The sequence below is a fragment of the Ilumatobacter nonamiensis YM16-303 genome, from assembly GCF_000350145.1.
GTDB classification, from domain to species: domain Bacteria; phylum Actinomycetota; class Acidimicrobiia; order Acidimicrobiales; family Ilumatobacteraceae; genus Ilumatobacter_A; species Ilumatobacter_A nonamiensis.
Map to the genome: position 1 here is coordinate 1 of NZ_BAOL01000062.1, position 46,241 is coordinate 46,241.

At 66.5% G+C, this 46,241-nt stretch carries 46 protein-coding genes; 30 read left to right on the forward strand and 16 right to left on the reverse strand.

Features of this window, described 5'->3' with window-relative positions:
* Positions 1 to 143 precede the first annotated feature (143 nt).
* On the forward strand, positions 144 to 908 hold the full coding sequence (locus ON45_RS07190; RefSeq protein WP_040492968.1) for a TlyA family RNA methyltransferase: 765 nt from the start codon (positions 144 to 146) through the stop codon (positions 906 to 908).
* The gene (locus ON45_RS07195; protein WP_051062664.1) at positions 905 to 1,771 is read left to right on the forward strand and encodes an NAD(+)/NADH kinase; all 867 of its coding nucleotides are present in this window, start codon (positions 905 to 907) and stop codon (positions 1,769 to 1,771) included. Before ON45_RS07190 ends, ON45_RS07195 begins: the two co-directional genes overlap by 4 nt.
* Before the next feature lie 40 nt (positions 1,772 to 1,811).
* Here the strand turns inward: ON45_RS07195 and ON45_RS07200 are convergent, their stop codons facing one another.
* Positions 1,812 to 5,147, reverse strand: coding sequence for an adenylate/guanylate cyclase domain-containing protein (locus ON45_RS07200; protein WP_083914556.1), 3,336 nt, complete (start codon positions 5,145 to 5,147; stop codon positions 1,812 to 1,814).
* A gap of 222 nt (positions 5,148 to 5,369) precedes the next feature.
* Here ON45_RS07200 and ON45_RS07205 point away from each other — a divergent pair, with 222 nt between their 5' ends.
* The 7 genes from ON45_RS07205 to ON45_RS07235 are packed head-to-tail and all read left to right on the forward strand — an operon-like array spanning position 5,370 to position 14,159.
* A complete protein-coding gene (locus ON45_RS07205; RefSeq protein WP_148288566.1) occupies positions 5,370 to 6,023 on the forward strand; it encodes a hypothetical protein in 654 nt (217 codons plus the stop codon).
* Positions 6,016 to 8,838 carry a cytochrome P450 gene (locus ON45_RS21220; RefSeq protein ID WP_051062666.1) on the forward strand — a complete coding sequence of 941 codons (2,823 nt, stop codon included), beginning with the start codon at positions 6,016 to 6,018 and terminating at the stop codon, positions 8,836 to 8,838. The genes ON45_RS07205 and ON45_RS21220 overlap by 8 nt, the downstream gene beginning before the upstream one ends.
* Positions 8,839 to 8,891: 53 nt before the next feature.
* A complete protein-coding gene (gene recN / locus ON45_RS07215) occupies positions 8,892 to 10,499 on the forward strand; it encodes a DNA repair protein RecN (protein ID WP_040492971.1) in 1,608 nt (535 codons plus the stop codon).
* A 50-nt stretch (positions 10,500 to 10,549) separates the two neighbouring features.
* Positions 10,550 to 12,181: a CTP synthase gene (gene pyrG / locus ON45_RS07220; protein WP_040492972.1), complete on the forward strand. Its 1,632-nt coding sequence runs from the start codon at positions 10,550 to 10,552 to the stop codon at positions 12,179 to 12,181.
* A 9-nt stretch (positions 12,182 to 12,190) separates the two neighbouring features.
* Positions 12,191 to 12,757, forward strand: a complete 567-nt coding sequence (locus ON45_RS07225; RefSeq protein WP_051062669.1) for an NUDIX hydrolase — start codon at positions 12,191 to 12,193, stop codon at positions 12,755 to 12,757.
* Between the two features lie 17 nt (positions 12,758 to 12,774).
* Positions 12,775 to 13,704, forward strand: coding sequence for a site-specific tyrosine recombinase XerD (gene xerD / locus ON45_RS07230; RefSeq protein WP_206537660.1), 930 nt, complete (start codon positions 12,775 to 12,777; stop codon positions 13,702 to 13,704).
* Entirely contained in the window at positions 13,701 to 14,159 is a 459-nt protein-coding gene (locus ON45_RS07235; protein WP_040492973.1) for an HD domain-containing protein, read from the forward strand. The genes xerD and ON45_RS07235 overlap by 4 nt, the downstream gene beginning before the upstream one ends.
* A gap of 373 nt (positions 14,160 to 14,532) precedes the next feature.
* Here ON45_RS07235 and ON45_RS23880 read toward each other — a convergent pair whose 3' ends face one another.
* The 3 genes from ON45_RS23880 to trpS all read right to left on the reverse strand — a co-directional run bounded on the left by ON45_RS23880 (position 14,533) and on the right by trpS (position 17,179).
* A complete protein-coding gene (locus ON45_RS23880) occupies positions 14,533 to 14,661 on the reverse strand; it encodes a hypothetical protein (RefSeq protein ID WP_277619166.1) in 129 nt (42 codons plus the stop codon).
* Between the two features lie 175 nt (positions 14,662 to 14,836).
* A complete protein-coding gene (locus ON45_RS07240; RefSeq protein WP_040492974.1) occupies positions 14,837 to 16,129 on the reverse strand; it encodes an MATE family efflux transporter in 1,293 nt (430 codons plus the stop codon).
* 45 nt (positions 16,130 to 16,174) lie between these two features.
* A complete protein-coding gene (gene trpS, locus ON45_RS07245) occupies positions 16,175 to 17,179 on the reverse strand; it encodes a tryptophan--tRNA ligase (protein WP_085946517.1) in 1,005 nt (334 codons plus the stop codon).
* Positions 17,180 to 17,232: 53 nt separating this feature from the next.
* Here trpS and ON45_RS07250 point away from each other — a divergent pair, with 53 nt between their 5' ends.
* From ON45_RS07250 to dprE2, 10 genes are read left to right on the forward strand one after another with little or no spacing between them, the layout of a single operon-like run.
* Positions 17,233 to 18,015, forward strand: coding sequence for a segregation and condensation protein A (locus tag ON45_RS07250; RefSeq protein ID WP_040492975.1), 783 nt, complete (start codon positions 17,233 to 17,235; stop codon positions 18,013 to 18,015).
* Positions 18,016 to 18,020: 5 nt separating this feature from the next.
* A complete protein-coding gene (gene scpB / locus ON45_RS07255) occupies positions 18,021 to 18,689 on the forward strand; it encodes an SMC-Scp complex subunit ScpB (RefSeq protein ID WP_083914558.1) in 669 nt (222 codons plus the stop codon).
* Positions 18,682 to 19,473 (forward strand): pseudouridine synthase, encoded by a 792-nt coding sequence (locus tag ON45_RS07260; RefSeq protein ID WP_083914559.1) that lies wholly within the window; start codon positions 18,682 to 18,684, stop codon positions 19,471 to 19,473. Before scpB ends, ON45_RS07260 begins: the two co-directional genes overlap by 8 nt.
* Positions 19,466 to 20,530, forward strand: coding sequence for a prephenate dehydrogenase (locus ON45_RS07265; protein WP_040492976.1), 1,065 nt, complete (start codon positions 19,466 to 19,468; stop codon positions 20,528 to 20,530). The genes ON45_RS07260 and ON45_RS07265 overlap by 8 nt, the downstream gene beginning before the upstream one ends.
* Positions 20,527 to 21,840, forward strand: a complete 1,314-nt coding sequence (aroA, locus tag ON45_RS07270; RefSeq protein WP_040492977.1) for a 3-phosphoshikimate 1-carboxyvinyltransferase — start codon at positions 20,527 to 20,529, stop codon at positions 21,838 to 21,840. Before ON45_RS07265 ends, aroA begins: the two co-directional genes overlap by 4 nt.
* The gene (locus tag ON45_RS07275) at positions 21,837 to 22,553 is read left to right on the forward strand and encodes an HAD family hydrolase (RefSeq protein ID WP_051062671.1); all 717 of its coding nucleotides are present in this window, start codon (positions 21,837 to 21,839) and stop codon (positions 22,551 to 22,553) included. Before aroA ends, ON45_RS07275 begins: the two co-directional genes overlap by 4 nt.
* On the forward strand, positions 22,550 to 23,413 hold the full coding sequence (locus ON45_RS07280) for a decaprenyl-phosphate phosphoribosyltransferase (RefSeq protein ID WP_051062673.1): 864 nt from the start codon (positions 22,550 to 22,552) through the stop codon (positions 23,411 to 23,413). The genes ON45_RS07275 and ON45_RS07280 overlap by 4 nt, the downstream gene beginning before the upstream one ends.
* On the forward strand, positions 23,410 to 24,150 hold the full coding sequence (locus tag ON45_RS07285; RefSeq protein WP_241432167.1) for a class I SAM-dependent methyltransferase: 741 nt from the start codon (positions 23,410 to 23,412) through the stop codon (positions 24,148 to 24,150). The genes ON45_RS07280 and ON45_RS07285 overlap by 4 nt, the downstream gene beginning before the upstream one ends.
* 31 nt (positions 24,151 to 24,181) lie before the next feature.
* Positions 24,182 to 25,549: an FAD-binding oxidoreductase gene (dprE1, locus tag ON45_RS07290; protein ID WP_040492979.1), complete on the forward strand. Its 1,368-nt coding sequence runs from the start codon at positions 24,182 to 24,184 to the stop codon at positions 25,547 to 25,549.
* Between the two features lie 19 nt (positions 25,550 to 25,568).
* Entirely contained in the window at positions 25,569 to 26,315 is a 747-nt protein-coding gene (gene dprE2 / locus ON45_RS07295) for a decaprenylphospho-beta-D-erythro-pentofuranosid-2-ulose 2-reductase (RefSeq protein WP_040492980.1), read from the forward strand.
* A 68-nt stretch (positions 26,316 to 26,383) separates the two neighbouring features.
* Here dprE2 and ON45_RS07300 read toward each other — a convergent pair whose 3' ends face one another.
* Both ON45_RS07300 and ON45_RS07305 read right to left on the reverse strand, forming a co-directional pair.
* Positions 26,384 to 26,812, reverse strand: coding sequence for a nuclear transport factor 2 family protein (locus ON45_RS07300; protein WP_040492981.1), 429 nt, complete (start codon positions 26,810 to 26,812; stop codon positions 26,384 to 26,386).
* 29 nt (positions 26,813 to 26,841) lie between these two features.
* Positions 26,842 to 27,714 carry an SDR family NAD(P)-dependent oxidoreductase gene (locus ON45_RS07305; RefSeq protein WP_241432168.1) on the reverse strand — a complete coding sequence of 291 codons (873 nt, stop codon included), beginning with the start codon at positions 27,712 to 27,714 and terminating at the stop codon, positions 26,842 to 26,844.
* Between the two features lie 86 nt (positions 27,715 to 27,800).
* Here ON45_RS07305 and ON45_RS07310 point away from each other — a divergent pair, with 86 nt between their 5' ends.
* A complete protein-coding gene (locus ON45_RS07310) occupies positions 27,801 to 28,280 on the forward strand; it encodes a MarR family winged helix-turn-helix transcriptional regulator (RefSeq protein WP_158412265.1) in 480 nt (159 codons plus the stop codon).
* Between the two features lie 14 nt (positions 28,281 to 28,294).
* Here ON45_RS07310 and ON45_RS07315 read toward each other — a convergent pair whose 3' ends face one another.
* Both ON45_RS07315 and ON45_RS07320 read right to left on the reverse strand, forming a co-directional pair.
* On the reverse strand, positions 28,295 to 29,329 hold the full coding sequence (locus tag ON45_RS07315; protein WP_040492983.1) for a pirin family protein: 1,035 nt from the start codon (positions 29,327 to 29,329) through the stop codon (positions 28,295 to 28,297).
* 65 nt (positions 29,330 to 29,394) lie between these two features.
* A complete protein-coding gene (locus ON45_RS07320; RefSeq protein WP_158412267.1) occupies positions 29,395 to 30,117 on the reverse strand; it encodes an acetoacetate decarboxylase family protein in 723 nt (240 codons plus the stop codon).
* Positions 30,118 to 30,353: 236 nt separating this feature from the next.
* Between ON45_RS07320 and ON45_RS07325 the strand changes: the two genes are divergently transcribed.
* Positions 30,354 to 31,262 carry a pirin family protein gene (locus ON45_RS07325; RefSeq protein WP_051062675.1) on the forward strand — a complete coding sequence of 303 codons (909 nt, stop codon included), beginning with the start codon at positions 30,354 to 30,356 and terminating at the stop codon, positions 31,260 to 31,262.
* A 53-nt stretch (positions 31,263 to 31,315) separates the two neighbouring features.
* Positions 31,316 to 32,224, forward strand: coding sequence for a cupredoxin domain-containing protein (locus ON45_RS07330; protein ID WP_148288567.1), 909 nt, complete (start codon positions 31,316 to 31,318; stop codon positions 32,222 to 32,224).
* A gap of 31 nt (positions 32,225 to 32,255) precedes the next feature.
* Here the strand turns inward: ON45_RS07330 and ON45_RS07335 are convergent, their stop codons facing one another.
* Positions 32,256 to 32,834 (reverse strand): GNAT family N-acetyltransferase, encoded by a 579-nt coding sequence (locus ON45_RS07335; RefSeq protein WP_158412269.1) that lies wholly within the window; start codon positions 32,832 to 32,834, stop codon positions 32,256 to 32,258.
* Between the two features lie 692 nt (positions 32,835 to 33,526).
* Here ON45_RS07335 and ON45_RS07340 point away from each other — a divergent pair.
* The gene (locus ON45_RS07340; RefSeq protein WP_051062676.1) at positions 33,527 to 34,006 is read left to right on the forward strand and encodes a DUF1203 domain-containing protein; all 480 of its coding nucleotides are present in this window, start codon (positions 33,527 to 33,529) and stop codon (positions 34,004 to 34,006) included.
* Between the two features lie 219 nt (positions 34,007 to 34,225).
* On the opposite strand, the gene ON45_RS07345 is transcribed toward ON45_RS07340, so the two are convergent.
* Genes ON45_RS07345 through ON45_RS07355 form a run of 3 tightly spaced genes read right to left on the reverse strand, consistent with a single transcriptional unit; the run spans position 34,226 to position 36,912 of the window.
* Entirely contained in the window at positions 34,226 to 35,665 is a 1,440-nt protein-coding gene (locus ON45_RS07345; protein ID WP_083914567.1) for a sensor histidine kinase, read from the reverse strand.
* A complete protein-coding gene (locus ON45_RS07350; RefSeq protein ID WP_040493007.1) occupies positions 35,662 to 36,339 on the reverse strand; it encodes a response regulator in 678 nt (225 codons plus the stop codon). Before ON45_RS07350 ends, ON45_RS07345 begins: the two co-directional genes overlap by 4 nt.
* 36 nt (positions 36,340 to 36,375) lie before the next feature.
* Entirely contained in the window at positions 36,376 to 36,912 is a 537-nt protein-coding gene (locus ON45_RS07355) for a hypothetical protein (protein WP_040492987.1), read from the reverse strand.
* Positions 36,913 to 36,953: 41 nt separating this feature from the next.
* On the opposite strand from ON45_RS07355, the gene ON45_RS22590 reads away from it, so the two are divergent.
* The 4 genes from ON45_RS22590 (at position 36,954) to ON45_RS07370 (ending at position 38,996) form a co-directional block, all read left to right on the forward strand.
* Positions 36,954 to 37,262: a hypothetical protein gene (locus ON45_RS22590; RefSeq protein WP_148288568.1), complete on the forward strand. Its 309-nt coding sequence runs from the start codon at positions 36,954 to 36,956 to the stop codon at positions 37,260 to 37,262.
* 93 nt (positions 37,263 to 37,355) lie between these two features.
* A complete protein-coding gene (locus ON45_RS07360; RefSeq protein ID WP_040492988.1) occupies positions 37,356 to 37,568 on the forward strand; it encodes a hypothetical protein in 213 nt (70 codons plus the stop codon).
* Between the two features lie 106 nt (positions 37,569 to 37,674).
* Entirely contained in the window at positions 37,675 to 38,226 is a 552-nt protein-coding gene (locus tag ON45_RS07365) for a dihydrofolate reductase family protein (protein ID WP_040492989.1), read from the forward strand.
* Between the two features lie 260 nt (positions 38,227 to 38,486).
* Complete coding sequence (locus ON45_RS07370; protein ID WP_040492990.1) at positions 38,487 to 38,996, forward strand: pyridoxamine 5'-phosphate oxidase family protein; 510 nt, start codon at positions 38,487 to 38,489, stop codon at positions 38,994 to 38,996.
* Between the two features lie 81 nt (positions 38,997 to 39,077).
* On the opposite strand, the gene ON45_RS07375 is transcribed toward ON45_RS07370, so the two are convergent.
* Positions 39,078 to 40,895, reverse strand: a complete 1,818-nt coding sequence (locus tag ON45_RS07375; RefSeq protein WP_040492991.1) for a glycosyltransferase family protein — start codon at positions 40,893 to 40,895, stop codon at positions 39,078 to 39,080.
* Positions 40,896 to 40,948: 53 nt separating this feature from the next.
* On the opposite strand from ON45_RS07375, the gene ON45_RS07380 reads away from it, so the two are divergent.
* The 3 genes from ON45_RS07380 (at position 40,949) to ON45_RS07390 (ending at position 44,803) form a co-directional block, all read left to right on the forward strand.
* Positions 40,949 to 42,118, forward strand: a complete 1,170-nt coding sequence (locus ON45_RS07380; RefSeq protein WP_241432169.1) for a glycosyltransferase family 4 protein — start codon at positions 40,949 to 40,951, stop codon at positions 42,116 to 42,118.
* 363 nt (positions 42,119 to 42,481) lie between these two features.
* Positions 42,482 to 44,260 carry an ABC transporter substrate-binding protein gene (locus tag ON45_RS07385; RefSeq protein WP_083914569.1) on the forward strand — a complete coding sequence of 593 codons (1,779 nt, stop codon included), beginning with the start codon at positions 42,482 to 42,484 and terminating at the stop codon, positions 44,258 to 44,260.
* Between the two features lie 84 nt (positions 44,261 to 44,344).
* Positions 44,345 to 44,803 (forward strand): GNAT family N-acetyltransferase, encoded by a 459-nt coding sequence (locus ON45_RS07390; RefSeq protein WP_040492993.1) that lies wholly within the window; start codon positions 44,345 to 44,347, stop codon positions 44,801 to 44,803.
* Between the two features lie 111 nt (positions 44,804 to 44,914).
* Here ON45_RS07390 and ON45_RS23010 read toward each other — a convergent pair whose 3' ends face one another.
* The 3 genes from ON45_RS23010 to ON45_RS07400 form a co-directional block, all read right to left on the reverse strand.
* Positions 44,915 to 45,070, reverse strand: a complete 156-nt coding sequence (locus ON45_RS23010; RefSeq protein ID WP_158412273.1) for a hypothetical protein — start codon at positions 45,068 to 45,070, stop codon at positions 44,915 to 44,917.
* A complete protein-coding gene (locus ON45_RS21225; protein ID WP_051062678.1) occupies positions 45,067 to 45,852 on the reverse strand; it encodes a CPBP family intramembrane glutamic endopeptidase in 786 nt (261 codons plus the stop codon). Before ON45_RS21225 ends, ON45_RS23010 begins: the two co-directional genes overlap by 4 nt.
* Positions 45,853 to 45,971: 119 nt before the next feature.
* Positions 45,972 to 46,241: cytochrome b (locus ON45_RS07400; RefSeq protein ID WP_206537661.1), on the reverse strand; the 270-nt coding region annotated here is incomplete at its 5' end.

The window sequence follows — 46,241 nt, forward strand, 5'->3', positions numbered from 1 at the left end:
CAGCAGCGAAGAAGGCTCCGGCGAAGAAGAAGGCGGCGAGCAAGAAGACCGCGAGCAAGAAGAGCACGGCGAAAAAGGCCGTCGGCTCGTCGGGGGTCCGCAAGGTGGCCACCAAGCGCACCGCCCGCTGAACCTCCCGGTCGATGGCTGCCCGTCGTCGGCTCGACGCCGAACTCCTCCGGCGTGAACTCGCTCCGAGCCGCACCGCGGCGCAAGCACTGATCGATGCCGACCGGGTGTTCGTCAACGGAGCCGTCGCCGCCAAGGCCTCCCGGCAGGTGGCCCCCGCTGACGCGATCATCGTCGATGGACCGCCTGCTCGTTTCGTCGGTCGTGGCGCCGAGAAGCTCGAACATGCTCTGGGCGAGTTCGGCATCGACGTCAGCGGACTGCGGCTGCTCGATGCGGGAGCATCCACCGGCGGGTTCACCGACTGCCTGCTCCAACGCGGGGCGGCGGAGGTCGTGGCGGTCGATGTCGGCCACGGGCAGTTGCACGAACGGCTGCGTGCCGATCGCCGGGTCAGGAACCTCGAACGACAGAACATCCGCTCGATCACCCCGGATCTGATCAGCGGCCACGTCGACGGTGCGGTCGGTGATCTGTCGTTCATCTCGCTGCGCCTCGTGATCGCCCCGATCGTTTCCGTGTGCAAACCTGGGGCCTTCATGGTGCTCCTCGTCAAACCGCAGTTCGAGGCGGGCCGGGCCGAGGTCAGCCGCGGGCGTGGGGTCGTCACGGACCCGGAGGTTCACGACCGAGTGCGCGGCGAGGTGACCGAAGCGATCGCCGACGCGGGTTGTCACGTCAAGGGCTGGACGACGTCTCCCATCACGGGCGCAGACGGCAACGTCGAGTTTCTCGTCCACATCACCGTTCCCGGACCCGTCGGGGAGCCGGCCCGATGACCGGCCCGGTGGAACTCGAACGACTGGCGGTGGTCGCACACCACGAGCGCGCCGAGGCCCGCGAGCACGCCATGGCCATCGCGGAGTGGTGCCGCGGCCGCGAGATCGACTTCTGGATCCCGTCGGTCGACGGCGACGAGCTGAGGCTGGGCGATCACGCGAGCGATCGTCCGGTCGCCGAGGCGGACGTCGTCGTCAGTCTCGGTGGAGACGGGACGATGCTGCGCAGCGTCCACCTGCTCGGTGGCCAGGCCGTGCCGTTGCTCGGAATCAACCTGGGCTCACTCGGCTACCTCACCGAGGTGGAGCCCGACTGCGTGGTCGATGCGCTCGACCGGTTCGCGCTCGGCGCGGAGGCGGGGGAATGGCACCTCGATCGGCGAATGTTGCTCGACGTCTCGGTGAACGGACAGTTGGTCGGGCGCGCCCTGAACGAAATGGTCGTCGAGAAGAACCAGTCGGGGCACACGGTACGGCTGCTCGCGCGCATCGATGGCCATCCCTTCACCCACTACGAGGCTGATGGCCTCATCGTGTCGACTCCGACCGGTTCGACTGCGTACTCGTTGTCGGCGCGCGGCCCGATCGTGTCACCGCAACATCGGGCGATCCTGCTCACCCCCGTGTCGCCACACATGCTGTTCGACCGATCGCTCGTGCTGAGCCCGGACGAAGTGGTCGAGATCGAGGTCGCGGGTCATCGCCGAGCCGACGTGGCCGTCGACGGTCAGCCGCAGAGCGTGCTGTCGCCCGGCGACGAAGTGCGCTGCAGTCCGTCGGCATCGACCGCCGATTTCGTGCGGTTCGGCACCTACCGCTACCACCAGATCCTGAAGTCCAAGTTCGGCCTCGCCGACCGCTGACCGGCCGACCACAGCGTCGGACGCAGGAGCACGCGGCCGATCAGGAGGCACTCGTGGTCTGGCGCGGTGACGGTGTCGACCGGATCCGGAGCCCGAGTGACTCGGTCTCGGTCGCGAAACCGTCGAGCCCGAGCTGGTCGAGCAGGTCGCGCGCAGCCTGATGATGCTCGGCCGCACGCGCCGATTCACCGGCGTCGACGAGTGCCGCAGCGGCGGCGAGTTCGGCCAGGGCCAGCGACCGCCGGCTTCCGCGGTCGAGTGCGTCGCGGCGCAACAGTTCGATGCGTTCGGTGAGTTCCGCACCGTCGAGTTGCTCGGCTTGGAGCAGCACCCGCTCGGCGAGTTCCACTCCGACGATGTCAGCGACCGCGCGTCCAGCCGTGGCGTCCAGCGCGACCACGACCGCCTCGGCGGTGTGACCCGACCGCAGCAGCGCATCGGCAAGCAGCGCGAGCCGGAGCGAATGCGCGAGTTGGGCTTCCGACCTCGCGTCCAGTTCGAGGCTGCGACGCAACAGGTCGAGTCCGGTCTCGGTCTGCCCGAGACCGAACCGTGCGTAACCTTCGAGCGACATCGCGAACATCCGCACGAACGGTGACACCGACGGCTCCGGGACGGTGTCGATCGCGGCGACCGATTCGAGCATCCTGTCCCATTCCCCGGTGTAGGTCTCGAGGATCGCCGCCACGATGAGCACCGACGCCTCGGTCGCCCGCTCTCCCGTTGCGCGAGTGAGCTCGATGGCCAGGTTCATCTCCGTGCGCGCCGCGGCGACGTCGCCCCTGTCGCCGAGCACGAGCGCGTGCTGACTGATCGTGTAGCAGTACACCCCGTCGAGCAGTTCGAGGTCCCATTCCCCATCGTCGGTCGTCAACTCGTCGCGGCGCACGGACATGCCGGCCTCGAAAGCAGCCAGTGCCTCGTCGAGACGCCGTTGTGTGCCGAGGATCTGGGCGAGGTGGCAACGGGCCATCGCGAGTGTCGAGGTCTGCCCAGCGCCCTCCAGAGGTCCGATGAGGGCGCGCACTCCCTCCTCGGCGACGAGCTGGTTTCCGATCGAGTGGTGGATCCAGCTGATCCAGTACGCAGCGAGCAACGCCAGCTCGAAGTTGCCGTCCCCGAGCGCCTCGTCCCGGGCAGCCGCCAGCAGTCGGGTCTGGGCGACCGACGGCTCGAACACGCACGATCGGGCCCAGCTCACCGTCAGGTGGCCGCGCTGCGCGCGCACGTCGGCGGACGATTCGAGTTTGTACGTCTCCTCGATCGCCAGGTGCAGCTGCGCTTGCGCTTCGGCGAGGGCACGTTGCTCGGTGGCCTTCGCGCCGGCTGCCGACAGATACTTGACGGCGAGGACCGGGTCGTTCGCCAACCGGTAGTGGTGGGCCAGTTCCTCCACGTTGCGCTGGGTCCGTGCGTCCTCCACCGACTGTGACGACGCGATGAAGTCCGCGATCTGGGCGTGGAGCCGGCGTCGAGCACCGATCAGCAGAGCGTCGTAGACGACCTCCTGGATCGTGACGTGGTGGAACCGACACCGGGTCCGCGAGGAACCCGTCATGGACTCGACGAACCCGAGCTGTTCCAACTCGACGACACGTTGTTCGAACTCGGCGTCGTCGACCAAGGATTCGAGGACGTCGAGGCGGAACTCACGTCCGATCACGGATGCGGCTCGCAGCATGTCGCGATGTGCGGAGGCCAGGGTGTCGACCCGACCCTGCACGACGGCCTGCACCGTGTCGGGGACCACGAGTTCGTCGGGTGAGCCCGACAGCTCCAGGCGGCCGTGAACGATGCGCGTCTTCTCCTGCATGTCGAGCGCGGTGCACAACTCCTCGACGAAGAGCGGATTGCCGAGCGTGCGTTCGAAGATCAACGCGAGCAGCGGCTCGTCCACCGACTCGCTGCGAGCGATGGCGCACGCCATGTCCCGAGTGGCGTCCAGACCGAGCGGTTCCAGTCGAAGGACGTCGTCCTCGCCCCACGAGTGTTCGTCGGGGTGTTCGTCGCGGGTGGTGACGAGGACCATCACCTGATTCGAATCCGTCGAACTCACGAGACGTCGAAGCGTTGCCCGCGATGCGTCATCGGCCCAGTGCCAGTCCTCGAGCTGGACGACCGTGGGGTGTTCACGGCCGAGTGCGACCAGCAGTTCGACGATCGCAGCCTGGAGGACATCGGGAAGTGCCTCTCCGCGCCACCCCTCCGGGAGATTCTCGACCACTCGTGCCGAGAGCAGGAACAGGTACGCAGGCGCAAACCGTTGCACCTCCTCACCAAGCCCCGCGAGCGCGATGCCGACCAACGCCTCGGTGGTCTCCGCATCGTCCCGGTCGCCCACACCGAAATGCGCGCGGAGGATCTCGACGAAGGGCAGATATGCGGTCGTGCCGCCGATTGCCTGACATCGCCCCTTGACGGTCGTGAGCCGCGGATTCTCCGTTCTCGCCCAGTCGAGGAACTCGAAGCACAACCGGCTCTTCCCACTCCCCGCCGTGCCCTGGACGACCGCAATCCTCGCCGGCGTGGTCCGTACCGCGTCGAGGACGGCGTCGAGTCGTGCCAACTCGTCGTGGCGTCCGGCGAGCGCGGTCAGCCCACGCTCGCGCGCGACATCGAAGCGGGTGATGTTCGCACGAGGCCTGATGACCCGGAACGCGTTCAGCGGTTCGACCTTGTTGCGGACCGCGTGGAGTCCCGCCGACTCCAGGTCGAAGTAGGGCGCAATCGACGTCATCGTCGATTCACCGATCACCACCTCGCCCCGGTCGGCGACGTGGAGCAAGCGCGCGGCGGTGTTGATCGCGTCACCGGTGAGGTCGTAGGTGCCGTTGCGGAGATCGCTCAGCTCGGCGACGACGAGTCCGGCGTGGACGCTCGTGTGCATCTCCAGCGGAACCTCCAGCTGTTCGTGGAGTTCGTCGGAGAGTTCGGTGACACGTGCGTGGATCGCGAGTGCTGCGTGGACTGCTCGACGAACGTCGTCCTCACCGGCCGACGGGAGGCCGAACAGTGCAACGATCTCGTCGCCGACGAACTGGTTCACGATGCCACCGTGGGACTCGACGATCGCGGTCCCGTCGCGTTTGATCGTTCCGACGACTTCGTGCACGATCTCGGGGTCGAGGGTTTCCCCCATCGCGGTGTATCCCGAGAGGTCGGACATCATGATCGCGACGTTGCGCCGCTGTCCGCCCAGACGGTCGACTCGGTCCACCGGGGCGGATCCGTCGAGGCGGGTTCCACACCCGGCGCAGAATGCTGCTTCCGGTGCCGACGAGCGTCCACACTGCCCACAGAACGTGACCGACGGGATCTTGCATCGGGGGCAGTCGGCGGCGGTGACGCCGGGTTCACCGCAGGTTGCACAGGCCATCGCCGCCTCCTCCCGCGGTGGACACTAGTGGAGACACATCACGTCATCCCCTTCCGTGTTCCGGGCGTGGGGCGCTCGGACCTCGCGCCAGACCGGTCGGGATCGTGCCGGCGGCGATCGTCTACAGTCGCCCCCTCGGGCGGACGGACGCCGCCGGACGACCACACGGATGGGAGGGTGGCGGTGGGCATGTCGACAGCACGACCGACGAGTGTCGGCAGGGTGAGTGAGATCACGAGCATCACCAAGATCCGCCAGGGCTTCGTCCAGCCGATCGAGGTGATGACGAGGCGCGAGGGCGACCATGACGTCCAGTACGTCGGGATCGACACGGCGGCGCCGCCCGTGCGCTACGTCGACAACCTCCGCATGGTGTTCGAACTCGTCAGACTCGATACGTCCAAGGGCAACTGGACGCCGCTCAACGATGTCGGCACGATCCACTTCGCGCGATGGGTGATCCTGCCCGACGACGAGCATCTTCTGTTCTGCTCGAACTTCGACGGGAGTTTCGACCAGTACATCCACGACTTCGTCTCGATCGCGAACAGCGGCGAGAAGACGCGTGACAACCCGAGCGGTGCCAAATGGATGGACATGATCTGGGGCAACTGCGTCGGCTATCCGGGCACCGCGGACTTCCAACGGTTTCTCGCGTACATCCGTGACTCGATGGTCGAGACGACACTCTTCTTCCCGACGATCGACGATGTCACGGTGCGCGACATCTCGTGGCTCCGCCAATTCCGGAAACACTTCATCGCTTTCGACGAGGCGGCTCAGGGAGTCGACCCGACGTCGTGGCCCGTCGAGCTCCGCTCCGCGTACGACGAGATGAAGGCGAAGATCAACGAGATCGACGTGACCGATGTCTGACACCAGCACGAACGAGGCCGCCGAGCTCTCGGTCCCGCTCTCCCAGGTGCAGGCCGGGATCTTCGATCCCGCAGCACCGACGTTCGAGACCCACGTCCTGCTCGAGATCTGCGACATGGCTGCGGCGCGTGCGTTCGTCGGCTCGTTGGCGAACGAGGTGACCACCGAAGCCGACGTCTCCGGAGCGGCCGGCCCGGCGACGCGTGTGAGTGTCGGGTTCACGTCGGAGGGGCTCGCTGCCCTCGGCGTCGCCGCGTCCGTGCTCGATTCGTTTCCCCGGGAGTTCCTCGACGGGATGCCGGCGCGGGCGATTGCTCTCGGCGACAACGGACCGAACGATCCGGTTGACTGGGACGCTCCGTATCGCACCGATGAGCAACACCGGCTGCACATGTGGCTGATGGTGCAGGGTGACGACTCGACGGAGGTGGAGGCACGGGTCGTCGAGGTCGTCGAACCCGCGGTCGCGGCCGGAGCGATCCGGGAACTCGGGCGCGAACACGGTCAGCAGTTCGGACCCGACCGCGCTCCGGCCAAGGAGCACTTCGGATTCAACGACAACCTGAGTCAACCCGGCGTGGCGGGTGTCGGCCAGCCGGTGTATCCCGGCCAGGGCACGCTGCAGCCCGATGGCACGTGGGATCCGATCCCCGTGGGGTGCTTTCTCCTCGGCTACGAGAACGGCTACGGGGACACTCCGCTCCATCCCAGCGACGCGACGCTGCGCAACAACGGCACCTACATGGTGCTGCGCAAACTCGAGCAGGATGTGCCGGCGTTTCGTGAGGCGGTCGCCGACACGGCCACCAGGTTCGGGATGGACGAGCAGTTGTGCGCGGCGAAGTTCGTCGGCCGTTGGCGCAGCGGTGCGCCACTCGAAATCTGCCCGGAACACGACGACCCCTCGGTTCTCGACGATCACGAGACCGCGAACTCGTTCCACTACCGCGGGCCCGACCGTGTGGGCGGTGACGCAGGTGGTCAACGCGTCCCGCGGGGCGCTCACATCCGACGGGTCAATCCGCGGGACAGCTTCACCATCCAGTCGGTCGTCGATCCGAAGAACCACCGGATCATCCGACGCTCGGCTCCTTACGGGCGCTACCTCGAAGAGGGTTCGGGACCCGACGGGGTTCGACGGGGTCTCCTGTTCCGCGCCTTCAACGCGAGCATCCTCGACCAGTTCGAGATGATCCAGTCCGAGTGGGTGAACAACTCGAACGAGAACCAGGGGGTGAGCACGGACCGCGATCCGTTCGTCGGCTCGGTCGAACCGATGGGACACCCGTCTCGGCGGAACCCGCCGAGCTTCACCATCCCGCAACCCGACGGGACGTGTCCGACGCGCTACGGACTCCCGCAGTTCGTGACAGTTCGCGGCGGCGCGTACTTCTTCGTTCCCTCGATCGACGCGCTGCGCGGGCTCGCTGTCCCGTTGCCGCCTCCTCCGGACCCGCCGCCGCCACTGCCGGCGCCGTTCCTCGCCTCGTATGAGGCGATCGCCGGGATCCCCGGGATCCAGGCGTCGCAGGTCCGCGAGCTCCAGATCAACCTCGTCCTCGGATATCAGGCGCACCTCGTCGAACTCGGCGACGAACTCCGCTCGCAGGAGACGACGAAGATCTTCGAGACGCCGATCGGATTCCTCCTGTCGACCTACGACGACATCGTCGAAGTGTTCCGCAACGACGAGGTCTTCTCGGTCAGCGGCTACGCCGAACGTCTGCAGGACGTGACCGGACCCTTCATTCTCGGGATGGACCGCGGACCGGAGTACGAATACGAGTCGTCGATCATGCACGCCGCCCTGCCGAGTTCGGGTCTCGCCGAGGTCGCCGAATGGGTCGACGACTATGCCGCACGGGTCGTGGCGCGGACGACGGTGAAGCCCGGTGTGCCGTTCGATCTCGTCGCCCCGATCGCTCAGCGGATACCGCTCGCCTACATCGACCGCTTCCTCGGCGTTCCGGGAACCAACGACCAGACCCTCATGTCCTGGCTGCAGGTGCTCGGGTTGCACGTGTTCGAGTTCTGGACACCGTACGTTCCGCCACTGCCGGGGAGGCAGAACATCAAGGCGGTGGCCACCTCGATCAGCCCGACGTTCGAGGCGTACCTCGACGGTCTGATCACCGATCGCATCGGGTCGATCGCGGCCGGGCAGCCCGTGCCCGAGGACGTGCTCACACGACTCGTCCGTCTCTCGACCACGGGCGGGCAGTCCGCGACCGAGCAGGCGATCACCTTCGATCACGTGGCGATCCGACGGAATCTCGCGGGCTTCGCGCTGGGCTCCACCGTCGCTGCGTCCACGGCGATCGTCAGCGCCGTGCAGTATCTGCTGACCGAGGGCAACGAACAGGCACTCGCGCAGACCGTCGAAGCGGCCGGTGCGGGCGACGGCGATCGGGTCCAGGAATGCATGCTCGAAGCGGCACGGCTCGGAGCGCCGTCGCCGCCGTCCGTGTTCCGCACCGCGAAGCGTGATCACGTTCTGGCCGAAGGAACCGATCGCGAGAAAAAGATCCCGGCCGGCGCGGTGGTGGCGCTCTATCCCTGCGTTGCGATGACCGATCCGAGTGCGATCGAGACGCCGAAGGAGTTCCGGCCGGGCCGTCCGTCCTCGAACTACCTGATGTTCGGAGAAGGCCAGCACAGCTGCTTCGGGACGGCGACGGCCCTGATGTTCCTCCGCTCGGCCGGTCTGCATCTCTTCGCCCTCCCCGGGCTGAAACAGGTCTCCCCGATGACGCCCGGCACGGGGACGCCCGGTGCGTACTACCCGGGCGAGTACATGCTGATCTGCGAGCCGTAGCGGCCGAACCATCGCGCGCCCGGTGTGACACCCCGCTGGTTGAATGGGCGGCGATGCTGAGCGAACTCCACATCGAGAACCTCGGGGTGATCGAACGACTCGACCTCGTGCTGGGAACCGGACTCACGGCGCTCACCGGAGAGACCGGTGCGGGAAAGACGATGCTGATCGAGGCGATCGAGCTGCTCGTCGGTGGTCGCGCCGATGCATCGATCGTGCGGCGCGGAGCGGGCGAGGCGCGCATCGAAGGCCGCTTCGTCGGTCCTGATGGCACCGAGCGGATCCTCGGTCGGGTCGTTCCCTCCGATGGTCGTTCGCGCGCCTATCTCGACGGACGGTTGGCCACGGTCACGTCGCTCGCCGAGGCAGCCAACGGCATGGTCGACCTCCACGGTCAGCACGCGCACCAGAGCCTGCTCTCCACGTCCACGCAGCGTGACGCGCTCGACCGGTTCGGAACCGTCGACCTCGAACCGCTCCGGGCAGCTCGTGCCCGGCTGACCGAGATCGACGCAGCACTCGCCGCACTGGGCGGAGACGAGCGGTTGCGTGCGCGCGAGATCGATCTGCTCCGGTTCCAGGTCGCCGAACTCGACGCGGCGGGGATCGACGACGCGAACGAGGACGACGCACTGGATGTCGAGGAATCGATGCTCGCCGATGCGGTCGGGCATCGAGATGCGGGCGCCACGGCACACGATGCGATGTCGGCCGAGGGTGGTGCACGTGACGCGGTCGGACGCGCGCTGGCGGCCCTCGACAAGCGACAGCCCTTCGAATCGGTCGTGGTGCGACTGCGCGACGTGCTCGCCGAACTCGACGACCTGATCGCGGTGACGCGTGACCTCACCGATTCGATCGACGAGTCGCCCGACCGGCTCGATGAGGTCCGCGAGCGCCGCCAACTGCTTGCCGATCTCCGTCGCAAGTACGGCGACGACCTCGAGGAGGTCATGCAGTACCACTCCGAGACGGAGGATCGCCTGCGGGAGCTGGAGTCGTACGAGGAGCGAGCCGCAGAACTGGACGCGCAGCGACGCGACGAGCTCGCAGCGGAGCGCAGCGCGGCGGTCGAGGTCGGTCGGGCGCGGCGCGCGGCCGCCGAGCCACTGGCCCGAGCTGTCGAGGAACGACTGCGGCTGCTCGCGATGCCGCACGCCGAGGTCGCCGTCGAGGTGGGTGAGCACGCCGACGACCATCCGGGTGACCGGGTGCGTTTCCTGCTGGCTGCCAACCCCGGCCTGTCGCTGCTCCCGCTCAATCGCGTGGCGTCCGGAGGCGAACTCGCACGATCGATGTTGGCGCTGCGTCTCGTCCTCGCGGGTGCCGACCTCGCCGGCTCTCGGCAGGGTGCCGACGTCGCCGACACGTTGGTCTTCGACGAGGTCGATGCGGGGATCGGGGGAGAGGCGGCACAGGCCGTCGGCGAAGCGCTGTCCGCGTTGGCCGAGCATCATCAGGTGCTCGTGGTGACGCACCTGGCACAGGTCGCGGCGCTCGCCGATGCGCAGATCTCGGTCTCGAAGGTGGTGCAGGGTGGTGCGACCTACGCCACGGCCGAGGTGCTCGAGGGTGACGACCGGGTCGACGAGATCGCGCGGATGCTCTCGGGGTCCACGAGTGCGTCGGCGCTCGATCATGCGCGGGAACTACTTGCATGAAGTTCGGTGCTAGCGTGATGTCCCGTCAACATGTCGAGACGGAGGTCTGAATGCCCAAGCACATTTTCGTGACCGGTGGCGTTGCCAGCTCCCTCGGCAAGGGGTTGACGGCGTCCTCGCTCGGGCGACTGCTCAAGCTGCGTGGGCTGCGTGTCACCCTGCAGAAGCTCGACCCCTACATCAACCTCGATCCGGGAACGATGAATCCGTTCGAGCACGGCGAGGTGTTCGTCACCGACGACGGTGGTGAGACCGATCTCGACCTCGGGCACTACGAGCGTTTCATCGACGAGAACCTCTCGCGCAACTCGAATGCCACCACCGGGTCGATCTACCAATCGGTCATGGCCGCGGAACGGCGAGGCGACTACCTCGGCAAGACCGTGCAGGTGATCCCGCACATCACCGACGAGATCAAGCACCGTGTCCAGCGCGTCGCCCAGCAGGATGTCGACGTCGTGATCACCGAAGTCGGCGGCACCGTCGGCGACATCGAGATCCTCCCGTTCCTCGAGGCGATCCGCCAGTTCCGCAACCTCGTCGGTCGGGACAACGTCTGCTACATCCACGTCACGCTCGTTCCGTTCATCGGACCGTCGGGCGAGCAGAAGACCAAGCCGACACAGCACTCGGTCACGGAACTGCGATCCCGCGGCATCCAGCCCGATGTGATCGTCTGTCGCTCGGAGGAGGCGCTCTCCGACGATCTCAAGACGAAGATCTCGAACATGTGCGACGTCGAGCGCGCTGCCGTCATCAACGCCGCCGACGCCCGCAACATCTACGAACTGCCCTTGATCTTCCACGAAGAGGGTCTCGACGACTTCGTCTGCAACGTGTTGCGGATCGACGGCGAGGTCGACCTCTCGTCGTGGCAGCGAGTCGTCGACAAGGTCGAGGCCGCCACCGATCCGGTCACGATCGGCTTGATCGGCAAGTACATCGAGCTCCCCGACGCGTACCTCTCGGTCGTCGAGAGCCTGAAACACGCCGGATTCCACCACGGCGCGAAGGTCGAGATCGAGTGGATCCAGTCCGAGAGCGTCGAAGGTCTTCTCGCCGACGGACAACTTGGCCATCTCGACGGGATCATCATCCCCGGCGGCTTCGGTCATCGTGGTGTCGAGGGCAAGATCGCCGCGGCGCGCTATGCGCGTGAGAACGCGATGCCGTGTCTCGGGATCTGCCTCGGCCTGCAAGCGATGGTGATCGACTTCGCTCGGAACGTGTCGGGACTCGCCGGAGCGAACTCGACGGAGTTCGATCCACAGACCAAGTACCCCGTCATCGACCTGATGCTCGAACAGCGCGGGATCGAGGACAAGGGTGGCACGATGCGACTCGGTGCCCACTACGCCGTGCTCGCGAACGAGTCGCAGGTGGCCAAGGCGTACGACGAGACGGTGGTCTCCGAACGGCACCGTCACCGCTACGAGTTCAACGACCGGTTCCGTGCCGCGCTCGAAACCGAGGGATTGTGGTGCTCGGGAACGTCGCCCGACAACCAACTGGTCGAGTTCATCGAGCTCCCCGGGCATCCGTTCTGGGTCGCCACGCAGGCTCACCCCGAGTTCAAGAGTCGTCCCGATCGGCCGCATCCCCTGTTCCGTGAGCTGATCGCCGCGTCGCTCGAACACCGTCGCTCCCCGCGTACCGCGACGTCCGTCGACTTGACGAGCTGATCGCCGACAATGGGAGACTTCCGTCGCCTCAGCGAATCCACCGTGCACCAGGGGTACATCTGGCACATTGCCAACGCCGAGTTCGAGGCTCCCGATGGTCGCCGGTTCGAACGTGACATCGTCCGATCGCCGGGCGCCGTGGGCATCGTCCCGCTGATCTTCGATGCCGAGGGAAACCCCTCCGTGGTCCTCGTGTCCCAGTACCGGGCTCCGTACGAGGAACTCGTGATCGAGATTCCGGCCGGCATGCGCGACATCGAGGGTGAGGACACCGCCGAGGTCGCACGACGCGAGTTGGTCGAGGAAGCCGGGCTCGACGCCGGCCAGGTCGACCTGCTGGGCGAGATCTATCCGTCGCCGGGCATGACCGATTCGGTGACCTGGATCTACCTTGCGACCGAGTGCCGGCCGGTTCCGACCGATCGGCAGGGTCCCGAGGAAGACTTCATGGAGACGCTGCACACACCGCTCGCCGACGCCCTCGAGATGATCGATCGGGGTGAGATCCGCGACGCCAAAACCGTCGCTGGGCTGTTGATGACCGACCGCCGGTTGCGTTCCTCCGACGGAAGCTGAACGGGTCTCCGCCGCTCGTGGTCGACACGTCGCTGCCGATCGAGGCCGAGGAGTTCCTGGCGTGGATGCTCGCCGAGAAGGGTCGCTCGGCCAACACACTCGCCGCGTACCGGCGTGACCTGCGCGGCTACTGCGCGTGGTTGGCCGCTCATGACGAAACGGTGCTCGACGTCGACCACGCCACGCTCGTGGCATTCGTCGCGGAGCGAAAGGCATCGGACTCCGCGACGTCCTCGATCGCGCGACAACTGGCAGCGATCCGCATGCTCCACCGGTACCTGGCGGTGGAGGGACTCCGACCGGGCGACCCGACGGCGAACCTGGAGGGTGTCAAGGTTCCGTCCGGACTACCCAAACCGTTGACCGAAGACCAGGTGACGAGCCTGATCAACGCCGTCGTCGGGAACGAACCGTTGGACCGGCGCGACCGGGCGCTGCTCGAACTGCTCTATGCGACGGGTGCCCGGATCTCGGAAACGGTCGGACTCTCGATCGGCGATCTCGATCTCCCCGGCCGTCTCGTGAGGCTGTTCGGCAAGGGATCGAAGGAGCGGATCGTCCCGTTCGGTTCGTCGGCGGGTCGCGCACTCGACGACTGGTTCTCGGTCCGCGGCCGGGCGCGGATGGTGCCCGACCGGTGGCCGCGCCGCGATGATGCGAACGCTGTCTTCCTGAACACCCGCGGCAGCCGCCTGACGCGCCAGGCAGCCTGGCTCGTCGTCAAGAAGTACGGCGAACGGGCGGGCATCACCGACGACCTCTCACCGCACGTGCTGCGGCATTCGTGTGCGACCCATCTACTCGACCACGGGGCTGATCTGCGCGTGGTCCAGGAAATGCTCGGCCACGTGTCGATCTCGACGACGCAGGTGTACACGAAGGTCAGTCAGGAACGCCTGTGGGACGTGTACCGGTCGGCGCATCCGCGGGCCACACTGGACAGGTGAGTTCCCTCGTCGACGTGATGACGCATCCGTGGCACCTGGTCCGGCGTTTCTTCACGTCGCTCCCACCGACCCCTCCGAGCGGCGAGGACGAACGCTGGGCGGAGAAGCACCTGCTCTCCTCGGAGCAGGAGCTGTTCGTGCAGTTGTCGAATCGCGATCGCCGGCACAGCATCGCGGTTGCCCGACGCTTCGACGAGGCTCGGGATGGCGCGACACGAGCCGAGATCGCCGGGGCGCTGTTGCACGACATCGGCAAGATCGAGTGCGAACTCGGCACCTTCGCGCGCGTTGTCGCCACTCTCGTCGGGCCGCGAACCGAACGGTTCCGGGCGTATCACGATCACGAGATGATCGGTGCCCGCCTGGTGAACGCGGTCGGGTCCGACCCGGCGACCGTGGAACTGGTCGCCGAAGCCGGACCCGTCTACCCGCTGCTCGAGGAGTGCGACTACTGATCACGGCGCAGTGCGCCGATTCAAGGTCGCCGGTGTCGCGAGCGGAACCGGTGCCGCCCTCGAGCGTTGCGGAACGCCCGTGAACGTTCCACGTCCGCACGGACGCGGGCGTGGCGTTCGCGGACCTCTCGCAGTTGGTACTCGGTGTTCACTTGGGGGAACATCGTCGATGTCCTTTCTCTGGTTGGGTTGGGTCTGGATCTCCCTGTCGGGGGAGCGGGTGGCGCGACATCCGGGTCCGACGGCGCCGTCGGTCCGACGGGTCGGCCAGGCGGGTCGGGCGGGGCGTCAGCGCAGCGGAGACACGACGAGACGGCGCGCTCCAGGGACGGCCGCGTACGCGGAGGTCAGACGGATTCGGCGCGAGCCGGCGTCAGCGCTGAGCCGACGGGGCGGCCGGAATGGCCATGGTGTCGGCGCAGCCGCGCATCGCGACTCCGACACCGGTGAACGGAGCCGCACCGAGCATCGTCAGCGGATCGAGTGAATCGTGCTTCTTCATGTGCGCCTCCCTTCGGTTCGTTCGAGCGTCGGTCGCTCGAGTGGAGGAAACTCTGCCCCATTCGTCGGACCCCGATCAAGCGAGTTTCCGAACCGCCACGAAATTTCTGCGGATCGTGTCGACCGGCATCACGATCCGCAGAAATTTCGGCCGACAACCGTGTGTGGGGGACTGGTCAGGTGGTGCCGAGGATCTGGTGGGTGCGGCGGAGGTTGACGACGGCGCGCAGGACCATCCAGATCAGGAGACCGCCCCAGATGCCGACGATGCCGAGCTCCGGAAACATGAGCACGATGACGGCGATCGGCGTCACGGCGACGAGGTAGGCGAGCGCGGCCCGGCCCAGGAATTCGTAGTCGCCCGCGCCGATCAGCGAACCGTCGGTCGAGAAGGCCAGCGAGCCGGGAATCATCACGACGGCGAGGATCAACAGCCCGGCGGTGGCGCGGCTGATCACGGCGGGGTCGGTCGTGAACAGCCGGGAGACCAGCGGAGCGGACAGTCCGAGCAGGACCGCCAGTCCGAATCCGATCCGGAGCGACAGGCGCGCCGACCGTTCCGCCACCTCGGTCGATCCGGTCCCGCCCTTGCCGAGTTCCTCTGCGACCAGCGTCTGCGCCGGGATGGCCAGCGCGTCGAGCGTGAGTGCGAGGAAGCTGAACATCGTCATCGTGATCGAGTACGCAGCGAGCGTCGGGTCGTCGATGCGTGCCGCGACCGCCGTCGCACCGGTGAACACCGCCATCATCGAACCGACGCGCAGCAGCAGGTGGCGCCCGGCCGACAGCAGTGGTGCCATCTCGCTCCAGCGGGGACGCCGGGTTCGAGCGGCGGCCGTGTAGGGGCGGGTGAGGCGCCACAGCACCAGGCCCGCGATCATCTGAGCGATCACAGTCGACCACGCCGCTCCGGCAACGCCCATGTCGAATCCGAACACGAGGACGACCTCGAGGATGACGTTGACGATGTTGCTCGCGACGAGCACGATCAGCGGCGACCGGTAGTCGCTCGCCCCACGCTGCGTCCCCTCGGCGGCGAGCAGAACGAGCACGAACGGCACCCCGAGCGCGGAGATCCGTAGATACGTCGTCGCGAACTCGAGGACCTCGTCGCGCGCACCGAGCAGTGAGGCGAGTGGTTCGGCGAAGACGACCAGCACCGGGACGGCGATCGCGCCGATGATCGCCGCGAGCCAGAAGGCCTGGACCCCGACATCGGCGGCGCCCGGCGTGTTTCCTGCGCCGAGCCGATTCGCGACACGTTGCGTCGTGCCGTAGGCGAGGAAGTTCGACCCGCCGATGACGAGCGTCAGGATCGCGACGGCGACGGCCACCCCACCCAGCTGCTCGGTACCGAGTCGCCCGACGATCGCGGTGTCGACCAGGCGATAGAGCGGTTCGGCGGCCAGTGCTCCCGCCGCCGGGAGCGCGAGCCGCAGGATGCGCCGATCGGTCGGATTCAGTGCCACGTCAGCATTCCGTCAGCACCGGGTCAGCGTGACAGAAGCGTCACGTCAGGCCGGCAGCATGCCGATGGCGCGATGGGTCCGCTCCAACGTGGTCGAGGCGACCTCACGCGCCTTGAGCGCACCCACCCGCAACAATCGTGCGAGCTCGCCGCGGTCGTCCATCAGCTCGTGATACCGCGTCCGGATCGGATCGAGTACCGCGAGCACGGCCTCGCCCGTGGCCACCTTGAGCGCGCCGTACTGTTCGAACTCGGCGGCGATCTCCTCGGGAGTCCGTCCGGTGACGGCGGCGTGGATCTCGAGCAGGTTGGCCACACCGGGCTTGGCTTCGCGATCGAATCGCACCGCGTCGGGACCGGTGTCGGAATCGGTGACGGCGCGCTTGAACTTCTTCATCACGACCGACGGCTCGTCGACGATCTCGACGCAACCGGCGCTGGAGTCGTCGGATTTCGACATCTTGGCCGTCGGGTTCTGCAGGCTCATCACCCGCGCGCCGGCTGCCGGCGTGACCGCCTCGGGGAGCACGAAGGTCTCCCCGAATCGATGGTTGAAGCGGATCGCGATGTCGCGGGTGATCTCGATGTGTTGACGTTGATCGTCGCCGACCGGGACCTCCGCGGTGTCGTAGAGCAGGATGTCGGCGGCCTGCAACGCGGGATAGGTGAACAACCCGGCCGAGATGAACTGGCCCTCGCGCTTGGTCGTCTTGTCCTTGAACTGGGTCATCCGGCTGAGCTCGCCGTACGCGACGTTGCACTGCATGATCCAGGCGAGCTCGCTGTGCTCGGGAACGTGACTTTGAGCGAAAACCGTGGCGACGTCGGGATCCAACCCGACCGCGAAGAGCATCGCAGCCAACGAGAGCGTGGCTTCGCCGACGACTCCGGGCTCCTCGGTGACGGTGAGCGCGTGCAGGTCGACGATCCCGTGGAAGGCATCGCACTCGTGCTGGCCACGCTCCCAGTTGCGCAGCGCACCGAGGTAGTTGCCGAGGTGCACATCGCCGGTCGGCTGGATGCAGGACAGTACGCGGGTGGTCGTGCTCACGGGTCCCGACGCTATCCGTTGCCAGAGGAGCCCGAGCGGTAGGATTGGCTCCGATGATCGATGTCGCGACGCCTGTGTACGAAGGCCCCTTCGATCTTCTCCTCCAGCTGATCCTGAAGGAACAGGTCGACATCTACGAGGTGAATCTGTCCCGGATCGTCGACGCGTATCTGCTGGAACTCGAGAAGATGCAGCAGGACGAGACGCTCGACCTCGACACGATCACGGGCTTCCTGTTGATCGCGGCGACACTCGTCGATCTGAAGGCCCGTCGGCTGTTGCCGAACCAGGCCGACATGGATCTCGACGAGGAACTCGCGCTCTGGGAGGAACGCGACCTCCTCCTCGCTCGGCTGCTCGAAGCGAAGACCTTCAAAGACGTCGCTGCCGTGTTCTCCCAGCTGGCCGACGACGCCGACCGTTCGTTCCCACGTGCGGTCGGCCCCGATGAGCGCTTCGCCGAGGTGATGCCCGATCTGCTCGAACGCACCAGCGTCACCAGCCTGCAGCGAGCGGCGATCCGTGCGCTGACCCCGAAGCCGGTTCCCGTCGTCGACCTCTTCCACGTCGACCCGATCCGGGTCACCGTGGCCGACGCGGTCGACGAACTGCTCGACGAACTTCCCCGGGCCGGCCGGATCTCGTTCCGGCGGCTCACCGCCGATCTCGCCGATCGCATCGAGGTGATCGTCCGATTCCTCGCCGTGCTCGAACTGTTCAAGCAGGGCGTGGTCGAGGTGGAACAGCCCGATCGTTTCGGTGACATCGAGGTCGTGTGGGCACCCGGCGAGGGTGTCGACACCGAATCGATCCTGATCGACGTCTACGACGGCTGACGATCATGACCGACGAGTTCATCGACGACAACGAACGCGCGACGCGGATCGCCGGGTACAAGCGCGCCATCGAGGCGATCGTGATGGTGTCCCACGATCCGGTGCCCCACGAGCTGCTCGCGCAGTTGCTCGAACAGCCGACGGCGTTGATCGAGCAATGGTGCGACGAGCTTGCCGCGGGATATGCCGAAGCGGAACACGGTTTCGAACTCACCCGTGTCGCTGGCGGAGTCAGGTACCAGACCGCGGCCGACCTCACTCCGTACGTCGAACGGTTCCTGCTCCACGACCAGCGCGCCCGGCTGTCGGGAGCCGCACTGGAGACGTTGGCGATCGTCGCGTACAAGCAGCCGATCTCACGCGCTCAGGTCGCAGCGATCCGCGGGGTGGACCCAGACGGTGTGTTGCGGACGCTGCAAGCACGCGGGTACATCGACGAGATCGCGCGCGACGAGGGGCCGGGCCAGGCGATTCTGTTCGGCACCACGTCCACCTTCCTCGAGAAGCTCGGTCTGGAGTCGGTGGACGATCTGCCGGCGATCGCCGAGTTCATTCCCGGTCCGGACGTGGTCGAGGTCCTCGAACACGGGTTGCGGGTCACTCCCGAGATCGATGTGTCGACGGCGACCGACTCCGCAACGGACACGGCGACCGACACCGGGCCCGATGCCTGATCGCGTGCCCGAGAAGCCGTTGTGGGAGCAGCAGGCCGAAGCCAGCGCACAGCTCCCACAGGGAGAACGGCTCCAGAAGGTCCTCGCGGCGGTGGGATTCGGCAGCCGCCGCACCTGTGAGGACCTGATCGCAGCCGGACGGGTCACCGTCAACGGCGAGGTGGCCATCCTGGGGCGCCGGGTCCAGCCGGACGACGATCTGGTCGAGGTCGACGGCGCGCCGATCGGCGTCAAACCCGGGCTCGTCTACTACCTGCTCAACAAACCGGCGGGTGTGATCACGACCAGCTCGGACACCCACGGGCGCCCCACCGTGCTCGAGATCGTTCCGGCCGAGCCGCGTGTCTTCGCGATCGGTCGCCTCGACCTCGAGACCGAGGGTCTGCTGCTGATCACCAACGACGGCGAACTCGCGAACCGCATCGCCCATCCCAGCCACGGGGTCGACAAGGAGTACCTCGCCGAGGTCGGCGGTGGAAACGTGTCGGCGGGCAAGATCCGACAACTGCGCGAGGGGGTCGAGCTGGACGACGGTCGCACCGCGCCGGCCAAGGTCTCCCAACCCGAACCCGGCGTGCTGCGGATCGTGATCCACGAGGGCAAGAACCGCCAGGTGCGGCGGATGTGCGACGCGATCGGTCACCCCGTCAACCGACTCGTCCGGACCCGAATCGGTCCGATCACGGACCGCAGCCTGCAGCCGGGTGAGTGGCGCGAGTGGACCACCGACGAACGCAACGCGATGGTCGAAGCGGTCGCCAGTACGATCGCCCGCCGTGACTGAGCCCCGCACCGCCAACGTCATCGGGCTCGGCCTGATCGGCGGGTCGATCGCCGCGGCGTTGCGCGCCCGGAAATGGCGTGTCGCCGGGGTCGACGACGACGAGGCGGTCTCCGAGTCGGCGAAGGATCGCGAGCTCATCGACTCCGTCGGCCTCGATCCTGCGGCGACGATCACATTCGTCGCGGTTCCGGTGTTGCGCGGCACCGACGCGGTTCGCGATGCGCTGCGTGAAACCACAGGAATCGTCACCGATGTCGGCAGCGTCAAGGGGCCGATCTGTGCAGCGATCACCGACTCACGTTTCGTGGGCGGTCATCCGATGGCGGGCAGCGAGCGCAACGGTCTCGACGGGGCTGACGCGAACTTGTTCGACGGTGCGATCTGGGTGCTCACCCCGGACGACGACGCCGACGACCTGGTCTTCGCCCGCCTGACGGCCATCGTGTCCGAACTCGGAGCCGAAGTGCTCGCGCTCACGCCGGACCGGCACGACGATGTGGTCTCCGTGATCAGCCACGTCCCGCACCTGACCGCCGCGTCCTTGATGGGTTTGGCGGCGGATCGCTCGATCGAACACGCGGCGCTGTTGCGGCTGGCGGCCGGCGGGTTCCGCGACATGACGCGCGTGGCGAGTGGGCGGCCCGACATCTGGCTCGACATCTGTGAGGAGAATCGCACGGCGATCGTGTCGTCGCTGACGCACCTGATCGACGAACTCACCGAGGTCCGCACGGAGATCGACGAGGGCAAGCGGTCCGAGCTCCGCGACCGGCTCGATCGGGCACGTCACGAGCGGGCCAACCTGCCCAGCCGGGTGGTCCACCCCGAGAACCTCGCCGAGGTCCGGATCCCGATTCCCGACCGGGCGGGAGCGGCAGCCGAGGTCTTCGTCCTCGCAGCCGACCTCAGCGTCAACATCGCGAACTTCGAAGTCGTGCACGCGGCCGAGCGCAACCTCGGCGTCGCTGTCGTTCTGATCGATCAAGCCCACGTCGAGGTGTTCCGGGGTGGATTGATCGCGCGCGGATTCCGCCCGTCGGTCCAGGCGCTCACATGACGGGCGACTCCAGCACGGTGCAGACGGTGCGGCTGGCCGAGGGTCCCGTCATCGCCGAGGTGACCGTCCCGCCGTCGAAGAGCATCGCGAATCGCGCGTTGATCTGTGCGGCGCTCGCCGGAGGTGAGTCCGAGATCGTCGGGCTCGCGCCGGGCGACGACACCAACGCGATGGTCGATTGTCTCGATCGCCTGGGGATTCCGGTCGACGTGTCCGACGAGGACGGTCTGTCGACGGGCTCGGTGACCGGAACGGGTGGAGCGCTGTTGCGCGGCCCGATCACCCTCGACACGCGGCTCGCCGGAACCACGTCGCGTTTCGTGACGGCGCTTGCTGCGCTCGGACCAGGGCCGTATCTGATCGACGGAGCCGAGCCGTTGCGGGCACGTCCGATGGGCCCCTTGCACGACTCGCTCCACGCCCTCGGCGCCCGCGTCGAGCCGGGTGAGGACTGGGGGCACCTTCCCGTCACGATCTCCGGTCCGGCCGGCGGAGCAGACGCGATCGTGATGCCCGGTGACGTGTCGAGCCAATACGTGACGGCGTTGATGCTGATCGCCCCGCTGATCCGCGACGGGCTGTCGCTCGGGCTCTCGACCGACCTCGTGAGTCGTCCGTACGTGGAGATCACCAAATCGGTGATGGAGTCCTTCGGGGCCACCGACATCCACATCGCGCACCGTCACGTCACGGTCGCCGAGAGCGGCTACGAGCCAACCCGCTACCAGGTGGAACCCGACGCCTCGTCCGCGAGCTACCCGTTGGCGGCCGCGGCGGTCGTCGGCGGGGCCGTGACCGTGAAAGGTCTCGGTGAGTCGTCGTTGCAGGGCGATGCCGCATTCAGTGGCGTGCTCGAACAGATGGGCTGCATCGTCACTTCCGGACCGACGTCCACCGTGGTGATGCGCCGCCGCGACAGTCCGCTGCACGGCATCGACATCGACATGGCGCACATCTCCGACCTCGTGCCGACGCTTGCCGTGGTCGCCACCCAGGCGACGACACCGACCCGGATCCGTGGTGTCGGGTTCATCCGGGAGAAGGAGAGCGATCGGCTCGGTGACCTCGCGGCCGAACTCCACAAGCTCGGCGCCGACATCACGGTGGAGGACGACGGGCTGACGATCAACCCGACCGACGTGTTGCGGGGCGCGCGGCTCGACACGCACCACGATCACCGCCTCGCGATGTCGTTCGGTTTGCTCGGACTCGTGGTGAGCGGCTTGGAGATCGCCGACCCCGAGGTGGTCACGAAGAGCTGGCCGACGTACTGGGACGCGCTGGACGCGATCCCCGCGAGGCGCGCGTGACCGTGCGCACCCGGACGACCGTCGCGGCCTTCGACGTGGACGGAACGATCACCGATCGCGACTGCGTGGTCCCGTTCATGCGACGTGTCACGGGCACCCGCCGGATCGCAGGACGCCTCGTTGCACGACCCGACCGAATGGTTCCGGTGCTGGCCCGTCGCGATCGTGATCAGTTGAAGGCATTGGCAGCGGCCGCAGCGTTTCGCGGACGCCGCATCGACGACCTGAGCGCGATCGGCGTCACCTTCGCCCGGTTCGTGCACGAGCACTGGTTGCGGCCGGACACGGTCGCCCTGCTCGATCAGCATCGCGAGGCGGGTGACCGAGTCGTCCTCGTGTCTGCGTCGTTCGAGATCTACCTCCGACCGCTCGGAGAGTTGCTGGGAGTCGACGACGTGCTCGCGACCCGATTGATGTCCCGAGACGGTGTGGCGACCGGTGCGCTGGACGGGCCGAACTGTCGGGGGCCCGAGAAGGTCCGCCGACTCCACCGGTGGCTCGACGGCACGTTCGCTCGTGGCGACACGTCGACGAGCGCTGGAACGAGCGACGACGGGATCGGCCGTGCCTACGCTCGCGTCGTGGCCTATGGCGACTCGGCAGGGGATCGCGAGCTGCTCGGCGACGCTGACGAAGCGCACTGGATGCAACGACCGCGCTCGCCGAAACGTGACGGACGTCGGGGCAGCGAGCACACGGGAGGCGGCGCGTGATCGGCCCGCTGATCAAGGAGATGCGACCCAAGCAGTGGCTGAAGAACGTGCTCGTCTTCGCTGCTCCCGGCGCGGCCGGAGTACTCGACGAGCCGAGCGACCTCGTCGCGACGGTGCTCGCGTTCGTGGCGTTCTGCTTCGCGGCGAGCGGCATCTACATCTGGAACGACCTCAACGACATCGAGGCGGACCGGGTCCACCCGACCAAACGCCATCGGCCGATACCGGCCGGCACGCTGTCGATTCCGGTCGCGCGGGCCGCGGGAGTCGTCCTGCCGATCGCGGCCCTCGCGGTCGCTGCAGCGACCGGGAGGTGGGAGACGGTGGCGATCGTCGCCGTCTACATCGCGATCACGCTCTGCTACACGTTCTGGCTGAAGGAGGTCGAGATCATCGACCTGCTGGCGGTTGCCTCCGGCTTCGTGCTGCGCGCCGCCGGCGGCGCGGTCGCCGTCGACGTACCGATGTCGCGGTGGTTCATCCTGTGCGTCACCTTCGGCTCACTGTTCATCGTGGTCGGCAAGCGCTACGCCGAACTGCAAGAGGTCGGAATCGGCGCCGGAACCCGCTCCACGCTCGATGTCTACACGCCCGGATTCCTGCGGATGTTGCTGTCGGTCAGCCTGGGTGGCGCACTCATCAGCTATTGCGTGTGGGCTTTCGAGACCGCGGTCGGAACCGACTTCCCGTTCTATGAACTGTCGGTGGTCCCGATGATCGCCGCCCTGTTCCGGTATCTCCTCGTGCTCGAACGCGGTCAGGGGTCGGCACCCGAGGAAGTCTTCGCGAGCGACCGTGTCCTGCAGCTCGCAGGGGTCGCATGGATCATCATCTACGGGGTGGCGGTGTACACAGCATGACGGACCGAACCAACGATCAACGACCGGATCTCCCGGCGGCCATGGAAGCGGTTGCCGAGGTGGAGGGCTGGATGAGTCCCGGTCAGGGGGCCACGCTCTACGACGCAGCGACGAGGTGCCCGCCCGATGGACTGATCGTCGAGATCGGGAGCTTTCGCGGGCGCTCCACGATCGTGCTCGCCACGGCCGCTGCCCCGTCGGTGCGGATCGTGGCGATCGACCCGCACGCCGGGAACGACCGGGGCCCACAGGAGATCGAGGGGTTCGAGGTCGACGCGGCCGACGACCACGCGGTGTTCACGGCCAATCTGGAGCGCGCGGGGGTCGCTGCCCGCGTCGAGCACGTCCGTGCCTTCTCCGACGCCGCTCTCGACACCGTCGAGGGGCGCCCCGACCTGCTGTACATCGACGGCGCACACCGCTACGGGCCGGCCTTGGCGGACATTCGGGCCTGGGGCGACCGGGTCGCCGATGGCGGCACGATGCTGATCCACGACTCGTTCTCGTCGATCGGCGTCACCTTCGCGATCCTGCGTGCGCTCGTTCCGGGCGGCCGGTTCCGCTACGTCGGCCGCTCCCGGTCGATGACGATCTACCGCGCCGACCTCGGCGGCGGACTCGGCGCCCGGTCGACGAACGCCGCTCGCCAACTCGCACAGCTTCCGTGGTTCGTGAAGAACGTGACGCTGAAGGTCCTGATCTCGGCCAAACTCGTTCGCCGCGAGTGGCCCTACTGACGCTGATCGACGCCAGTAGCCTCGACTCCTCGTGGAATCCGAACAACGCGTTCTCACCGGCTGGGGCCGGACCGCCCCGACGGTGGCGACGGTGGTTCGCGCGACGGCCGACGAGTTGTCGTCCGACGAAGGGCTCTCGACGATCGTCGGTGACCGGGGAGCGATCGCACGGGGGTTGGGGCGGTCGTACGGCGACCCGGCGCAGAACGGTGGGGGAGCGGTGATCGAGCTGATGCCCGGCTCGGAACCGATCCGCCTCGATGCGGCTGCCGGAATCGCCCACGTCGATGCCGGTGTGAGCCTCGACGTACTGCTGCGCGAGATCGTTCCGCAGGGATGGTTCGTGCCGGTCACGCCGGGAACGCGGTTCGTCACGGTCGGTGGAGCGGTCGCCAGCGACATCCACGGCAAGGGGCACCACGCCGACGGCTCGTTCGGGGCCCATGTGGTGCGGATGGGCATGCTGTTCGCCGACGGGACGCGCCGCTCGATCACGGCCGGGACGGATCCCGACCTGTGGTGGGCGACGATCGGTGGAATGGGGCTGACCGGAGTGATCACCGACGTGTCGTTCCGTGTGATCCCCGTCGAGACCCGCCACTTCGTCGTCGAGACGCGTCGCGTTCCCCACTTCGACGAACTCGTCGAGGCGATGGAGACCAGTGATCGGAACTACCGCTACTCGGTGGCATGGATCGACCTCGTGGCGACGGGAAAGCACCTCGGTCGTTCGGTGTTGTCGATGGGCAACCATGCGACCGTCGATGACCTCCGCGAGATGAAGCCGGGGTTGGCCGAGCGGCCGCTCGATTTCGACCCACGGTCCTTTCCCGACGTTCCACCCGGATTTCCGAACGTCCTGCCGCGTCCCGCTGTGCGCGCCTTCAACGAACTCTGGTATCGGAAGACCCCGAAGCAACACCACGGGATCGAATCGATCACCCAGTTCTTCCACCCGCTCGACATGGTCGGTCAGTGGACGCGCCTTTACGGCAGCCACGGTTTCCTGCAGTACCAGTTCGTGGTCCCGTTCGACGCGGTCGACACGATGCGGACGATCGTTGCCCGCATCGCCGACGAGGGACACGCCAGTTTCCTCGCCGTTCTCAAGCGCTTCGGCGCCGAGAGCGGCGGGTTGCTCAGCTTCCCCAAGCCCGGCTGGACACTGACGCTCGACCTGCCCGCCGGTGTCGGCGGCCTCGACTCGCTGTTGACCGAACTCGACACGCTCGTGCTGGGTGTCGGCGGTCGGCACTATCTCGCCAAGGACTCGTTCGCGACACCCGAAGTCGTCCGCGCCGGGTACCCACGACTCGAAGAGTGGAAGGCGATTCGCTACGGCATCGACCCCCACGGCGTCTGGGCGAGCGACCAGGCCCGACGCCTCCAACTGATCTGAACACTGAACGGAACCCGTGATGATGAACGCATTCGAACAACCGCAGACGATCCTGGTCCTGGGTGGCCGCAGCGAGATCGCCCACGCGATCGTGACCGAGCTCGCGTCGCCGGCACTGACGACGGTGGTGCTCGCGCATCGCGGCGGTGACGTCGTCACGATCGACGGGCTGCCGGACGGGGTGACCGTGCATTGCGTTGCGTTCGACGCGATCGACCATCACACGCACGAGGAGTTCGTGGCGAAGGTGGTCGCTGAGCATGGGGACCTCGACGTCGTCGTGCAGGCGTTCGGTCAGCTCGGCGGTGACGACGTGAACACCGACCCGGTCGCTGCGAGCGAGCTGGTCGAGGTGAATGTCGTCGGTGCGGTCAGTTCCGGACTCGCCGTCGCCGCCCGGCTGCGCGCGCAGGGACACGGCGTGCTGGTCGTGCTGTCGAGTGTCGCGGGTGTTCGCACCCGCCCGTCGAACTTCGTCTACGGAGCGACCAAGGCGGGACAGGATGCGTTCGCCACCGGGCTCGGCCACGCGCTCGTCGGTTCGGGTGCTCGCGTGATGACCGTGCGTCCCGGGTTCGTTCGCTCGGCGATGACCGAGGGCATGGACGAAGCACCGTTCGCGTGCGACCCGAGCGACGTCGCGGAAGCGGTGGCTTCCGGTCTCCGCCGCCGCAAGTCCGTGGTGTGGGCACCGGGGATGCTGCGCGGCGTGTTCACCGTGCTGCGCGTACTCCCCGGATTCCTCTGGCGCAAGCTCGATCGCTGACCCACACCTCGATCAGTCAGCGGTCGGCTGCCTGATGTCGTTCGCGAGCGGGGTGGACCCTCGTGGCGTCAGAACATTCCATGTCCGTTCACCGGGCTGACGGCGTCCGCGATCGGTTGGAGGACGTCCCAGTGCTCGAGGGCGATGCCGTCTGCGTTCATCTTCCAGATGTCGACGCCGGCGACGCCGAGGTCGTCGGGGTCGTCGGTGTAGAGGTTCAAGAAGTTGACGTGGGCCCAGACCCAGTCGCCTGAGGCGATGATCCGGTGGATGACGACACGGGCGTTCTCGCGCTCCTGGGTGAGGGCGGCGAACGCCGCTCCGAGTCCGGCGGCGCCGTCGGGCAGCAACGGGTTGTGTTGGATGTAGTCGTCGTCGACGAGCTTGTTCGCTGCCTCGATGGGCTGTTTCTGGTTGATGGCCTGCTCGTAGAAGGCGACGAGGTTGTCCTTGTTGCGAACGGCGCGTTCATCGGTGGGGTCGAGGATCTCGATCATGGTGTTGTTCCTGTCTGTGGTTGGGGTGGTCATGAGTACCGGAGGCGCAGAGCGTCCAGCTCCTCGGGGGTGGATGTCTGGATCAGCGCGTGGAGCGCTGCGGCGTCGTCTCCGATCGTGGCGGTGCTCGGGGCGGGCGTGCGTTCGGCGATGTCGATGACCTCGCCGGCTGCGGTGGCCGACGGCAGGCCGGCGCCTTGTCCTTCGTTGAAGACGTCGGCGAATCGGGCGAGCGCGTCTCCGTAGAGGTCGCGCTCGTCCGGAGTCAGCGAGTCGATCACGCGATCGAGAAGTGCTGCAGACTTTGCCGGGCCGCCGGTGAGCATGCTGCCGGGTTGGATGATGGTGACGTCGACTCCATGGTGGTGTAGCTCGGCGCGGTAGCCGATCATGAGCGCTTCGGCCGCCGCCTTCGAGGCGGCCGACGCCGTGTTGAAGGCCATGGGGAACGCCGCCGAGATGGTGCTGATCTGCACGATCCTGCCGCCGGCGGCGCGGAGCTGGGGGAGGAAGGCGTTGACAACGGTGAGTGGGGCGAAGGTGTTCACTTCGAATTCTCGGCGGATGGCGTCGAGGGGCACGACCTCGAGTGGGCCGGGCGTGAGGATGCCTGCGTTGTTGATCAGGAGGTCCACTCGACCGCCCGTCTCCTCTTCGACGTGGGCCGCCCACGACCGCACGGCCGTCGTGTCGGTGATGTCGACGTGCGCGAGTTCCACCCCCGTGTCGGCGCTGGAATCTTCGCTGTCGAGTGACGTTCCGAACACGCGGTATCCCTTCGCTGCGAGGCCTGCGGCGATGTCGACTCCGAGCCCGCTTCCGGCACCGGTGACGATGGCGGTTCGGCCCGTCGGTACGGCGCGGGCGGAGTTTCCCGCTGTGCGGTCGATGGTGTTGCTCACGTTGTCTCCTTTATAGTTGACGTATCAAGTACCTGAAATCAACCTACCGGAGTTTGCTTGACTTATCAACCACTATGCTGGGAAGTGTGACGGACGTGAGATGGCTCGACGAAACCCAGCAACAGGCGTGGCAAGCGCTCCTCGTGTTCGTCAACCGGGGACTTCCCGAGATCGAGCGGACGTTCAAGGAGCACGATCTGTTGGCAGTGCACTACGGGATCCTCGTCGCGCTGTCGTCAGCTCCCGACGACACACTCCGGCTTTCGGAACTCGCCGACGCCGCGAACCTCTCGCAGAGTCGCCTGACGCATCGGATGCGCACGTTGATCGACCGGGGAATCGTCGAGGTCGCGACCTCGCCGGTGGACGGCCGTGGCAAGAACGCCACCCTCACGAAGAAGGGTCGTCGACTCCTCGAGAAGGTGGCGCCGCTTCACGCCGAAGAGGTGCAACGTCTCGTCTTCGATCACCTCTCGTCGAAGGACACGGAACACCTGGCGACGGCTCTCTCGAAGTTGGCCGCGACCTTGTGCGACCACGACGCCTTCCTCCCATCGCGCCGCTGATCTTCGACACCGGGTCAGTGCGGCCGGCCGGTGAGTGCCGACAGTCTCTCGATGGTTTCGAGACGACCGTCGGGATGCCGGGCGAAGGAGGTGGGGCTGGGGCCGTGGGTGGGGCCGGCCTCGTCGAAGGGCCACCCGCCGAACGATGTCGTGCGGTAGTCGGCGTACGCCTCGGCGATCTCTTGGTCGGAGTTCATCACGAACGGTCCGCTGGCCACCACCGGTTCCCCGATCGGTCGACCCTGCAGAACGAAGCACGACACCGCCTGGCCCTCGCCGGCGACGATCTGGGTGTCGACTTCGGGGCGCAACCTCGTCGCGGTCGAGTTGGACACGGGTGTCCCGTCGACCTGGAGGGGGCCGCCGTCGAACGCGTAGAGCATGCGGTTGCTGGTGGCCTGGGCTCGCGGGAGCGAGCAGGATGCGCCCGGCTGCAGTTCGATGTGCCAGATGGCGACGTCGTTGCCGGTGGCGTGTGCCCATGAATCCGTCGGAGGCGATGGCGGTTGGTGTCCGTCGAAGCCGCCTGCGATGACGGTGACCACGCACCCGTCGCCCTCATCGACCAGAGGGATGTCGCGCTGCCAGAGCATCTGGTATCCGGGATCGACGAACTTGGACCGGGCCGGCAGGTTGATCCAGATCTGGAACAAGTCGAGCGGGTTCGGTGCTGCGTCGTCGAGGAGTGGGAACATCTCGGAGTGGTTGATGCCGCTCCCGGCGGTCATCCACTGGACGTCCCCGTGTCCGTAGCGACCGGTGGCTCCGAGTGAATCAGCGTGGTCGCACCACCCGCGGCGGGCGAAGGTGACGGTCTCGAAACCGCGGTGGGGGTGCCGGGGAAAGCCGGGGACGTCCCGTCCGAAGTACATGTTCCAGCCGTCGGTCGACGTGAAGTCGTTGCCGGTCGTTCGCTGGGAGAGGTCGGCTCTCGGTCCGAGTTCGCCGTTGGCGACGGGGTAGGCGTCCGGGTGGTGGGCGGCGATGATGAACGGGTCGAGCGCCTGCCATGGTCGTTGCAGCGGCTCGACGGCGATGATGGTTGACATCTCACTTCTCCCTCGTGGTGTGACGGTCGGGTGTGGTGGCTTCCGGTTGTCGTGGTGTCGCGTTGCTAGATCGGATAGGTCGTGGTCGCCCGGTGCAGCACTGCATCGACATCGCGCAGCAGCATCGCATCGACCGGGCCGACGATCGGCACGAGATGCAGCGGGCTGAGATCGGAGGCGCCGGTGAGGGTCAGCGAACCGGTGCCGCCCCATACCTCGGCTGTGCGGAACTCCATCTGGGACGGCACGAGTTCGCGGACCACTGGCGGGCGGCCCGGGACCGCCCCGCCGAAGACTCGCAGGCCGAGCATCGGCGATGACGGCGGCAGCGGGTGTTCCGGCGACACCGTGGCGAGCAGCTCTGCGGGCTGGAAGACGCCCTGGGCGAGCAGCACGGGAGCTGGTCGGTGCAGCTCAGCCGAGATCAGACCCTCCGGTGACGGTGTGTGGATGTCGAAGTCGATGGCCGCCGTGAGCTTGGGCAGCCCTTCTCGCTCGCGTCCGGCGAGCATTGCCCGCTCGTTCGGCACGAAGATGTGCGGCACGTACGAGAACGGCTGTCCTTCGAACCGGACCTGAACGGACTGCACGACCTCGCGAAAGGCTCCCGCGGTGCTGAATCGATACGAAGCGAACACGAAGTTGGCGATCGGCTCGTCGTCGATCTCGAGTTCGGCGGGCAGGATCTGTGCGACCGTCTCGGCGTCGGTGGTGTACGTGAAACGCAGTAGATCGAGGCCCCGGAACGAGGCCGAGTCGAATCCGAGCGGATCTGCGTGGGCTGGCATTGTGTCGCCGAGTTGATCGGCGGTGAGATTTCCTCGTCGTGACATCGTCGTCCGAGCTCCTTGTCCGGGTCGTGTACTGTCTTACTTGATACATCAAGATATCTCCGAATAGTTGATGCGACAACCAAATCGGAACGTGACGGTTGCCTCTCGTGCTCTCGTTGCGGAGCCGCCGCCCTCGGGGTAAGTTGACTCATCAACCAGATACTTGATAGATCAACCATTGAGGAGAGATCGTGGCCCACGCAACCGACATCGCCACCACTGCTCGCAAGGTCGCCCGGATCGTCCCCGCGGCCAGCGTGGTGGAGGGAGGTGGTTTCACGGCCAACCGTCCGTTTCCCAGCGCGGCAGCCGATTGGTTCGACCCGTTCCTGCTGCTCGACGACGTGGGACCACGTGAGATCACCCCGGGCAAGGCCGTCGGCGTCCCGCCACACCCGCATCGCGGGTTCGAGACGGTGACGTACGTCGTGAGTGGCGAGGTCGAACACCGCGACTCGACCGGCAACCACGGCGTCATCGGTCCGGGTGACGTCCAGTGGATGACTGCCGGCGACGGCATCGTCCACGCGGAGATGCCGAGCACCCGGGTCCAGACCGAAGGAGGCGTCGGTCACGGCCTGCAACTCTGGGTCAATCTTCCCGCCGCCATGAAGCGAACCACACCGAACTACCAGGCGCTTCGGGCGTCCGACATCGCATCGACGGGCGGTGAGGGTTGGGCCGCCGAGGTGGTCGCCGGCGAGATGCTCGGCGCCGCCGGCCCCGCTCACACGCACACACCGATCGGCTACGCACGGGTCACCGTGCTGCCCGGAACGAAGCTGAACATCCCCGCCACCGATGGCCACACCGCACTCGTCTACGCCGTCGCCGGAACGGCGTCGATCGGCGCCGAGGGCGACCGGCTCGAAGCGCACCACCTCGCCGTGCTCGATCGGTCGACCGGCGACATCGTGCTCGACGTGCCCGCCGACGCGACCGACGCGTTCGACTGCCTCGTCCTCACCGGCGAGCCCATCGACGAACCGATGGCGCGTCGGGGCCCGTTCGTGATGAACACCCCGGCAGAGATCGACGAAGCGTACGCCGACTACCGCGCCGGCCGGATGGGCTCGATCGCCGCCACGGGCGCAGCCTGATGCTGTCAGCACCGACCCGGCAGCACCACCGCAACAGCGACGTAGGAACCCTCATGGAAACCGAGCACCCGATCCCTCCAACCGCTGTCGACCGCACGTCGTCAGGGCATCTGTCCCGACGGTCACGATCGGCGCTGGCCATTGCGACTTCGTCGCTGGTCGTCCTCGCCGGCTGCGGCGACGACAGTCCGACCCCATCGGTCGCGGCAGTGACGCTCGAGATGTCGGACTTCTCGATCGCCATGCCGGACCGCATTCCATCCGGCTTGATCGAGGTGGACGGTCTGAACGACGGCGACATCATCCACCAGGCCGTGATCGCCGAACTGCCCGATGGCGTCAGCAGCGCCGAGTATGTCGAGTCGTACCTGGACAACGCCGCACTCGCCCTGACCGACGCCGACCTTCGCGGCGGCGTTCAGCTCGTTCCTCCGGCGAGCGAACAGACCGCCACGGTCGAACTCGACCCGGGCGACTACGTCGTGTTCTGTTCCCTGCCAGGCCCCGAAGCGGGAGAGAGCCATCTCACCAAGGGAATGTGGACCGACCTCACCGTCGACGGGTCGACGAGCGACGGTCCGAGCCGGATCCCTGATCTGGGTGTCGACGACACGATCGAACTCATCGACTTCGCGTTCGGGGTGCCCGACACGGTCCGGTCCGGCGACGTGTACAACGTGGTCAACACCGGAACCCAGGTCCACGAGATCGGCATGGCCGCACTCGACGATGGCGCCACCAGAGATGACGTCCTCGCCTTCTTCACCGGACAGGGTCCCGAAGGCGAAGGCCCGCCGTTCCGGGATCTCAGCGGCGTCGGCCTGCTCAGCCCGGGTCAGGCACAGACCTTCTCGATGGATGTTCCTCCCGGTCGCTACGTCTTCGTCTGTTACGTTCCGTCGCCTGACGATGGTGTACCGCACTTCCTGAAAGGCATGATCCAGGTCGTCGACGTCGTGTAAGACGTGCCTCGGTCCCTGCCCACGCGCTCGTTCAGGTGCGCGAGATCACCGACGGTGATGGGTTGCCGGTGGACTGCCAGGACGGTGCCCGCAAGAGTGGTCCGCCTGCCCCGATCGGCCTGACGAGCACGTCGGTCGGTTCGTCCGCGTCGCCGTTCCATTCAGCGTGTTTCCACCAGTGGAATCCGACCTTGTCCGCGACGCTTCGAGACGGGGCGTTCTCGGGTTCGATGAAGCAGAGCATCTTGCCGTCGTCGGTGCGGTCGGCAAGTGCGAGCAACGCGGTCACCGCCTCGGTGGCAAGACCTTTGCCTCTCGCCGCAGGGACAAGACGCCACCCCCACTCCAGGTACTCGGCTCCGTCGAAGCTGATGACGCCGACGCCGGTGTACCCCACGATCGTTCCTGATGCTCGTTCGACAATTGGCTGCTTGGCATACGCGACCAGCTCGGACATGTCGAGCATGTGGTCGAAACGGGCATTGGCGGAGTCGATGTTCAAACGGGCGCCGTACACCATGAATTCGTCATCTGTGAACAGCTCGACGAACCTGTTCCGGTCCGCCTCGACCGGGCGTCGCAGCAGCAGCCGTTCTGTCTCGACCGTCACGCCTTCGACGGTACAGCTCTGGCCAAGGCACCCGTATCGCTCGTCGCAGATGGTCGATCGAACCGAACAGTACGGCACGTCTGCAAGGTCGGCGGTTTGTCGACGTGACGCGAAGCGCGTTCCACCTCGCCGGTCGTCGACGTCGGTCAAGTAGACGAACAGATCGAGTTGGGTGAACGTGGGGTCGTCGCTTGGAACGAGAACCTATGGTTCAGGTAGTCCCGATGCAGCGGCTGGTCGCAGCCGGCTGCGCCGGAGTATTTCGGCCAACTCTCCGCTGGTGTGATGCGCACATCGTCGTCGGCAAGGAGTTCCCTCGCCAGCGAGGTCAGCGTTGGATGGACAGCGAGCGCGCAAAGCTCGACACCGTCGAACGGGAACGAGCCGATTCCGGCGAACTCGTCTCCGAGGTAGCGCTCACGTCGAGCAGGCCCGGGATCACGACGAACCCATCTCCGAGCAGGGTGTGTCGGCGGCTCGGCATACACCGAACGCTACGCGCCCCGCCTTCGGCTGCGATCCCAGCATTCCCCGAGGAGCTTGCGACCCGAGCGATATCGCCGCCACCGCTGGTCACCGAAGAGTGCTCTTGAACGTCACGACCGTGCTCGTCCATGTGCGCGAGAGCGTGGAACAACGCAACGTCCGATTGTCGCCAGACGTCGCCGTGACGGCTGCATACCGTTGCTGACATGCCCACCGACTATCGACTCGTCCCGATCGTCCCGGACATCGCTGCCGAACTCCGCAGCGGTGGCGGGGAGCGCTTCATCGCCGACGCCAAGCCTGGGTACCCGTGTCGGCAGTGCCTCTGCGATGCCGAGATCGGAGAGACACTCATCCTCGTTGCTCACGATCCCTTCAGCATCGACAGCCCATACCGATCGCGCAGTCCGATCTTTCTCCACGAGCAACCCTGCAGCCCACCCAGCGATGTTCGGGTTCTTCCCGACCAACTCACCGGACGTCAACTGTCTGTTCGGGCATTCGATCGTGATGCCATGATGATCGACGCTGCGGTCATCGACGGGACCGACCTCGACGATCAACTGCGACAATTCTTCGACGACGAAGCCACCGCCGAGATCCACGTTCACAACGCCACGCGTGGCTGCTGGGCAACCTTGGTCAAACGCCCGTACGGCACGGATGCGTCGGCCATCCACTCCTGAGGGAGCGGCGACGGTGACTTGGTGGGTGCGCTCTCCGATGCCGCGTATGGGCAGCCTCGGTCGCCGCCGCCCGAGTGCTCCGAGTGCCGTGCTCTACGCCGAGCGTCGACGCTAGGACCCCTGTTCGACACCCGGAACATGCGGTTGTGTCGAGACCGTCCCGGAATGGCTACTGAGCATGTGGACGAAACTGGGCGGTGCCTGACAGGTCGGTGCACTTCAGTGGCAGTGGCGGGCGGGCGGTGTGACATTCGGGTCGGGTAGTTGGACGGTGAATCGGCTGCCTCGGCCGTGTTCGCTTGATACCTCGATGGTTCCGCCGTGTGCGGCGACGAGCGCTGCGCACACCGAGAGCCCGATTCCGCTGCCGCCGGTTGCGCGGCTGCGGGAGTGGTCGGCTCTCCAGAATCGGTCGAAGACGCGCTGCTGTTCGATCGGTGTGAGTCCGACACCGGTGTCGTTGACGTGGAGCACGATGTGTTCGTCGGTGCGGCTAGCTTCGATGGTGATCGTTCCACCTGCGGGGGTGTAGGCGATGGCGTTCTTGACGAGGTTGTGAAGGACCTGCTGTATCCGAGTCGCGTCGATGTCGGCGACGACGGCCCCTTCCACGACGACGTGAAGCGCCAGGTCGCGTTCGGCGGCCGAGGAGTTGTACGTGGCGATTGTCTCGGTCACCAGCAAACCGACATCTGTGAGCGCCGTTTCGACTCGCAGAGCACCGGCGTCGGCGAGCGCCAAGTGTCGAACGTCCTCGATCAGGCGAGCCAGGTGATTCGCCTCGGCGTGGAGCCGACCGATCAGCGCTGTATCGATCTCGAAGACACCATCTTGGGCGGCTTCGATGTTGCCGATGATCGTCCCGATCGGATTCCGCAGCTCGTGGGCGACGTCGGCGATCATCGTGGTGCGGGCGGCCTCGCTGCGCTGCAGGTTGGCGGCCATCGTGTTGAACGAGTGAGCGAGACCGGTCACCTCGGGGGTGCTGTGGTTCGTGGCGACTCGCTGGTCGAGGTCGCCCCGTCCGAGTCGATCGGCCGATTCGCTCAGCGCGTCCACAGGCCGGGTGATTCGCCGGGAGACCCACCACGCCAACAACACGGACGTCGCTGCCACGCCGGCGAGAGCGAGCAGCGTGCCGATGAGATCGAATCCGGTCCCGTCCTCGGGGGGCTGGACGTCGACGAAGAGGCCGACCGGAGGAGAGAAGCCGGCGACCTGATCGAAGCATCGGTCGCCGCACGACGTGGTTGCGTCGTCGCTGATTGCACCGTTGTCGTCGACGGATGCGACGAGGCCAAAGGCCGGGTTGATCACCGCGTCGACCGAGAAGTCGAGTGCGTCGGTCGGCGACGAGTCTGAGTCTGCGAGCACGCGTCCGGTGTCTCGCTCGATGACCACCACGCGGACACCGACGCTCGCAGCCGCGTCGCGCACGGCGGCATCGAGGCCGCTCCAGTCGTCCGACGATGTACCCGCGCCCATGATGTGGTCGAGAGCGACTTGTTGTACGACCAGGGCATTGCCCGTTCGGGTTCGTTCTCCCTCGCCCTGGATGTTTCGAAGGTGGTTCGTCGTCAGCGTCGCGGTGAGCACGGACGCGACGACCGCAACAAGGAGTGACCCTGCGAGCACTTGGGCTTTCAACGACGCCCTCATTCGTCGGCCAGTTTGTACCCGCGACCTCGAACGGTGAGCACGTAGCGAGGCTGTGTGGCGTCGTGTTCGATTTTGCGGCGCAAGTTGAACAGGTGCATGTCCACCGTGCGTTCGAGGGCATAGTGATCGAAGCCGACCGCCAGGTCCAGGATCTCTCGGCGCGTGAATGCCCGACCGGGACCGGTGGCCAACGCTGCGAGAATGCCGAACTCGCGCGGTGTCAGGTCAACTGGCGTTCCTCCCAGAGCAGCTTCGAATCGTTCCGCATCGACGACGAGTTCACCGATCTCGTATCGCCGGAGATGACTGTCGAGGCCGGACCGTCTCAACGCCGCTCGGATCCTTGCGACCAACAGGCGGGGGGAGTACGGCTTGGCGACGTAGTCGTCGGCGCCGACGTCCAAACCGGCGAGAACGTCGGATTCGTCCGTCTTCGCCGTGACCATGATGATCGGCACCGGCGACTCCGACCGGATCAGACGGCACAGGTCGACACCGTCGAGACCCGGCATCATCACGTCCAGCACGATGAGATCGGGCGGAGAGCGACGGTATTCGGCCAGAGCGAGCAGACCGTCGCCAGCGACGCGAACATCGTGGCCTTCGTGCTCCAGGTATGACTGGAGCACGAACGCCTGACCCGCATCGTCCTCAGCAAGCAGGATGCGTGCCATCGACATCGAGGCTACGAGCCCGGGTCGTATGACGCATCAGGAACCCAGACCGGCGATGACCTCATTGGCGAGTTCCCATCGCGCCTGGGCATCTGCGACCTCGTCGTCGATCTCGACGATCAACTCCTTGAACCCCTCTTCGTCGAACGGTGTGCTCGTCTCGATGCCAGCAAGGTTCAATGCTGCGGCCATCGCGTCGGTCTCTGCATTCACCGCAGAGACATCCGCAGCCGGAAAACCCTCCGTCACGAAGGCGGTGTTGTACTCGCTCATCGCTTGCTGAGCTTCATTGCCCCACTCCTCGACGTACACATGTCCCGACGACCCGTCCGCGTCAGTCCACGTGTAGTCGACGCCACGAGCCTCGAGCCAGTCGGCGATCCCGGCATTCTCAGCAGCACTGACGGCAAGCTTGTACCGCACCGACGGCGTCGGCTCGTCGAGCCGGACCTCGGTCAGCACATCTACGGGCACCGACCGATCCGCTCCGGCATCCAGCGCGAAGGTCGCTGCGGGAGCGGCCACCGCCATCAACATCGCGCCTGCGATCGTCAACTTCATCGACTTCCTCATGATTGGTTCCTTTCTCAGGTCGTCGGCGACCTGCCGACCACGTGGAAGTCACCGTGCCGGAACCACGATCAAGGCCTGATCAAGAGCCGATCAGATGCCAGTCAGATCATCCAGGTCCATCCTGTTCGACCGCGAAGAAGTTCACCCGCAACCAGCTCCTCAACAAAGACGAACGCATCCTCGCCGACCTCACACCCGCAGAACTCGTAGTGGAGAACCGCAAAGAGTTTCAACTGCCAGCAGCGCATATCAACACCGTTCAACCAGGCCGTGGCCCGTCCGGGAACGGCACCGATGCGCTCGGTTCGGTGCGCGCGATCACACGGGGCGGGCGTTCTTCACACCGTTGATTTTGCCGCCCGGGTATCGATACGAGCACGACCGAGAGGCGCCGGGCGGGGTCACCCGCCGGATAGGGCGCTACAGTTTCCGGTCCGGGCGAGGTGTGTCGGGGATCGCTCGCTGTCGTCACATCGGCGAACCAGCGGCCCGCCGTCGGCATGTATCACCCGATCGGAGAAGGGATCTGGAAGCCCTTCGCGTTGTACGTCCTCGACGTTGCCGACGGTCGACTTGCGGCGATCATCCACTTCGTGGGATCCGAGGTCTTCGTGGAATTCGGTCTGCCGGAAGTACTCGATTCGGCTACACGCTGAGGCTCGTCGCAAGAAGATCGACGAAGACCGATCAGTTTCTGGGGGCCGCGTCGTCTGTACACACAGCAGCGGCGCATCCGGCTCCGCTCGATCGAAAGGAAACCCCATGACCCGCTCCGTCACCGCCCACCTGTTCAGTTCCGCCAACGGCGTCAACGAGTCGCCGAATCTGTTCCAGTTCGATTCGTTCGGGCCCGAGGAAGGTGAAGCGATGGGCAAAGCGATCGCCGGCGTCACCGACGTGGTGATCGGCCGCAAGCTCTGGTCGGAGTGGTCGGCGTACTGGCCGGAGAACTCCGACGACGGCTTCGGCGACTTCATCAATCCGGTGCGCAAGCATGTGGTCTCCGACACGATCGACGGCGACCTCGGCTGGAACAGTGTGCGCATCGAGGGCGATCCCGTCGACTACGTCCGATCGCTCGCCGAGGGCGAAGGTGGCGGCATCACGGTTGCCGGCGGGATCGAGACCGTCCGCTCACTTTTCCTCGCCGGCGTGATCGACACGCTGACTCTCACCATGCATCCGGCCATCACCGGAGAGGGTCGGCGCGTGTTCGACGACAGCGTGCCCCTCACGCGCCTGCAACTCGTCGACAGCCAGATCACTGCTGCGGGCAACGCCATGCTCACCTACACGCTCCGCAACGGACAGTGAGAAAATGGCCGGCAGCCGCACGACCAGATCAATCCGATCGAAGGAGAGTCATGGAACCAGTAGCAGTCATCTTCGTCATCGCAATCGCGATCGTCGGCGCGATCGCCTGGCGGGCCTTCGTCACGGGCTGACGACGCCGCACTGCCGTCGACCAGCGACACGATCCGCTCGATCAAGGAGCGATTGCTCAACGGACGTGGGCATTTTCCCGGAGTTGGCTGGCAGCCCCGACGTTCCCAGACGCCACCACAGGAGTCAACATGACCGGACCAACCACCGAGCTCGACACTCGATTCAGCGATCCCGACGCCACCGTCACCGACTGGGCGACAACGACACGGATCCTCGAAGCTGCACAGCTGTCCTGGATCACGACCGTGCGCGCCGACGGACGGCCACACGTCACGCCCCTCGTCGCCGTATGGCTTGACGACGCCGTCCATTTCACCACCGGCGCCCGTGAGCAGAAGGCGGTGAACCTCGCACACAACCCGGGCGTCGTGATCACGACGGGGAGCAACACCTGGGACCGAGGCACCGACGTCGTCGTCGAGGGAACCGCAGCCCGAGTCACGCACCCCGACACCCTCCAGCGGCTCGCCGTAGCGTGGCATACCAAATGGGACGGTCAGTGGGACTACCGCGTCACCGCCGACGGGTTCACCCATGGCGCCGGCGACGAATCGCTCGTGTACCGCGTCGAGCCCCAGAAAATCCTGGCCTTCGGCAAGGGCACGTTCAGCCACACCCGCCACCGTTTCACCGGCTGACCAACCTCCGGCCGATCCCGGTCCGGACCGGAAACCGACGCGAATGGTCCATCTCCCAGCCCGACCCCGGCGGACGGTCGTTCAGCCGGCGAGTTCTTCGGGTACCGGTACGAGGGGGTAGATGCCCTCGACGTCGGCGCCGCTGATCCCGCCACCGCCCTCGCACCGCTCGAAGAGCATCAACAGGTTCGATTCGTACTGCTCGACGAGGCAGAAGTTGTCGGCGATCGCCTGATTGTGTTCCTGCGACTGGCGCTTCACCGATGTGTTCGGCTCGAGCCAACCCGACCAGAAGTTCGTGAGGACGACGAAATCGGCCTCCTCGATGTCCTCGGCCAGTCCGGAGCCCTCGGTGTCGGCCAGACCGGGGTCCATCTCGATGAAGTACGTGTCCGGATCGAGTTCGTCGAACAGGAAGTAGATCGACACGTCGCTGTAGACGGTGCGGCTGAGATCGGCCGGGCCGACGATCAACGAGTCGCCCGGTTCCATCAACGCTTCGAGGTCGGGAATCATCTCGTTGAGGGCGTTCGCGACTTCCGGATTGCCGAACCAGAACTTGCGATCGTCGCGCTCGACGAGGAATGGCAGCGGAAGGTCACCCACGGCGACGCGGGTGTGCAGCAGGTAGTAGCGGTACGTGTAGAACGGGCTGACGACCAGCATCAGCGCCAGAACGGCAACCGCACCGGTGACCAGCGAGCCTCGGCCGAGCCGATCGCCGACCCGGTCTCGGAACACGTGAACGACGAGGTGGGTCACCAATGCGGCGAGGAGTGGCCACGAGACCATCGCCACCCAGGCGAGGTGCGTCGAGTCGGGGCGTTGGAACGCCTGGGGCAGGATGCCGAGGCCCAGCACGCCGGCGATCAACAGTGTGTCGATCGTCGGGTTCGCCCCGTGACGACGTCGAACCCACCACGCGCCGGCAGGAACGCCGATGGCGATGATCATGACGGCGAAGAACCAGAAGAACAGCTGATGATTCGCTGACAGCGCCGGGAGCGGCCAGTAGGGCGGAAGGCCTTCGGCGACGGCTTGGAGAGCACCGTCGACCTGTCCGAACGATGGGGGAGTCGGCAGCTCGCGGCCCGGACGGAGGTGGACGACCGGGTCGACGACGACTCCCTCGATGACCGGTCCCGGACCGGCGATGACCAGGTGGATCCACATCGGGAGCAGACCCAGGAATCCGCCGCCCACGACCCACCAGAGCGCGGTCCGCCGGTACGTCCACCCGGCCACGAGCAGCATGGCGACGACGGCGATCACGACGTCGGGTCGGAACGAGAGCGCGAGCCCGGCGAGCAGTCCCGAGATTCCCCACGTCAGCGTGGACCCGGTGTTCCGCGCTCGGATGGCGAACACCGTCGCCCACAGTGCCAGGGCGACCGCCCCGTGCCATGCCAGCGCGGCGAGGCCGATCGGCGTCATCGTCAGGAGTGACGCGATCACTCCGGCACCGACCGCAGCGATGCGACCCCACGGCCGAGTCAGCGCGTAGAGGGCGAAGATGATCGCCAGGTTCTGGAGGAGGCCGAACGCCCGCTCCGCCTCGAGGGTGTAGCCGAAGATCCAGTACCACGCGGCAAGCGCGTCGAGTGACCCGGGACCGTAGAGGTGGAGGAAGTCGACGTTGGGCACCCGACCCTGCTGGACCAGTCGGGGGAAGACGAGCATGAAGCCCTCTTCCATCGAGGACCCGGGAGCGCGGAACAGGCCCCGCACGGGGAGCATCGCGAAACCCAGCAGCGCCACGACGGCGACGAAGCCGCGTGTGGACCACCGAAGCGGCCCACCGAGGACGAAGGGAACGGGGGAGGACGGGTGTGCCGTGTCGCCGAGGCCCTGCTCGGAGATGACCGTCTCATGGACGTCGGTGTCGGTCAGGTCGGACAAGCGCCCGCATGGTATCCACCGCAGGGACCGTCCAGGGCGTATGGTCGATGGCGATGACGGCCGACCCCCTCGACGGCCTGCGCCACGACGCGCAGGAGCTCATCGGCCGCGGAATCCGGCGTGTCCACGTATTCGCCTGGCGCGACCTCGACGACCCTGATGCCGGCGGTTCCGAGGTCCATGCGGACGAGTGCGAGCGACGCTGGGCCGAGGCGGGCCTCGAGGTCGTGCACCGCACCTCGACGGCGGTCGGTCGTCCCGAGGTGGCTGAGCGCCACGGCTACCGCGTTGTCCGTCGCGGCAGCCGCTACACGATCTTTCCGCGGGCGATCGTGTCCGAGCTGACGGGACGGATGGGACGTTCCGATGCGCTCGTCGAGGTGATGAACGGTGTCCCCTTCTTCTCGCCGCTCTGGTATCGACGGCCGCGGATCCTGTTCCTCCACCACGTCCACGGACCGATGTGGGACCAGATCCTCCCTGGGCCGCTCGCATCGTTCGGCCGCACGCTCGAGGCGCGGATCGCACCTCCGATCTATCGACGCGGCCTCACGGCGACACCGTCCGAGGCGACGCGTGAGGAATTGCTCGAACTCGGATTCCATCCGGACCGCGTGACGGCGATCCCGAATGGAACCGACCCGGTGTTCTCGCCGGGTGGTGAGAAGACGGTTCACCCGTCGGTGGTTGCCGTCGCCCGGCTCGCGCCGGTCAAGCGCTTCGGGCTGCTCATCGACGCCGTCGCCACGGCGCGGTCGCGCGTGCCCGGAGCGACGCTCACGATCGTCGGCGACGGCCCGGAGCGGCCCGAACTGGAGGCGCAGGTCGCTCGACTGGGGGCGGGGGAGTGGGTCACGTTCGTCGGACGGGTCGAGCACCACGAGCTGGTCGACATCTATCGGAGGTCGTGGATCGTCGCGAGCGCCTCGCTGGCCGAGGGTTGGGGACTGAGCCTGACCGAAGCCGCCGGATGCGGGACACCGGCCGTGGCAACCGACATCCGGGGTCATCGCAGCTCGGTCGTCGATGGTGAGACCGGGCTCCTCGCGCCGCCGGATGGTCTCGGTGCCGCCATCGCCCGAGTCCTCGATGACGCCGATCTGCGCCAGCGTCTCGGTGCAGCAGCGGAGCGTCGTGTTCGATCGATGACCTGGGACGCGACGGCCGCGGGAGTTCTCGCAGTGCTCCGGCAGGCGGCGGATTCATCGACCCGTCGACGATGACCAAGTGCCGTCGACGGCAGAACCAGCCGCATGGGGAACTCGCGAATACGGCGGACGCGCAGGCCATCGATCCCACAGACCTCACCGACGTGACGTGACCCGGCGCCGGACATCCTTCCAATCGAAGCGAGCGCAGTGATTGCGGCATCGAAGGAGCGTTTGCTGAGGTCGGAGCCGCCTTCGTCTCGGTAGTCGTGGGTTCGGTCGAAGACATCGACTTCGGCTCGTGGGCGGTGAGCGCGACCGTTCCGCTGGATCCCGTTCGTCTGCGTACCACCTCGCTCCACCTCGCCCCCGTCGTTCGCGGACTGACACACTCGCCGCAAGCAAGCGAGCCCATCGGGGGTCGCACGAAGGGGATTCATGACACGACGAGTACGTATTGTGGCCGCGACGCTGGTGGCGGGAGCGATGATTGCGAGCGCCTGTGCCGGTGGGGATGACGATGCCGGCACCGACACCGGCACCGACTCCGGCGCCGACGAGGAGTCGGCCGACACAACCGTTGACACGGACGACACGGGCGGTGAATCCACCGACGACACGGGCGATGAATCCGGCGACGACGCGATCGAGGGGGACGGGGAAATGACCCCCCAGCGTGGCGGCACGTTGACGTACCTGCTCGAGGCCGAAACCGACACCTGGGACACCCCCAATGGCAATTGCGCGGTCGCCTGTATCACCGTGATGCGAAACGTGTCCGACACCTTGACGATCGTGAACGAGGACAACCAAGTCGAACCGTTCGTGCTGGAAACCTTCGAGCCGAACGAGGACTTCACCGAGTTCAACATGACGATGCGTGACGGAGTGACGTTCCACGACGGCACGCCCGCTGATGGTGCTGCGTTGCAGCGACACCTGATCGCCCAGGCCACCGGTGTGTTGCGGGGTCAGTGGTTCCTCGACCTCGCCAACGGCCCGGCGATCGGTGATCCCGCTGCCGCCGAGGAGAGCATCGTGTTGAACGATGACGACTCCGTCACGGTCAGTTTCTCGCGGCCCACCGCCACCTTCGGCTACTCGATTGCCGACCGCGATGGCTTTCTGCAGTCGCCGACTTTCTGGGATCTGCCCGACGAGGAACGGCGCGGCGCGCTCCCGATCGGCACCGGACCGTTCGTCATGGAGGAATGGAACCGTGGCGAGCAGACGACGCTGGTCGCAAACGAGAACTACTGGCGTACCGACTCCGAGGGCGAAACCCTGCCATATCTCGACGGCATCAACTTCCGCCCGGTGCCCGATGCGGGCGACCGGCAGGCCATCATGCAGTCGGGCGACGCCGACCTCAACCAGGACAGCCAGAGCGTGACCGTCGAGTTCTGGCAGAACGACTGGGTCGACGAGGGCGGCCAACTCGCACGTGCGTTCCCCGCTCAGGAAACCACGTACCTCATGTTGAACAACTCGCAGCCGCCGTTCGACGATCCCGAGGTGCGCCGAGCCTTGGCGCACTGCACCGATCGCGAGGAGTATCTGACGTTCCGGGCACAAGGCAACGTACTGGCCGAAGGGCCGTTCGCCGAGGGTGCACCCGGCTACCTCGAGGATTCAGGATTTCCAGAGTTCGATCCCGATGAGGGCAATCGCATCTTCGACGAGATCGGGCGCCCCGAGGTGATCGAGTACGGCACGACGAACGTGCTGGCCAACCTGGAGACAGCGGCGCTGTTCCAAGACCAGTGGTCGACCAATTGTGACCTCAACGTGGCCATCGATCAGTTCGAGCAGACCGAGCTGATCACCAAGGCACTCGGGGGCGACTTCCAGCTCGTCTCGTGGCGCAACCACGGTCAGGGCAACCCCGGGCTCGAGCTCGAGCAGTGGCACAGCCGCCACACCGAGGGCTCACCGGCGATCAACTTCGGCCGGATCACCAACGACACGATCGACGAACTGCTCCTCGAGGTTCGAGCGACCACCGACGCCGATGAAGTCGACCGGATCGGCCAGGAGATCAACGCCGAGTTCGCCGACCAAGTGCACAACATCTGGCTGAACCACACGATCTGGTCCAACGCCTATCCCGATGATGTGCACGGCGTCCAGGAGATGTCCCTCGAGTCGGGCAACACCGTGCGCGGCGCGGTCGGGGGTCGGGTCTGGATCCAGGAAGCCTGGAAGGAGCAGGAGTGATCCAGCTCGGTCGTCGCGTCAGGACGGATGGGGGCTTCGTCGTCGGCCATTCATCAATCGCGATGATCGTGTGAAACTGACCGGATGAGCATCGACGTTCGCCAGTTCGAAGCAGGCGACTGCGAGAGCGTGCGTCGACTCTCCGGGCGACTGACAGAAGGTGTGGCGTCCTGGCGAGAAGCCGGGGCAGTCTCCCGGGCAGTGCAGGAATGGATCGACACGTCGTCGTCGACAGACTTCGAGGGCGCGGCGTACGTCGCAACCGACGACGGAGATGTGGTCGGTTTCCTGTCGCTCTCGACGACCACGCACTTCGGCGGAGAGGTTGATGCGTACATCGGCGAACTCGTCGTCGATCCCGCCACCGAAGGGCGAGGCGTCGGCGCTCACCTCGTCGCTGCGGCCGAGCGTCGAGCGCGTGCTGACGGTCATCGCTGCATCACCCTCACCACCGGCGCGGCCAACGCGCGAGCGCTGAGCTTCTATCGTCATCTCGGCTATCGGGACGAAGCCATCGAGCTGACCAAAGTCCTGACCGACTGAGCCGTCGATCGAGTCGAGGGCTGCCTTCACCCGCTCAGAAATCGAGCAGTAGCAAGTCCGAGGGGAGAACGCAGCCCAACGGCGACCCCACCCGCTCGAGATGTCGGTTGCTCAGCGGCGCAGCTTGGCGCGCAGCTTTCGATACTGCCGAACAACGAAGTTGACTGCCGCGACGAACAGGAACTGGTCGCCCTCGACTGCGGGGTTCTCGTCAGCGTTCCAGCGTTCGTGGACCTCTTCGTTGCGCTCGGATGGAGGCTCGTTCACGCCTCGAGAGTACTCACGTCCGGCGATGCCGGGATCGAGCGTCGGCGGATCACCACGATGATCATCAGCACGAAGGTCGTGAGGAACTGCAGGAAGTAGCGGCCGCCGGCCAGGGCGTCCGGGTTGCGCAGGACCGGGCTGAAGCTGCTGAAGTCCCAGATCCAGTGCACGACGATCGGCAGGGCCATGCCGCCGCCCACTCGTCGGCAGAGATAGAGCAGGTAGCCGGCGAGGATCGCCCAGATCGCCTGGAAGACCGCCGCGCCACCCGCGAACACGATGTTGACGAGGTGGAAGCTCCCGAACAGGATCGAGGAAAAGGCCGCCGCCACCCACTCACGGTGTCGATCGCGCATCGAGCGCAGCGCGATCCCGCGGAACAGCAACTCCTCGTTCAGCCCGGTCGCGAAGGTGCCAACAACGAGCAGGAGGACGAATCCGATTCCGGCATCGGCGAGGTTGACGTAATCGGTGGTCGCGACCGCAACGACGATCATGCCGATCGGGACGATCGCCACCCAGCGCTCGGTCGGCCAGCGCTCGTGCCGAACGTCGTCGACCCACCGCAGGTGAACGATCACCCAGATCGCGATGAGCGCGGTTCCCAGCTTCGACACGATCTCCCACTGGACGAGCCCGCCCACCGTCTCGAATGAATCCTCGGCGACTCCGGGAACGACGAACAGCGCGACGACCTGCGGCACGAACCACGCGCCGATCAGGACACCGATCAGCTTCGGTGTCGACAGCGTCTTCGGCGGCGGTGTGTCCTCGGAGGTCATGGTGCAGAGTCCGAACGAGCGAGGTGGCCGACGTCGGTCGGCGAAACCTAGCCCTGGTCGCCGTGGTGGGCAAGCAAGCTCGGACCGGGTGCGCCGGTGCGGTCGGTCGCGCTCGCGCGTCAGATCATCCGGCGGAGAAGGCGGTCGCGGTCGATGAGCTGATGTTTGAGCACGAGCCCCACGTGAGTGGCGATCGCGACGAAGAACACGACATGTGCGGCGACGTGGACGGCGACGAGGTCATCCTCGCCTGCGGCGATGATCCACAGACCGGAGAGTGGGATCACGAACATCGTCCCGTAGAGGACCCGCTCGGTCCAATGAGCCAGCACCCGTTCACGCCCGCTGAGGGACTCGGCCCACGGCGGGAGTGGGGTGGCAAGCCGCCA

Bases quoted from the DNA above. Each gene is read 5' to 3' on its own strand.
- ON45_RS07190 (WP_040492968.1), top strand. From the start codon at position 144: ATGGCTGCCCGTCGTCGGCTCGACGCCGAACTCCTCCGGCGTGAACTC.
- ON45_RS07195 (WP_051062664.1), top strand. From the start codon at position 905: ATGACCGGCCCGGTGGAACTCGAACGACTGGCGGTGGTCGCACACCAC.
- ON45_RS07200 (WP_083914556.1), bottom strand. From the start codon at position 5,147: ATGGCCTGTGCAACCTGCGGTGAACCCGGCGTCACCGCCGCCGACTGC.
- ON45_RS21220 (WP_051062666.1), top strand. From the start codon at position 6,016: ATGTCTGACACCAGCACGAACGAGGCCGCCGAGCTCTCGGTCCCGCTC.
- recN (WP_040492971.1), top strand. From the start codon at position 8,892: ATGCTGAGCGAACTCCACATCGAGAACCTCGGGGTGATCGAACGACTC.
- pyrG (WP_040492972.1), top strand. From the start codon at position 10,550: ATGCCCAAGCACATTTTCGTGACCGGTGGCGTTGCCAGCTCCCTCGGC.
- ON45_RS07225 (WP_051062669.1), top strand. From the start codon at position 12,191: ATGGGAGACTTCCGTCGCCTCAGCGAATCCACCGTGCACCAGGGGTAC.
- ON45_RS23880 (WP_277619166.1), bottom strand. From the start codon at position 14,661: ATGAAGAAGCACGATTCACTCGATCCGCTGACGATGCTCGGTGCGGCT.
- ON45_RS07250 (WP_040492975.1), top strand. From the start codon at position 17,233: ATGATCGATGTCGCGACGCCTGTGTACGAAGGCCCCTTCGATCTTCTC.
- scpB (WP_083914558.1), top strand. From the start codon at position 18,021: ATGACCGACGAGTTCATCGACGACAACGAACGCGCGACGCGGATCGCC.
- ON45_RS07260 (WP_083914559.1), top strand. From the start codon at position 18,682: ATGCCTGATCGCGTGCCCGAGAAGCCGTTGTGGGAGCAGCAGGCCGAA.
- aroA (WP_040492977.1), top strand. From the start codon at position 20,527: ATGACGGGCGACTCCAGCACGGTGCAGACGGTGCGGCTGGCCGAGGGT.
- ON45_RS07285 (WP_241432167.1), top strand. From the start codon at position 23,410: ATGACGGACCGAACCAACGATCAACGACCGGATCTCCCGGCGGCCATG.
- dprE2 (WP_040492980.1), top strand. From the start codon at position 25,569: ATGATGAACGCATTCGAACAACCGCAGACGATCCTGGTCCTGGGTGGC.
- ON45_RS07300 (WP_040492981.1), bottom strand. From the start codon at position 26,812: ATGATCGAGATCCTCGACCCCACCGATGAACGCGCCGTTCGCAACAAG.
- ON45_RS07315 (WP_040492983.1), bottom strand. From the start codon at position 29,329: ATGTCAACCATCATCGCCGTCGAGCCGCTGCAACGACCATGGCAGGCG.
- ON45_RS07320 (WP_158412267.1), bottom strand. From the start codon at position 30,117: ATGCCAGCCCACGCAGATCCGCTCGGATTCGACTCGGCCTCGTTCCGG.
- ON45_RS07330 (WP_148288567.1), top strand. From the start codon at position 31,316: ATGGAAACCGAGCACCCGATCCCTCCAACCGCTGTCGACCGCACGTCG.
- ON45_RS07340 (WP_051062676.1), top strand. From the start codon at position 33,527: ATGCCCACCGACTATCGACTCGTCCCGATCGTCCCGGACATCGCTGCC.
- ON45_RS07345 (WP_083914567.1), bottom strand. From the start codon at position 35,665: ATGAGGGCGTCGTTGAAAGCCCAAGTGCTCGCAGGGTCACTCCTTGTT.
- ON45_RS07350 (WP_040493007.1), bottom strand. From the start codon at position 36,339: ATGGCACGCATCCTGCTTGCTGAGGACGATGCGGGTCAGGCGTTCGTG.
- ON45_RS07355 (WP_040492987.1), bottom strand. From the start codon at position 36,912: ATGAGGAAGTCGATGAAGTTGACGATCGCAGGCGCGATGTTGATGGCG.
- ON45_RS07365 (WP_040492989.1), top strand. From the start codon at position 37,675: ATGACCCGCTCCGTCACCGCCCACCTGTTCAGTTCCGCCAACGGCGTC.
- ON45_RS07370 (WP_040492990.1), top strand. From the start codon at position 38,487: ATGACCGGACCAACCACCGAGCTCGACACTCGATTCAGCGATCCCGAC.
- ON45_RS07380 (WP_241432169.1), top strand. From the start codon at position 40,949: ATGACGGCCGACCCCCTCGACGGCCTGCGCCACGACGCGCAGGAGCTC.
- ON45_RS07385 (WP_083914569.1), top strand. From the start codon at position 42,482: ATGACACGACGAGTACGTATTGTGGCCGCGACGCTGGTGGCGGGAGCG.
- ON45_RS07390 (WP_040492993.1), top strand. From the start codon at position 44,345: ATGAGCATCGACGTTCGCCAGTTCGAAGCAGGCGACTGCGAGAGCGTG.
- ON45_RS21225 (WP_051062678.1), bottom strand. From the start codon at position 45,852: ATGACCTCCGAGGACACACCGCCGCCGAAGACGCTGTCGACACCGAAG.